The organism is Candidatus Eisenbacteria bacterium (assembly GCA_035577985.1).
Lineage (GTDB): Bacteria > Desulfobacterota > Binatia > DP-6 > DP-6 > DATJZY01.
In genome coordinates this window covers 1-54737 of the sequence record DATJZY010000025.1, presented here as the reverse complement: position 1 = coordinate 54737, position 54737 = coordinate 1, and the positions used below count along the sequence as shown (strand labels likewise).

Below are 54737 nucleotides of genomic sequence, written 5' to 3'. Positions count from 1 at the left end.
CAGAACGGACGCGTCGGCGCGAAGCCGAGGTCGGGCAGCGGGAAGTCGTCGCGGAACTTCATGGCGCGTCCGTCACGGTCGGCGCAGGATGAGCGTGCTCGCCTGCGGGCCGGTGTAGCCCCCGTAGACGCCGACCCGTGCGTTCGGCACCTGTGCGGCCGCCTCGCCGCGGAGCTGGCGAACGACCTCGACCACGTGGGCGATCCCGAGGACGTAGGCGTGGGAGAGCATCCCGCCGTGCGTGTTGTAGGGGAGCTTCCCGCCGTCGAAGTGGAGCGTCGTACCCTCGACGAACGGCCCGCCCTCGCCCTTCTTGCAGAAGCCGATGTCCTCGATCTGCATGAGCGACACGATCGTGAACGGGTCGTAGCAGGTGAGCACGTCGACGTCGGCTGGCGTGATCCCCGCCATCCGGAACGCGCCGGGCGCGGCGAAGACCTGCGGCGTCGAGGTGAAGTCGCCCTGCTGCGACCAATAGGCGCCGGTGCGCGAGTTGCCGACGCCGACGCCGGCAACCTCGACCACGGGCTTGCGGAGGTCACGCGCCCGCGCGGTCGGCGTCATGACGTACGCGCCGCCGCCGTCGGAGATGAGGCAACAGTCCTCCTTGCGGAACGGATCGCAGAGCATCGGGCTCGCGAGATACTGCTCGAGCGTGAGCGGCTTCTCGCGCATGACCGCCGCGGGCGTCCGGTTCGCGTGCCGCCGGCAGGCGACGGCGATGGCGCCGAGCTGCGCGGGCGTGGTGCCGAACTCGGCCATGTGCCGGCGCGCGATCGTCGCGAAGTAGACCGGCTGCGGAAACCAGCCGAAGGGGACCTCGAGGTTCTGCTTGAAGAGCTCGGTGGCGTGCACTTCGCCCGGCCCGCCCATCATCTCCGCGCGCTGCGTCGCCCAGGCGACGGAGAAGACGTTCACGACGGCGCGGGCCTTGCCCGAGCGGATCGCCAGCGCCGCCTCGTAGGGCGCCGACCCCGCCCACACCATCCCGCCGCCCAGGGTCGACACCCACATGTCGTGCGAGGTGCCGAAGTGTGCGCGGTAGTCGCCGGCGGTGAACTGATGCCCGTCGAACGGCGTGTACATGATGCCGTCGACGTCGCGCGGCGCGAGACCCGCGTCGGTGAGCGCGCGCTCGATCGCCTGCGCGGCGATCTCCTTCGGCGTCCGACCCGATGCCTTGGTGTGATCGGCCTCGCCGACGCCCGCGATCGCGATCTGGCCGCCGACGTTCTCGAACGTCGACGAAAAGCCCCAGTCGGCCGTGCTCACGCGCGCGTCGTCAGGCCCACGAGCCGAGCACGACCTGATCGAGTCCGCCGCCGCACTTGGGGCAGGGAACGCGTTCGGATGTGCCGTCGATCAGCTTGAGCAGACCTTTGCACGTCGGACAGCGATGATCGCGCTTGTTGGCCCGCGCCTCGGCGAGATTGACCACCGTCAGCGCGCGGCACTCGGGACAGTGCGCGAGCCCGCCCCAGTACGAGTCGCGCCCGGCCTTGCCCCAGCCGACCGCCAGCTCGTCGGTCGCGAAGGAGCACTTTCCACACCGAAAGCGGACACGGGATCCCATCAGCGCCTAGAAGCTTCGGCGGCCGCCCGAGCGTCCGCCGCCCCCACCGCCCCCGCCACCCGTACGCTCGTGGGCTTCGCTGACGTTGAGGGTGCGTCCCTTCACTTCCTGACCGTTGAGCCCGGCGATGGCTTTGGCCGCGTCCGCGGCACTCGCCATCTCGACGAAGCCGAAGCCGCGCGACCGCCCGGTCGTCCGATCGGTGACCACCGTCGCCGACTCGCACGCACCGAACGGACCGAACAGGGACTCCAAGTCCGCGCTCGTCGTCTCGAAGGACAGGTTCCCGACGAAAATTCGCTTACCCATCACCCACTCCTCGCCCTGGGGGCTCATGGACGTCAGTCAACAGGAGGACGCGGCGCAAGTCAGGACGATCCTCCCTACTCTTCGCATCCCTGGGGCGCAAGGGAGAGCCAGGGAGCGAGCTCCGCGCGGAGCTCCGCGGCATCGACGCCGACGATCGTGCAGGCGTTCACGAACGAGAACGGCCACGCGACGTCGTCGGCCAGGACCCACGCGCGGATCTCGACGGCGAGCACCTCGTCGTCGCGCCACGGATCGTCCGCACCCAGCACGAGCACCTCGGCGGCATCGACGAGGAGCCCCCACATGAGGAAGCGATCGGCGTCCTCGAGCGAGGCGCGATCGACGGCACGCAGCGAGGCGGGCAGGGCGGGATCGAGATCGTGCATGGGAACGCCCGAGCGCTAGCGCGGAACCGCGTCGCTGTACAGAGCGCGGAATCAGGATCCCGTCGCCGGCGGTCGCTCCTGCCACCCGGGATCGCGCGCGACCAGGTCGCGTGCGACGTCGAGAGCACTAGAAGCCGAGCATCTTGGCCAGGTACTGGATCATCACTTCGTCGGCGCCGCCGCCGATCGAGATGAGGCGCATGTCGACGTAGGCGCGCCCGGCGGCACTCTCCTTCATGTAGCCGAAGCCGCCGTGGAGCTGGATGCATTGGTCGGAGACGTAGCGCGACATGCGCCCGGTGAAGATCTTCGCCATCGTGATCTCTTTCGTCGCGTCCTCGCCGGCGACGCGCTTGCGCACGCACGCGTTCGCGAGCTCCTTCGCGGCCTCGATCTGCACCAGCATCTCGACGAACTTGAACTGCGTCACCTGGTGCTTGGTCAGCGGCTTCTTGAAGACCATGCGCTCCTCGCACCAGCGCTTGGACTCCTCCCACAGGCGCACGCACGACGCGTTGACCGAGACGACGGCGACCAGGCGCTCGTCCTGGAACTGCATCATCTGCTGCTGGAAGCCGCGCCCGACGTCGCCGATCGTGTTCGAGACCGGGACGCGCACGTTCTCGAAGAAGAAGAGCCCCGTGTCCGAGCCCCAGTTGCCGATCTTGTCGAGGAGCTGATGGCTCACGCCGGGCGTCGCGGTCGGCACGATGATCTGAGAGAAGCCGCCGTAGCCGGCGGCGGGATCGGTGACGGCGAGCAGGCAGAGCCAGTCGGCCGTCGCGGCGTTCGTGATGTAGATCTTGCTCCCGTTGATCACCCAGTCGTCGCCGTCGCGCACGGCGCGCGTCTTGATCGACGCCACGTCGGAGCCGCCGTCGGGCTCGGTGACCGCGATCGCGGAGACCATCTCGCCCTTGATCGACGGCACGAGGTACTTGCCCTTGAGGTCGTCCGAGCCGAACTGGTGCAGCGACGGCGTGGCCATGTCAGTGTGGACGCTGATCCCCATCGCGACACCGGCGTTGTCGCACTGGCCGATCTCGTCGAACAGGATCGCGGAGTAGCTCCAGTCGAGGCCGGCGCCGCCCCACGCGGGGTCGTACTTGAGGCCGAGCATGCCGAGCGCGCCCATCTTCTTGTAGAGCCCCTTGTCGAAGTGCCCCATCTCGTCGAACTCGCGCGCCCGCGGCACGAGCTCCTCCTGCACGAACCTGCGCACCGTGCGACGGAAGAGCTGGTGCTCGGGACTGCCGTAGAGATCGTCCGCCATGACCGCGCATCGTAGTCGGGTGGCGGAACCGGCGCTAGGGCGCGAACGGTCCGATCTTCGCTGCGGCCATGAGCGGGCACATCTGTCGTGCGACGTCCGCGCTCCAGCACATGAGCAGCAGGCAGTCGTCCGCGGCGGTGGCGCAGGTCGGCAGGCAGGCGGCGCCGGCCTCGAGCTGGAGCGCGAGCACGCCCATGTTCTCGGTCGCCTTGCGCGCGGTGCGGACGTAGAGGGGCGTGGCCGTCGCGAGACCGAACGCGAGGAGGCTCACGGCTACGGTGGCCGCGCGTTGCGACGCGTGCCACAGCGTCGCCGTCGCGAGCGCGGCGAGCGCCATCGTCGCCACGAGGAAGAGGGACGCCGTCGGCAGGTAGCGCACGAAGAGCGCCGTGAAGAGGCCGTTGTCGAGGCGGCCGAACGCCGTGATCGCCGCGTTCACCGCGCTGTAGGCCGCGAGGAGCCACCAGGGGACGACCGCGGCACGGAGCTCGCGGCGCCGCCACAGCCAGGCGCTCGACAGCGTGAGCACGGCGCAGAGCACGATCCCGGTGACCAGCCCCTCGCCGAGGTCGAAGGTCGTGATCCCGGCGCCGACGTAGGTGACGGCGTAGCGCGCGTAGTCGGCGAGGCGATCCCAGTGCATGACGGGTTGGGGCTCGCCGACGCGCGGCCGCCAGCCGACGAAGTAGACGGCGATGAGCGCGACCGCCCACGTCGTGGCGGCGATCGCGTGCGCGAGGCGACGCCGGAGAGGGACCGACCGCATCAGGACGAGCGCAACGGGAAGGAGGACGACCAGCACGACGCCGGCGCCGAACGACAGCGCGCCCGCCGTCGCGCACGCGGCGAGGACGATGGTGCGTGGCCAGGTTCCCGTCCACGCCGCGAGCTGCCACGCCAGCATCGTCGCCGCGAGCGCGGCGAGATATGCCGGCAGCATTGCTCCCCACGTCCAGTTGATGCCGCCCGTGAGCGAGAACGTGACGATCGAGCACCCGAGCGTGACGATCGCTCCCGCCATGGGTGCGCGCTCGCCGATCGTCCGCCAGGCGAGCCCCGCGAGCGCCAGCATGGTGAGGGCCGCCAGGACGACGTCGAGCCAGGCTTCGTAGCGGACGTCCCATCGCGTCCACCATCCGAGCAGGCCATGCAGCGCCAGCGCCACCGGAATGCGGTGCTCGTTCACCTGCGACCACAGCATGGCGGGACGCACTTCGCCGCGCTCGACGGCGACGATGAAGGGAATGACCCCCCACTGGTCCTTCCACGGCACGTTGCGCGCATGGCGCGCGACCAGGAGCGCGATCGCGAGCGGAGGAATGCCGGCGGCGCCGAAGAGGATCCAGCAGGTGATGCGCCGGGGTCGATCCATCCGCAGGGCCGTCTTCTAGCGCGGGTGGCCGGGTACCCGCGAGACGGCCGCTAGGCGGTCGAGGGCGGGAAGCGCGCCGCCCAGGGCTCGAGCGCGACCCGCGCGCCATTCGCGACGTACGAGATCACGTGGTACCAGCCCGCGAGCACCAGGAGCTCGAGCAGCTGCTCGGGCGACCAGCGCCGCGCGAGGTCGGTCCAGAGCGCGTCCGACACGTGGCCCGTGTCGTGCAGCTCGTCGACGAGTCGGATGACGGCGGCATCGTCGGGAGTGAACGCAGGATCGTTCGCCCGTCCCCGGGCGGTCGCGGTGAGCTCGGCGTCGCCGAGACCCGCCGCGGCGCCGAACGCCACCGCGTGGACGCCCCACTCGTACTCGCACCCGCACCGCGCGCAGACGCGATCGATCACGAGCTCGCGCACGCGTTTCGGGAGTCCGAGCCCCCGGCCGAGCAGGAAGCGGCCGAGCGGCAGCATCGCCTCGGCGAGCGGGCGATCACGCACGAGCGTGCGAAAGAGCGCGAGCGGATCGACGGGCGAACCGGGCGGCATCCAGCGTGCCAACTCGTCGGCGACGCCGGCGTCGTACGGGGGCGCCACGGGTGCGATGCGCGGGGTCATGCGCCGTCTGGTACTACTACGAAAATCGTAGTACAAGCCCCCCCATGCCCACGCCGAGGCCCGGCCGTCCCGTGCGCGGCTCGCGGACGGGACGCCCGATCATGGCGCTCCTGGATCTGCTGGGCCGTCGCTGGGCGCTCCGGATCCTGTGGGAGCTCGCTCGGGAACCCGGAACCTTCGCCGCGCTGCAAGCGCGCTGCGACGCGATGTCGCCGTCGGTGCTGAACCAGCGTCTCGCCGAGCTGCGCGACGCGGGCATCGTCGCGCCGGGCGACGCGGGCTATGCGCTCACCCCCGAGGGTGTGGCGCTCGCCCGCGTGCTCGGCGCGCTCGACGCCTGGGCGAAGGGGTGGGCGGCTAGCGCCGCGCGGCCGGGATCACCTCCTCGGCGAACCCCTGCATCTCGTCGACCATGTAAGGTGCGAAGGTCATGAAGATGAAGTGCGTGACGCCGACCTTCCGGTAGCGCGCGATCGTGTCGAGGCATTCCTGGCGGTCGCCGATCATGATCGCCTTGCGCGCCTCCTCGGGCGTCGTTCCCCGCATGCCGGCCATGAGGTTCTGCACGAACGCCTCGCGATCGGCCGACGCGCGATAGCAGAGCGGCATCATGACGGTGTGCTCGATCTCGCTCGTGTCGCGCCGGACGGCGTCGCCGTGACGGCGGATGATCTCGATCTTCCCCGCCAGGAACTCGGCGGTCCCGGACGTGTTGTACATGTCGGCGTGCTTGGCGACGATGCGGAGCAGCACCTTCTCCCCGATGCCGCCGATGAGGATGGGCAGCTTCGGTTGCACGGGCTTCGGCAGACCCATCGCGTCGGTCACGTGGTAGTGCTTCCCGTGCACGGTCGTCTTCGGCTGCGTCAGCATGCCGCGGATGATCTGCAGCGACTCGTCGAGCGCATCGAGCCGGCCGCGCACCGTCTTGAAGTCGATGCCGAAGTTCGCGTGCTCGAGCTCGAACCAGCCGGCGCCGATGCCGAGATTGAGGCGCCCGCCGCTGATGTGGTCGAGCGTCGCGGCCATCTTCGCGGTGAGGCATGGGTTGCGGTACGTGTTGCCGTTCACCAGGTGGCCGATGCGGGCGCGCTTGGTCGCCTGCGCGAGCGCCGAGAGGGTCGTCCAGCCTTCGAAGCACGGTCCCTCGGGATTCGTGAAGATCGGGTAGAAGTGGTCGAAGTTCCAGAGCGTGTCGTAGCCCCAGCCGTCGGCCTTCTGCCACAGCGAGAGCATGTCCTGCCACGTGATGTTCTGCTGGCCGGTCTGGATGCCGAAGCGGATCGGATGCGATGCCATTGTTGGTCTCCTCTACAAGAGTGCGGCGTGGACGAGATCGGCGAGGCGCATGTGGCGCTCGACGCTCTTTGCCACGTCCGCGGTGCCGTGGACAGCTACCAGCCCCGGAGATCGATCGGCCAGGTTTCGATGACGCGCTCGCCGTCCACGACGTGGGCGCGCTCGTGGTACGCGACGGTCGGGTCCACGTGCGCCGGCCACACACGGATGCGATCGCCGGGCCGGTGCGGGCGCGCCGGGGCGAACGTCACGTGCTCGTCGGAGAAGAACCACACCTCGGCGTCGTCGATCGCCGATGGCCCGTGGTCCATTCCGAGCGCCTTGAGGCCCACGTCGGCGACGGCATAGCCCTGCGTCGAGGTCGAGACGACGGTGCCGAGCACGGAGAGCGCGAGCCGGAAGGGCAGCGCGAGCTTGGCGTACGCGGTGTCCATGAGCGCGTACGAGCCCGCCTGGATCTCGGTCGGGATGGTGTGGAGGTCGTACGTGCCCGTCCCGCCCGCCGACACGACGTCGCCGCCCACCTCGGCGTGGGCCTGATGAAGGAGCTCCATCGCGCGTGCGGCGAGCGTGGTGCGCGTCGCCCGTTCGGGCATCAGCACCGCGTGACCCTCGTAGCCCATGACGCCGCGGACCGAGAGCCCGCGACGCCGGGCGAGGTCGCCGAGCCGCCCCGCGTCCGCCGGATCGCAGCCGCAGCGCGGAAGGCCGACGTTCACGTCGATCAGGACCTCGTGGACGCCGCCGGTCGCAGCGGCGTCGATCGTCGCTTCGGAGTCGACCGCGACCGTGATGCGCGTCCCGAGCCGGCCGAGCCGCCGGGCGTCGAGGACCTCGTTCGCGAGCAGGATGTCGTCGCCGAGCCCGGCAGCGGCGAGGCCTTCCGCCTCGCGCACGGTCGCGCAGGTGAACGCGCGGTGACCCATCGCCGCCTGCCGGCGCGCGAGCTGCGTCGACTTGTGCGCCTTCACGTGCGGTCGCAGGCGCGGGCCGGGCAGCGCTGCGGCCATGGTGCGCAGGTTGTAGTCGAGCGCCGCCGCGTCGACGAGCAGCGCCGGGGTCGTGAGGTCGTGGATCGAGGGCACCGGCGACACCTCTACTGCGCCGCGCGCCGTCCGGGCCAGAGCCCGATCCATCTTGACGATCCCTGCCGGCGGGGTCATCGTCGGCCCAGGCATCGACACACGACGCTGGGGGAGTCGCCCCGAGCCGGCGGCTGAGATGGCGGGTGGGGGAACCCGCCGACCCCTCGAACCTGATCCGGGTAATTCCGGCGGAGGGAAAGCGCGAATGACACAGCTAGAGTCGGCACGACAGGGCATCGTCACTCCCGAGATGCGGCGAGTGGCGCAGCGCGAGGGGGTCGCGCCGGAGTTCATCCGCGACGAGGTCGCGCGCGGGCGGCTCGTGATTCCCGCCAACGTACGGCACCTGGCCGGCAGTGGCGGCGAAGCACCGAGCAGCACGGGCGAGCGAAGCTACCCCGACGTCGCCGTCGGGCACCCCGGAGCCGGCGGCGCCGCGCGCCTGTGGGTCAACCAGACCGCGGCGCAGCGTTGGGCCACCATCGCCGACGCCGGTATGCTGCGCGGCGAGCGCGCGCCGAAGCGCCTCGATCCGACCGGCATCGGCCGCATGATCACCACCAAGGTGAACGCCAACATCGGCGCGTCGCCGGTGTCGAGCACGACGGACGAAGAAGTCGAGAAGCTCCGCTGGGCGCAGAAGTACGGCGCCGACACGCTGATGGATCTCTCGACCGGCGGCCAGCTCGGCGCGTGCCGCCAGGCGATCGTCGACAACGGCACGATCCCGATCGGCACCGTGCCCATCTACGGCATGATCGTCGGCCGCCGCATCGAGGACCTCACCTACGACGTCATCTTGAAGGAGATCGAGCACCAGGCGCGGCAGGGCGTCGACTACTTCACGATCCACGCCGGCGTGCGGCGCGGGCACCTGCCGCTGGTGGGCCCGCGGGTGTGCGGCATCGTGTCGCGCGGCGGATCGCTCCTCGCCAAGTGGATGATCCACCACGGCAAGGAGAACCCGATGTTCGAGCTGTTCGACGAGATCAGCGCGATCATGCGCGAGTACGACGTCACCTACTCGCTGGGCGACGGCCTCCGGCCCGGATGCCTCGCCGACGCGAGCGACGCCGCGCAGCTGGCCGAGCTGCGGACGCTCGGCGAGCTCGTCCAGCGCGCGCGCGAGAAGGGCGTGCAGGCGATGGTCGAGGGGCCCGGCCACGTGCCGCTCGACCAGATCGGCTGGAACATGCGCCTGGAGCAGGAGCTGTGCGACGACGCGCCCTTCTACGTGCTGGGTCCGCTCGTCACCGACGTCTTCCCCGGCTACGACCATCTCACCAGCGCCATCGGTGCGACCGAGGCCGCGCGCCACGGCGCCGCCATGCTCTGCTACGTGACGCCCAAAGAGCACGTCGGCCTCCCCAAGGCCGACGACGTGAAGCAGGGTTGCATCGCCTACAAGATCGCCGCCCACGCCGGCGACATCGCGCGCGGCGTGCCGAGCGCGCGCGAGTGGGACGACGATCTTTCCCGCGCCCGCGCCGCCCTCAACTGGCCGCGCCAGTTCGAGCTCGCCTTCGACGGCGAGACGGCGCGCGCGCTCCACGACGAGGACCTGGAGGTCGACACCGACTTCTGCGCCATGTGCGGCCACGACTGGTGCAGCATGCGCATCTCGAAGGAGATCCAGGCTTTTGCCAGCGGCAAGGACGCCGCCTTCCAACCCGAGCGGCGGGCGATGCAGAGCCCCGGCGTCGGCGACGAGGGTCGCGACCTGCTGCGCCGGCGCGCCGATGCGATCCCGGTCGTCGAGGGCAAGCACGCGTGTCACTCCGACCTCGTGCCCGACGTGGGACGAGCGCGCGCCGTGCAGCAGGCGCTCGGATGATCCCCCGGCCGTGGGCGGCGTGGGGCGGCATCGTCGCCGTCGCGTTGCTCGCGGCCGCACCGGCCCTGGCGTGGGAGCGACGGGTTCGCGACGCCTCGAGCGCGTGGGCGGCGGCGACCACGCCCACCGGTGACGTGTTCGTCGCGATTCCGTTTCCGGCGCGACGTCACGAGGCGAAGGTCGGCGTAGCCAAGCTGTCGGCGCAGGGTCGCGAGCGGTGGCGGCGCTCGCTCGCGGTGCGTGCGCCCGAGCACAGCGACGAAATCTACGGTCTGGTGGTGACCGCCGAGGGCGACGTCGTCGCGGGCGGTGCGATTGACGTCGCGTCCGGGCTGGAATTTGCTGCCGTGCGCCTGTCGGGCCGCACCGGGCGCCTCCAATGGCGCCGGATCATGCAGGGGACGCAGCGCATCGGGGCGTATCACGAGGCGCGGGGCATTGCGCTCGATCCGTCCGGCGACGTGGTCCTCGCCGGCACCCTCGAGAGCGCGACGGCGTTGCAGTACCACGGCACCGACGATCTTGCGGTCGTGAAGCTCGCTGGCGCGGACGGCGCCGAGCGCTGGCGCTTCGTGCTCGACGGCACGGCGCAGACCTACGACAGTGCCGATCGGGTGGCCGTCGACGCGGCCGGCGACGTGATCGTCGCCGGGATGGTCGCCAACCCGGCGCCGACGGTCACGGGGTATCGAGCCGACGTGACGTTCATGAAGCTCGCCGGTGCGGACGGCCGTCTCCTCTGGCGCACCACCGTCGGCGCGTTCGTCGACGAGCGGTCGCTGGCGCTGGATCCGGCGGGCAACGTGCTCGCGACGGGAACGTACATCGCGGGAACGAGTCCCGCCGACTTCGGCGTCTTGAAGCTCGACGGCGCGACCGGCACGCTCCGATGGACCGCGGCCATCGATGGCAGCACGAACACGTGGGAGTCGGCCTTCGACGTGGTCGCGTTGCCCTCGGGCGACGTCGCCGCGGTCGGCTTCACGGGCGACTACTACACCCGGGCGTCGCTCACCGTCGCCGCGTTCGACGGCGCGACCGGAGCCGAGCGCTGGCGCCGCCTCATCAAAGGCACCGACGGCTGGGGCATCGGCAGGTCGATCGCCGTCGGTCCCGGCGGCGACGTGATCGTGGGCGGACAGCTGCGCAACGTCGAGTCCTGCTACGACGTCGCGGTGCTCGAGCTCTCGGCGGCGACCGGCGCAACCGTGATGGCACAGGTACTCGACGGAACGGCGACCGCGACCGCCTGCGACGCTCCGCGCGACCAGGAGCCTTGCCGGGGTCGATGCCCCTTCACCGGCATTGGCATCGACCGAGACGAGCTCACGAGCCTCGCGATCGATCGCAACGGCCGCATCGTCTTCAGCGGAACGCTCGACGACGGCCGTCGCGGCCGCTCACACGCGTTCGCGGCGCAGCTCGACGCCGCGCCGTAGCCCGCCGCGGACCTACTGCACCTCGATCGTCGCCTTCGTGATCGACAGCGGCTCGCTGGTCTTGCCCGACGCCGATCCCGCCGCCTCGAGCTTCTTCACGACGTCCATGCCGTCGACCACCTCGCCGAACACCGAGTGGCGGCCGTCCAGGTGCGGCGTCGGCACGAAGGTGATGAAGAACTGGCTCCCGTCCGTCCCGGGGCCGGCGTTCGCCATCGAGAGGATGCCGGGCTTGTCGTGCTTCGCGGTCGGCGAGAACTCGCCCGCGTACTTGTAGCCGGGTCCGCCGGTGCCGACGCCGAGCGGATCGCCACCCTGGGCCATGAAGCCGGTGATCACGCGGTGGAACACGACGCCGTCGTAGAAGCCGAGGCGCGTGAGATAGATCGTGCTCGACACGTGCATGGGCGCGACGTCGGGTTTGAGCGCGATCTTGATCGTGCCTTTGTTCGTCTGCAGGACCCAGATGTACTTCTTGCCCTTCGTGAAGGTCAGCATCGGCGGCTGCGGCAGGCTGGTCTTCCAGTTGGGATTCGCCTTGTCGATCTTCTTCTCGGCGATGAACTTGTCGATCTCGGCGATGGCGGGATCGGTGGCTCCGCTCACGGCGGCCTCCTTCTTGGGCGCGGCCGGCTTGTCCTCGGCCGGCGCGGGTGTGGCGACGGCCGCCGACAGGACGCAGGCGGCGACGATGAATGCGAGGGGGCTCTTCATGGACCGCGCTTCCTGACCGAGAACGCGCCGGCGATCAAGTGGGCGCCTTGCCACGGCTCCCGACCGGGCATACGGCGGCGCGCAGAGGAGGAGCGCATGTCCGATCCCCGAAGCTACGGGGGCACCGCAGCGCCGTGCAGCGCTTCTTCGACGCCCGTGGCCGGCGCTAGCGACTACTCGACGTAACCGAGCGCGCGGAGCTTCTCGGTCCGCTCCTTCTGCGCCGCCGGCGTCGCAGCCTCGACCGGCGCCGCTGCCGGCTCGACCGGCTTCAGCGCACCGTACACGACGGTCTGGTTGCGGGCGGCCATGATGTCGCGCTCGCGGCCCACGAGCGGCGAGCGCTCCTCGGGATCGACCGCCGGATCGTAGCACTCGGCGGTGCCGCGGCCGGTCCGGAAGATGCAATGCACGAGCGCCGTCCGCGTCGCGAGCAGGTCGCTGCGGTGCGCGACCAGCGAGGAATACGCCTCGGAGAACACCGCGCGGCGGTCCCACTTCTCCTTGCCGGCTCCGAGCAGCGGCACGAGGCTCTGCCCGTCGGCGCCGACGAGGGGCGGGGCGCCGACGAGATCGAGGATCGTGGGGGCGACGTCGATCAGCGACACGGGAGTGTCGACGCGGAGCCCGGCCGGGACGGCGCCCGGAAGGCGCATCATGAGCGGCACGTGCGTCGACTCGTCGTAGAGCTGGAAGCCGTGCGTGCGCTGCCCGTGCTCCATGAACTCCTCACCGTGATCGGACATGACGACGACCAGCGTGCGGACGCCGAGCCCGAGGCCGTCGATCGCATCGAGCACGCGCTGCACCTGGTCGTCGAGGTAGCGCGTCTCCTGCTCGTAGCGCAGCAGGTCGCGCTGGTCCGGATCGAGGGGCTCGGCGGTCGGCTCGAACGCCTGATCGTAGGGCGGCAGCGGCGTATACGGGAAGTGCACCTGATAGGTATGCAGGAAGAGGAACGTCGCCTGATCGCGGTGCCGCCCGAGCCACTCGATCCCCGCGCCGAACGTCGCCGCCGCCTGGCCGAGCGGCTCGTGCAGGTTCGGGCTCGTGTTCTCGCGGTAGGTGGCGAAGCCGCGCCGGATGCCGACACCCGGATCGACGAAGCCGTCTTCGGTGAACGCAGCCGTCTCGTATCCCGCGCCGCGCAGATGCTCGGTCACCGTCGACACCGTCGGCGGAAGCGCCTGCCGCGGCGACCGGATGGTGTGCGTCCGAAGGTAGAGACCGGAGAAGACGCTCACGTGGGCGGGCAGCGTGTGGGGCGCCGTCGTGTAGGCCGCGTCGAAGACCACCCCCTCCGCGCCGAACCGATCGAGCCAGGGCGTGGTCGGACGCAGGCAGCCGTACGCGCCGACGCTGCGGGCGCGCAGCGTGTCGAGCGACAGCAGGACCACGTTCATCAGATGGGCGCGTTGCGGGACCAGCACGACCGGATCCGCCCACAGCGGCAGCGCGGTGCCGTCGTGCGCGGGGTCGGCGCCCGCCGTCGAGAGCCGCAGCCGTACCGTGCGGCCGGCGAACGCGGCGAGATCGGCGCGTGCGTCGACCCAGCCGCCCGCCCGCGCTGCGTCGACCACCGTGCGCTGCACGACCGTCTCGCGCCCGTCGTCCTCGACCGCGACGCGGAACTCGACCGGGAACGGGGTGCCGCCCGGTCCGCGCGGCTCGAGGCCGGCCCCGAAGCCGAGCACCGCGCCGCGCGCGACGACGAACGGCTCGCTCACGATGTCCCGCGTGTCGAGGGCGGGAACCGGCGCGATCTGGACCGCCATCCACGTGTCGTGAGCCAGGTCGCCGCCGTCGATACCGACGCGCAGGCCGTCGCGGGCCGGCGACACGAGCTGGAACGGCAACGGTACGCCGCCCTGGCCGTCGAGCCGGACCATCGGCTGGATGCCGACCCACTTCCGGTCGCGCCACGAATCGGGAATGTCGACCGTCCAGGTCTGCGTCCGGGCGCCGGCGGCCGGCGGCGTCACGCCCACGACCAGGGCCTCGCGCGACGTGAACGAGGTGAGCGTGACGCGCGCGTCGCCGGCGAGGTTCGCGTACGCGCCCCACGCGAGCCCGGTCGGGAGAGTCGCGGGCTCGTCGTCGACGAGGCGCTTCGCTGCGACGAGCTGCGGGGGCGGTCCGGACGGCACGCTCGGACCGCAGGCGCACAGGCCCGCGATGCCGGCCGCCAGCGGCAGGAAGAGGATCCGTCGGCGGCGCGGCACTCCCGTCATCCTGCGTGACGGTGCACGAGTTGCCAAGCGGAAGCGTCAGGCCCGCAGCGTGCGCAGGCGCCGGCTGGCGAGAACCGTCGCCAGGGCGATCGTCATGATGGCGGCGTTGAGGATGTATGGGGCGCGAGGCGTCATCTCGTAGAGCGTCGTCCCCAGCATCGGCCCGAAGACGTTCCCGATGACGGCGAGGCCGCTCATGACTCCGGCGACGGCACCCTGCTCGTGGGCGTCGACCACGAGCGACGCACCGGCCGACGTGCCGGGGCGCACGAGCCCGAGGCCGACCCCGAGCGTGGCGAGCGCGGCGAGGTGGGTCGCGAACGCATTGCCGAGCGCGAGCGCCACGAACGCGACCAGCATGAACGGAACGCCGACGCGCAGCATGGCGCGCGCCGTGGGCCGCAGGCGCTGGACGACGACGAGCTGCGTGAAGAGGCCCGCGACCGCCAGCACGACGAAGCCGATGCCGGCGTCGCGCACGGTCGCTGCGGCATCGAGCCCGAGCGTGTCCTGGAAGAAGAGCGACAGTGTGATGGTGGTGGTGGCGCGCACCGCCTGGAGGGCCGCCGCGATGCCGAGAAACGGCAGCACGCGCAGGTCGAGCACACGCAGCCGCGGTCGCAGCGTCTGCGCCCGTGCGGCGTGGCCCCGCTCCTCGGGCAGGAGACGCCACAGGAGTCCGGCGCTCGCGACCGCGAGCACGGCGGCGAAGTAGAGTGGCGCGCCGAGGCCGAGCACGGCGAGCATCGAGCCGAAGCCGGGTCCCATCGTCTCGCCGAGCCCCATCGCGGCGTTCAGGAACGCGACGCCCGCCGTGCGCTCGGTATGGCTCGTGCGATCGGCGACGTACGCCTGCGACGCCGGACCGGTGCCCGATCCGAGGAGCGCGAAGATCGACCGCGAGCCGATGAGGCACGGGTAGACCAGCGCCGCCGGGAGGAGCCCCGTCCGCCCGCACGTGATCGTCGTCGCGACGAGCGCCATCGACAGGCCGTAGCCGAGAAGTCCGGTGAGGATGATCCGCCGCCGTCCGACGACGTCGCTGCGCCGGCCCCACCACGGCGAGACGAACACCCAGAGCGTCGCGGAGACGGCGAAGATGGTCGAGATGCGAAACGGCGTGAGGCCGAGCTCGCGCGCCGCCGGGGGCAGCGTCGAGAACAGCATCGACTGCCCCATGCCGAGGCACACGAGGCCCACGAACAGGATGCGGAACGCGCGCTGGTGCTCGGACGCCATGGAATCGGCGTTCCTTGGCACATATAAGGAGGCGCATGGCAACGCTGGACAGCTTCGAGACACGCGACACCCTCGACGTCGGCGGCACGCGCTTCGCCATCTCGCGCGTCTCGAAGCTCGGCGATCGCGTGGCGAAGCTGCCGTTCTCGCTCCGCGTGCTGCTCGAGAACCTCCTGCGCCGCGAGGACGGCCGCAGCGTCACGCGCGAGCACATCGAGGCGCTGCTCGCCTGGGACCCGAAGAAGACGCCCGAGCGCGAGATCCCGTTCATGCCCGCGCGCGTGATCCTGCAGGACTTCACGGGCGTACCGTGCGTCGTCGATCTCGCCGCCATGCGCGACGCGATGGTGAAGATGGGCGGAGACCCGAAGCGCATCAACCCGCTCGCGGCGGTCGACCTCGTCATCGACCACTCCGTGCAGGTCGACGTCTTCGGCACGCCCACGGCCTTCGCGCAGAACGTGAAGATCGAGTACGAGCGCAACCGCGAGCGGTACGCGTTCCTGCGCTGGGGGCAGCAGGCGTTCGCGAACTTCCGCGTCGTCCCGCCGGGAACGGGGATCGTGCACCAGGTGAACCTCGAGTACCTGGCGCCGGTCGTCGCGACCGCCGGACGGAACGGGCAGCAGGCCGCGTATCCCGACACGGTCCTCGGCACCGACTCGCACACCACCATGATCAACGGCCTCGGCGTCGTCGGCTGGGGCGTGGGCGGCATCGAGGCCGAGGCGGCGATGCTGGGACAGCCCACCGTCATGCTGATCCCGCAGGTGGTCGGCTTCCGTTTGACGGGCACGCTCGCCGAGGGCGCGACGGCGACCGACGTCGTCCTCACCTGCACCGAGATGCTGCGCAAGAAGGGCGTGGTCGGAAAGTTCGTCGAGTTCTTCGGCCCGGGCGTCGAGCACCTCGCCGTCGCCGATCGCGCGACGATCGCGAACATGGCGCCCGAGTACGGCGCCACGATCGGCTTCTTCCCCGTCGACGACGAAACGCTCACCTATCTGCGCCTCTCGGGTCGCGACGACGGTCGCGTGCGGCTCGCCGAGGCGTACTACCGGGCGCAGGGACTCTTCCGCACCAAGGACACGCCCGCGCCCGTCTTCAGCGACACGCTCGAGCTGGACCTCGGCACGGTGGTGCCGAGCCTCGCCGGCCCGAAGCGGCCGCAGGACCGCGTGCCGCTCTCGACCATGAAGACGTCGTGGCAGGCGGCGCGCGCCGAGTACCTGAAGGACAAGGGCGATCCGGCGAAGACCATGCCCGTCGAGATGGGTGGGCAGAAGGGATCGATCGGCCACGGCGCGGTCGTCATCGCCGCCATCACGAGCTGCACGAACACGTCGAACCCGGCCGTGATGCTCGGCGCCGGGCTCCTCGCACGCAAGGCCGCGTCGCGCGGCCTGCGCGTGAAGCCGTGGGTGAAGACGAGCCTCGCGCCGGGGTCGAAGGTCGTGACCCGCTACCTCCAGGCGAGCGGCACGCTCGCCGACCTGGAGGCGCTCGGCTTCAACCTCGTCGGCTACGGCTGCACGACCTGCATCGGCAACTCGGGTCCGCTGCCGGAGCCGGTGGCGACCGCGATCGAGCAGGGCGACCTCGCCGTCGCCGCGGTGCTGTCGGGCAATCGCAACTTCGAGGGCCGCGTGAATCCGCTCACGCGCGCGAACTACCTGGCGTCGCCGCCGCTGGTCGTCGCCTACGCTCTCGCGGGCACCGTCGACTGGGATCCGGCGAAGGATCCGATCGGGACCGATCCCGGCGGCAAGGCGGTCTACTTCCGCGACATCTGGCCGTCCAACGCCGAGGTGCGCGACGCGGTGCGGACCGTCACGGCCGCGCTCTTCCGCGACGAGTACGGCCGCGTCTTCGAAGGCGACCAGCTCTGGCGCGGCATGCCGGTGCCGACCGGCGACCGCTACGCGTGGGACGCCGCCTCGACGTACATCAAGGCGCCGCCCTTCTTCGAGGGCATGCCGAGGACGGCGGGCTCGCCGGGCGACGTCCGCGGTGCACGCTGTCTCGCGCTCCTCGGCGACTCGATCACGACCGACCACATCTCGCCGGCGGGCTCGATCAAGGCCGACAGCCCGGCGGGGCGCTACCTGCAGTCGCTCGGCGTCGGACCGAAGGACTTCAACTCCTACGGCGCGCGGCGCGGCAACCACGAGGTCATGATGCGGGGGACGTTCGCGAACATCCGCATCAAGAACCAGCTCGTCCCCGGCGTCGAGGGCGGCGTCACCGTGCACATCCCGTCGGGCGAACGGCTCGCGATCTACGACGCGGCGATGAAGTACAAGGCCGACGGCACGCCGCTCGTCGTCATCGCCGGCAAGGAGTACGGCACCGGCTCGTCGCGCGATTGGGCGGCCAAGGGCACCTTGCTGCTCGGCGTGCGCGCGGTCATCGCCGAGAGCTACGAGCGCATCCACCGCTCGAACCTGGTCGGCATGGGCGTGCTCCCGCTCGAGTTCCGCGCCGGCGAGAGCGCGCGCGCGCTCGGGCTGACCGGGCGCGAGACGTTCGACGTCGCCGGCATCGCCGAGGGCCTGCGCCCCGGCAAGCCGCTCACGGTGACGGCGCGGGGCGAGGACGGCACGACGAAGGCGTTCACCGTCACGGCGCGCGTCGACACGCCGGACGACGTCGAGTACTACCGGCACGGCGGGCTGCTGCCGTACGTGCTGCGCGGCCTGCTCGGGGCGTAGCAGGTCGCCATCCTCGACGGCGGCGAGACGGCGGAGGATCGCGAGCGCGGCTGGGGCGAGACCCTCGACAAGCTTCCCGCGGTGCTCGCCGTCTAGCGTCACATCGCGGCGACCGCGTACGCGAGCCCGCGAAGCTCGCGTACCTGCTCGTCGATGCGGAACGGAGCGGCGAAGCGCCGCCGCAGCTCCGCGCGTCCGAAGAGCCGCACGACCTCGGGCATCGATCCCGCGAGGCGCGCGCCCAGGAGGCGATGCAGCGTGCGCGCGACCGCACGACCCGCCGGGCCGAGCCGGCTCGCGACGTAGCCCACGTGGCCGATCTCGTCGGCCAGGATCTCGTCGTACAGCAGGCGGATGCGCGCCGCCACGGCGGGCTCGTCGGCGAACAGGGCGACGCCGCGATTGCGGAGCGCGCGGAAGACGACGCAGCCGACCATCTCTGCCATGGCCGTCAGCGGAAGCTGCTGCGCCTCGGGCAGGGCGAGCAGGAGCCGGACGAAGCCCCGCACGACGAGCGCCGGCGGCTTCGGCGTGACCGCGACCCCGAACATCGCCACGACGTCGGCGAGGATGCGCGTGTGGTACACCTCCTGGAGCGCGATGTGGAGGCGCACCGGATCGCTCGTGTCGAGCTTCCCGTAGAGCTCGCCGAGGCCCACGCCGAAGCGCTCGGCCTGGTTCGCCTTCGCGGTGGCGAGGAGCCACAGCATGCGATCGTCGAGCCCCGGTTCGGGACGGCGGCGCGCGAGGTTCCGCGCGAAGACGCCGGCGTCGATCGGACGTGACGACCGCACGGGCTCGCGCTCCAGGCGCTCGAAGAGCGCCTCGCGACGCGAGAGCGTATGGCGGGCGAAGTTCGCCGCGCCGTCGCGCTCGCAGAGGAACCCGAGGTAGCCCTGCTCGGCGGCGGTCACGACGCGCTCCGCACGTCGGCGACGACGAGGATCACGAGGGCGAGCGCAAGCGCCCCGAAGACGAGGGCGCCGGCCCCCAGCCCCGCACATCCCGCCGGAACGACGACGCTTGGAATCCCGCTCCCGATGATCGTGCCGCCCATGGCTGGTCCTCCCTTCACGTCGCACGATACGGATCGGCGCGGACCAGCCACAATCCGCCGGCGGGATCATTTCGCGGCGTCCGGAGCGCCCGGTACGCGCGGGTGGTGCGCCTGGTACGAACGTACTATTGGAGGGCGGCGCGGCGGCGGGGATATTGCTCGGAAGGAGCGCGGCGTGCCGCAGGAGCCCGTAAAGCTGATCCTGGTCGACGATCACCCCGTGTTTCGGGACGGGCTCCGGCAGTGCCTCGAAGCGCGCAAGACGGTGCGCGTGACGGCGGCGGTCGGCAGCGGCGAGGAGCTCTGGAAGGCGATCCGCACCCACGGTCGCCCGCACGCGATCCTGATGGACGTCGAGATGCCGGGCGAGGGCGGCATCGAGCTCACGAAGGCGCTGCACGAGAAGCACCCCGAGGTGCGCGTCGTCATGCTGACGGCGTTCTCGGATTCCGAGCGCGTGTTTGCGGCGCTCAAGGCCGGCGCCGTGGGCTACCTCTTGAAGAACGCGTCGCCCGACGAGATCCGCGACGCGGCGCTGCGCGCCGCGGCCGGCGAGCCGATGCTGTCGGGCGAGATCGCCGGGCGCGTGCTGCGCGAGTTCGAGCGCGAGCGCAAGGAGGAGCACCTGCGCGAGCAGCTCGCAGCGCTCACGACACGCGAGGAGGAGATCCTGAAGCTCCTCGCCACGGGCGAGTCGAACCGCGAGATCGGCCGGCGTCTGTTCATCAGCGAGCAGACGGTGAAGAACCACGTGGCGAGCATCTTCCGGAAGCTGCAGGTGAACGATCGCACGAAGGCCGCGCTCCTCGCCGTGAAGCTCGGGCTCGGCGCCCCGCGACCGGTGTGAGCCCGCGGCTGCGAACGGCGCTCCGCGCGATCGTGATCGCCGCCGGCGCGGCGGTGACGCTCCTCGCCGCGAGCGAGGTGCGCGCCGCCGACTGGCCCATCTATGCGACGTACGTCGCGGTCGCGACCGTGCTGTACCTCTTCTACGTCGAGGTGCTGCCGAACATGCCGCTGCCGATCCCGGGCCTCGCGGCGACCATCGGCTTTCTCTACGTCGGCGGGCTTCCGATCGTGCTGTTCCAGATCGTGGCGTCGGTGCTCTCGTACTTCCTCTATCAGGCGCTTCCGGAGCGCTGGCAGCGATGGGCCCACCCGGGCGTCACGACGGCGCAGCCCGTGGCGCGGCGCGGGACGGGCGAGTTCGTGTTCGGACCCGACTGGGGCGCGTTCCTGATCGGGCTCGCCGCGCGCGCGTGGATCGCGGGCGCGATCGCGCCCGGCGAGCGCCCGACGGCGCACCCCGGCGTGATGGCGATCGCGGAGCTCGGCAGCTACGTCGTCTGGGCGTCGGTATCCGCGCTACCGATCTACGCCTTCCGCTCGCCCATCTGGGCGATGGCGGAGCGCGGCTTCCAGCCGCTCCTGCAGGACATGTTCGTGATCTTCGTGCTGGGGCTCACGCCCTTCGTGTTCATGATCGCGTACGGCTACCAGGCGCACGGCCTGCCGGGCGCGGCCCTGTGGGCGCTCTCGACGATCGGGCTCCACGCGCTGCTGAAGAGCCTCCACGAGCGTCGCGTCGGGATGGAGGCGCTCAACCGCGAGCTCGAGCACCGCGAGCGCCTCTCGGCCATCGGCAGGATGTCGTCGGTCGTCTCGCACCAGATCCTGCAGCAGCTGGGGATCATCCGTCTCTACACCGACCTCATCCGCAATGGCGACGCGACGGGCGATCCCGCGGCGGCCGTCGGTCGGGCGAAGGCGAACGCCGGCCGCGTCGAGGACGCGCTCGACGGCGTCAACCGCGTGATGACGGACCTGCTCGTCTTCAGCCGCGACCTGCGGCTCAACCTCTACGAGCACGCGCTGGGCGACCTGCTCGCCGAGTGCGTGGCCGAGTGCGAGCCGCAGGCGACGGAGCGCGGTGTCGCGCTGCGGCTCGAGTGCGAGCCGGACCTGCGCGTCACGATCGACAAGCTGAAGGTGAAGCAGGCGGTCGCGAACGTGATCCGCAACGCGGTCGAGGTCTCGCCGGCGGGCACGGCGGTGCTCGTCCAGGGCGCTCGGCGGGACGAGGCGATCGAGGTGACCGTCATCGATCGCGGCCCCGGCATCCCCGAGCCAGAGCGCGCCGCCATCTTCATGCCGTTCTTCACCACCAAGGAGACCGGGACCGGGCTCGGGCTCGCCATCGCGCGCGAGTTCGTGGTCGCGCACGGTGGCGAGATCCGAGTCGACGGTCGGGCGGGGGACGGGGCGTGCTTTGTCGTGCGACTGCCGCTACGTCCGGGGGCCTGAGCTACGCGGCGACGGTGCGGGCCGTCATGCGCGCGTCCGCTTCGACACGACGCGGGCCCAGGACGAGGTAGGAGAGGGGACCGACGCTCCCGAAGGCGAGCGTCAGGAGCGCGTAGGGAAGCCACGCGCGCCCGTGGGCGCGCGCGTCCTCCCACATCCAGGCGGCGACGAGGCCGAGCGCGATGCACGCATCGGCGAACAGGGTCGTCGTCGCCAGGTTCGCGAAGCAGAGCGCCAGGCTCCCCTCGAACCCGTGGGTGTAGATCGTGTAGGCCGTGAGCGCCGCGAAGTCGGCGAGCACGATCCCGAGAGCGATCCGTCGTCCGTTGGTCATGTGAACCTCCTTGGCAGGATGGCAGTCCAATTCCCGTGCCGCCGCGCCGGCCCCACGCCGCGTGCGGCTGGTCCCGGCGCGTGTGGCGGCGGCGCCACGGCCCGTAGCGGCGGCGCCGCGGGCCGCCGTTGCAGGCCGGAGAAGGACTGGGGGAGAATCCCTCGCCGTGGGCGGCCCGCAGGTTGCAGACGCTCGGAGCATGCTCGCACGACTCCTCGTCCCCGGTAGCCTTCGCTGGTGGGGAACGGCCCTCGGCGTCGTCATCAGCGTCGGCGATGCGGCGATGCTCTCGTTCTTCGGGACGAGCTTCACCCTGGGCGGCCGCGACGTCTTCTGGCTCGTCTCGGCCTGGTTCGGGGGCACGGGCGGGCTCCTCGGCTTCCTGCTCGGCGACGCGATCGAGCTGCGACGTCGCGAGCGCGCGGCCGCCGAGGCGCTCGCCGGCGCACGCACCCGGCTCGCGCAGAGCGAGAAACTGGCGGCGCTGGGCCAGCTCGCCGCCGCGATCGCACACGAGGTGCGGAACCCCCTCGCCGTCGTGCGCTCGGCCGCGCAAGGGATCACCGAGACGCTGCCCGCCGACGACGTGAACGGGCGGCGATCGGCGTCGTTCATCATCGCGGAGGTCGACCGCCTGGCGAGCGTCGTGAGCTCGCTGCTCGCGTTCGCGCGTCCGCTCCAGATCCAGCTCCGTCCCGTGCCGCTCGACGACGTGGTCGCGCGTGCGGCGGATCTCGCCCAGGGCGAGCTGGCGGCGAAGGGGGTCGGCCTCCAGCGCGACGAGCCGTCGGTGCTTCCCGTCATCACGGCCGACGGCGATCTCGTCTGCCAGGTGCTGCTGGGTCTCCTTTCGAACGCCGCCGAGGCCGCCCCCGCCGGTGGCGAGGTCACGCTGAGCGCGCGTGCCGAGAACGGCGCCGTCCGCATCGCCGTTGCCGACAACGGCCCCGGCGTGAAGGAGGAGATCCGCGGGCGCATCTTCGAGCCCTTCTTCACGACCCGCTCGCGCGGCACCGGCCTCGGCCTCGCCGTCGCGCGCCACATCGTCGAAGCCCACGGCGGCCGCATCGAAGTGGGCGACCGCCCCGGCGGCGGCGCCTGCTTCACGGTGCTGCTGCCCCTGGAGGCCGCGTGAAACGCGGCCGACGCCCACCGGAGCGCCGCGCCACGGGCGCGGCGCGCACGCCATGAGCACCCGCGTCCTCGTCGTCGACGACGAGCCTCGCATGGCCGAGGTGATGGCGGCGGCGCTCGCGCGCGCGGGACACGAGTGCACGGTCTGCACCTCCGGCGCGCAGGCGCTCGGGACGCTCGAGGAGCGCGGTGCCGACGTGGTCGTGACCGACTGGAAGATGCCCGACATGGACGGCCTCGCGCTGCTGCGCGCCGTGCACGCGAAGCGGCCCGGGTTGCCCGTGATCCTCGTCACGGCGCACGGCACGGTGCCCGCGGCGGTGGCGGCGATGCGCGAGGGCGCCTTCGACTACGTGACCAAGCCCTTCGACAACGACGAGCTGCGCGCGCTGGTCGCGCGTGCGCTCGATCTCGTGCGCCTCGAGCGCGAGAACCAGTACCTGCGCCAGGAGGTGGGCTCACGCTACGGGCCCGACGCCATCGTGGCCGAGAGCCCGCAGGGCCGCGCCATGCTCGAGCTCGTGAAGCGCGTCGCGCCGAGCCGCGCGGCCGTGCTCATCCAGGGCGAGAGCGGAACGGGGAAGGAGCTGGTGGCGCGCCTGCTGCACTTCTGGAGCGATCGCGTCGGACGGCCGTTCGTCGCGGTCAACATGAAGGCGTTCGCCGAGAGCGTCATCGAGAGCGAGCTCTTCGGACACGAGCGCGGCGCGTTCACCGGCGCCGTCGCCGCGCGCGCGGGCTGCTTCGAGCGCGCGCACGGCGGCACGCTCTTCCTGGACGAGATCGGCGAGATCGGCGCCGACGTGCAGGCGAAGCTCCTGCGCGTCGTGCAGGACGGCGAGGTGCTGCCGGTCGGCGGCACCAGATCGCGCCGGGCGGACGTGCGGCTCGTGACCGCCACCAATCGCGTCCTGCGCGACGAGGTGACGGCCGGCCGGTTCCGCGAGGATCTGTACTTCCGCCTGAACGTGATCCCGATCCAGCTCGTCCCGCTCCGCGAGCGGCCGGGCGACGTCCTCCCGCTCGCGCGCCACTTCCTCGCCCGCCACGCCAGCGAGGCCGGGCGGCGTCTCGAGTTCTCGGCCGAGGCGGAGGACGTCCTGCGGGCACACCCCTGGCCCGGCAACGTCCGGGAGCTCGAGAACGCCATCGAGCGCGCGGTCGTGCTGGCCCGAGACGCCATGGTCACGCCCGAGGACCTCCTACTGGAGCAGGGGACGCGGGGGGCGGGGGCCGTCCCCGCCGAAGGCACCCTCCAGGAATGCCTCGACGGCGCCTCGGCGGCCCGCATCCGGGCGGCCCTGTCGGCGGCCGGGGGCGAGCGCACGGCCGCGGCAAAGGCGCTGGGGGTCGATCGGACCACGCTATATCGCCTGATGCGGCGTCTGGGGCTCTGACCCCCAGGGCTCCGAAGCGTTGTCAGGAGCTGCGTGACCGGCATATCATGCCAGCATGCAGACCCTGAAGGCGCGGGTGCGCGCTGGCCGCCTGGTACTGGACGAGCCCACCCGGCTTCCCGAGGGTACCGAGATCGAGCTCACTACGACCGAGCGCGGCGACGACCTCGATGCGCAGGAACGGGCCGCGCTGCACACGGCGCTGGCCGACGCGTGGCAGAGCGCCACGCGGGGCGAAACCAAGCCGGCCAAGCAGCTGGCGACGAAGCTTCGCAAGCGCGCGTGAAAGTCAGGGTCCGAACGACCCGCCAGGCGGACGAGCAGGCCCTCCGCGTCGCCGATTGGTGGCGCGAGCATCGTACCGCCGCCCCCACCGTGTTCGTCGACGAGCTGGTCGGGGCGATCGCCCTCCTGGAGGACGCGCCCGACATCGGCCGCCGCTATCGCCGCGCCAAGGTGCCCGGCCTGCGCCGCCTCTTGCTCCCGCGCTCGGCCCACCACGTCTACTACGTGCACGACGCGACCGCGGGCGAGGTGGTCCTCCTCGCCATGTGGGCGGCGGTCCGACGAGCCGGCGTACCCCTGCACTGAGGAGCGCCCGGGACGGTGCCGCTCGACCAGTACCGTCGCAAGCGGGACTTCCGTCGTACGCCCGAGCCGCAGGGCGGTCACGCGCGCGGCCCGGGGCTGGCATACGTGATCCAGAAGCACGCCGCCCGCCGGCTCCACTACGACTTCCGCCTCGAGCTGGACGGAACGCTGAAGAGCTGGGCCGTCCCGAAGGGCCCGAGCCTCGATCCATCGGAGAAGCGTCTCGCCGTGCACGTGGAGGATCACCCGCTCGACTACGGCAGCTTCGAGGGGGTGATCCCGCCGGGACAGTACGGGGCGGGCAGCGTCGTGCTGTGGGATCGCGGGCGCTGGGTGCCGCGCGAAGACCCTCACGAGGGCTACGCCAAGGGGAAGCTCAAGTTCGAGCTGATCGGTGAGAAGCTTCGCGGCGGGTGGACGCTCGCGCGCATGGGCGGTCGCGCGGGCGAAGGCGGCAAGAACTGGCTCCTTCTGAAGGAGCGCGACGGCGCCGCGCGGCCGCTTTCCGAGGGCGACGTCCTGGAGGAGCGGCCGGAGAGCGTCGCCGGCGATCCGCCGGCCGCCGACGCGCCCCACGCGAAGCTGCCCGCCAAGCTCTCGCCCCAGCTCGCGACCCTCGCCTCGGAGCCACCCGCGGGCGACGAGTGGATCCACGAGCTCAAGTACGACGGCTATCGCGCCCTCTGCCGGATAGAGCACGGCCGCGCGCGCCTCTTCTCGCGCAGCGGCAAGGAGTGGACGAAGGAGATGGCGCCGATCGCCGCCGCCGCGGCGACGTTGCCGGCGGAGAGCGCCTGGCTCGACGGCGAGGTCGTGGTGCTGCAGCCCGACGGTCGCACGAGCTTCCAGGCGCTGCAGAACGCGCTCTCGACCGGTCGCGCCGACGCGCTCGCCTACTACGTCTTCGACCTGCCGTACGCCGACGGCCGCGATCTCCGCAAGGTGCCGCTCCACGCGCGCAAGCAGGAGCTGGCGGCGCTCCTCGCACAGGCGGGCGCGGCTCGCAGCCTCCTGCGCTACTCCGATCACGTCGACGGCAACGGCGCCGCGTTCCTGCGCCACGCGACGAAGCTCGGCGTCGAGGGCATCGTGTCGAAGCGGCGCGACGCCGCGTACGAGAGCCGCCGCACGACGACGTGGCTGAAGGTGCGGCTCTTGAAGCGCCAGGAGTTCGTGATCGGCGGCTTCACCGATCCCGCCGGCAGCCGGACGGGGCTCGGGGCGCTGCTCCTCGGCGTGTACGACGGCAGGAAGCTCGTCTACGTCGGGCGCGTCGGCACGGGCTTCGACGACCGCACGCTGCGCGCCCTGCGCGCGCGCCTGGAGAAGCTGGAGATCGCGGAGTCGCCGTTCGAGTCGAGCGAGGTGGCGCCGCCCAAGGGCAGCCACTTCACGCGTCCCGAGCTGGTCGGCGAGGTCGCGTTCACCGAGTGGACGGGCGACGGCCAGCTCCGCCATCCGACCTTCCAGGGGCTGCGCGAGGACAAGCGAGCCCACGACGTGGTACGCGAGCGAGCAGCCGTGCTACCGCCTCGCAACCAGGCGACGCAGGTCGCGGGCGTGCGCCTCACACACCCCGAGCGGGTCCTCTACCCCGAGGTCGGGGTGACGAAGCTCGAGCTGGCGCAGTTCTACGAGTCGATCGCGCGCTGGATCCTGCCGCACCTGGCCGGCCGTCCGCTCTCGCTCCTGCGCGCGCCGGACGGTCTTGCCGGCGAGCAGTTCTTTCACAAGCACATCGGCAAGGGCTGGCCCGACGCGCTCCGGCGCGTGAAGGTGCGCGAGGGCGGTCGCGAGGTGACGTACGCGGCCGTCGACGACGCGGCGGGCCTGGTCGCGCTCGCGCAGATGGACGTGCTCGAGATCCATCCGTGGGGATCGCGGCACGACCAGATCGAGCATCCCGACCGCATGATCCTGGACCTCGACCCCGATCCCGATCTGCCGTGGCGTCGCATCGTCGAGGCCGCGGCCCACGTGCGCGTCTTCCTGCACGACATGGGACTCACGAGCTTCGTCAAGACGACGGGCGGGAAGGGGCTGCACGTGGTGGTGCCGATCGCGCGGCGGCTCGAGTGGGACGAGGTGAAGGACTTCGCCGGCGGCGTGGCGCGCGTCCTCGCGCGGCGCGACCGGGATCTCTTCACGGCGTCCATGTCGAAGTCGGCGCGGACGGGCAAGGTGTTCGTCGACTACGTGCGCAACGCGCGCGGCCAGACCGCCGTGGCGGCGTACTCGACGCGCGCACGGCCGACCGCGCCGGTGTCGACGCCGCTGCGCTGGGACGAGCTGCTCGCCGAGACGTCGGCCGACCGGTGGACGGTGCGGAACCTCGGGCGCCGGCTCGCGGCGGCCAAGCGCGACCCGTGGGCGGGCTTTGCGACGCTGCGGCAGGGGATCACGGCGGAGATGCGGAGCGAGCTCGGCGGCTCCGAGTGAAGGGGGTCGCTGGCGCGCAATGTGCTGTCAACCCGGAAAACCGGGAATTCCGAAGGCGATCCGCGCCACAATGCCCGAGCATTTCCAGGACACCGCACCACTTCCACCCAACTGACGACAGAACGGGAGGGGCGTTCCATGGGCTCACGTGCGCTCATCTGGTCGGCATTGGCCGCCTTCGTGATCTACCTGGGCGGCGTGATCGTGCTGGGCGAGCCACCCGGTGCGGGCGCCACCGGCGCGGAGGTGGTGTCCTGGTTTCGCGAGCATCGCGACGCCGCGCGCTGGTTCGTGTGGGCGGGTCCCGTGAGCGCGCCGTTCGTCGCGGTGATGTTCGCGCTCCAGCGCCGCCTGATCCCGGCGCCGCATCGCGACGTGTTCCTTCTGGGCGCGGTCGGCATCGTCGCCACCATTCCCGTGCAGTCGTGGACATGGGGCGGCCTCGCGCTGCACGCCGACCGCCTCGAGCCTGCGACGGCGCGCGCGCTGCTCGACGTCGCCATGTTCTGGGGACCCGTTCTCACGGGATCGACGCTGACGCTGATGGCGCCGGTGACGCTCCTCGCCCTGCGCGGCGAGGCCGGGCTGCCGAGATGGCTCGGCGTCCTGGGTGCGATCGCCATCGTCGAGCAGCTCGTCGAGACGATCACGATCTTCGGCGAGACCGGCTTCACCGAGCCGGGCGGTGCGATGAACCTACAGCTCGGCGCAGGGCTCGTGTGGGCGTGGATCCTGGCGTTCGCGATCTGGGGAGGAGTGCGAGGGAGGGCGGCGGCGACCGTTCGAGCCTAGGATCGCCAGCCGCACACTCCCCGGCGACGACCGCTACTTCTTGATCTTCAGGTCGACGCCGGCACCGCCGAGCGTCACCTTCACGCCCTGGGTCGTGGACACCAGATCCACCTCGACCCCGTTCTGGTTTCGCATGGCGGCCACGCTGCCGCCGCCGCCGATGGCCGCGCCGGCGGCCACCGCGGTGTAGTTGCCGTCGAAGTCGGACAGCTTCTTCAGGTTGTACACCTTGCCGGTCGCCTCGATCTTGGTGACCCCGACGTCCCCGACCGAGAGACCGGAGACCGAGATCGGGTAGTGTTTTCCTTTGTAGGTGAGGGTACCGCTGCCCCAGCTGAATCCGATGCCCGCGGCAACCGAACCTTCGCTCAGCCGGAGGGTCGCATCCGGCGCCTTGCTCTTCGCGTGGGCCAGACCGACCGCCAATCCCAGGGCCACGATCGTCATCAGCTTCGTCATCCGTCGCATTCAGGCTTCTCCTTCTGGTTGGGGGGGGGACGTTCGTCCTCCCCTTCCGTCATCGGCGCTCCTGCGTCAATGGTCTGCGGCACATGGCCGAGCGCACGACCGGGGCGGCCCGCTTCCCGCGGGAGCCGATCGACAGCCTGATCGAGCCGATCGAGCGCTTCATGCACGTCGAGGCGGCGGGCGGCATCGTGCTCCTCGCCTGCACCGTCATCGCGCTCGCGATCGCGAACTCGCCGTTCGGCGAGGCGTACCACCACTTCTGGGAGACGGAGGTCGGGATCACGGTGGGCGGGCTGCGGCTCAGCCACTCGCTCGAGCACTGGATCAACGACGGTCTCATGGCTCTCTTCTTCTTCGTCGTCGGGCTCGAGGTGAAGCGGGAGCTCGTGCTGGGCGAGCTGCGCGATCCACGGCGCGCCGTGCTGCCGCTCGCCGCCGCCGTCGGCGGCATGGCCGTCCCCGCCGCCGTCTTCCTGGCGCTCCAGTCCGGAGGTCCGGCGCAACGCGGGTGGGGCATCCCCATGGCGACCGACATCGCATTCGTCGTCGGCTGCATGGCCGTTCTCGGGACGCGCGTCTCGCACGGTCTGCGCGTCATGATCCTCACGCTCGCGATCGCCGACGACATCGGCGCCATCCTGGTGATTGCGTTCGGCTACAGCACGGGGATCCACGTGGTTCCGCTCGTACTGGGGGCCGCCGGCGCCGCGGCAATCGTCGCGCTGGCGCGCCTCGGTGTCCGCTCGTTCGGCGTGTACACGCTGGTCGGTGCGCTCGTCTGGCTCGCGTTCCTGCAGTCGGGGATCCACGCCACGCTGGCGGGGGTGGTGATCGGGCTTCTCACCCCGGCGCGTGCGTACTTGAACGAGAGCGCGTTCGCGCATTTTCTCCAGCGCACGGCGGAGATCGTTCGCGGTGGTCCTCCCGACGTCGCGAGCGTGCGCGACCTCGAGCGCGCCACGCGCGAAACCGTCTCGCCGCTCGCGTACCTGGAGACGCGACTCCATCCGTGGGTGGGATTCGTCGTCATGCCGATCTTCGCGCTCGCCAACGCCGGCGTCCCGATCGGCCCGGGCTTGATGTCCGATCCCGTCGCGCTCGCCGTCGCGGCTGGGCTCGTGATCGGGAAGCCCCTCGGCATCGTCGCGACGAGCTGGGTCGCGGTCCGGCTCGGGATCGCACGGCTTCCCGACGGCGTGTCGTGGACTGCGATCGCCGCCGGCGGCTGCCTCGCCGGGATCGGATTCACGATGGCGCTCTTCGTCGCCGGGCTCGCCCTCGAGGGGAGTTCCCTCGAAACGGCCAAGGTCGGGATCCTCGCTGGATCGTTCGTCGCGGCGGTGCTGGGGCTCGGGCTCTTCGTCGCGAGCGCGCCGGCGCGCGCCGAGAGCTGAATCAGCTCGGCGCGCCGGCCGCCGTCGCGTGGGGTGACCATCGCAACTCGGTGCGGGGGGCGTCGTCGGGCGGATACGCGAGCGTCCCCTTGCGGAAGCTCACGAACGCCAGCTCGGGGAGGCTGAAGACGATCCCCTGCAAGCCCGCCCACGACGTCGTCGGTGATAGATGCCGCTCGGGGGAGCGACAACCATCCCGGCTACTTTATGCGTCTCGCCGATTTTGGTAGGCGGCCGGATCGCGCTCGTCATGACGCTGGAATCGAGACTGGCGATCCTCTGCTTCCTCGTCGGCTCCGCGGCCTACGTGCACTTCCGCGGCCGCGCGCGGCTCCCGCTGCGGCGCCAGCTCACGGACCACTCGACGTTCGCGGCGCCGTACAACGTACTCGTCTATCTGTTCTCGGCGGTTCCGCGCCGCCCGCGGCTCGACGTCGCCGACTTTCCGCACCTGGCCCCGCTGCGCGAGCACTGGCGGGAGATCCGCGACGAAGCACTCCGGCTCCGCGACGGCGCGCACATCCGCGCGGCCGAGAAGCGTAACGACATCGCCTTCAACGCCTTCTTCCAGCGCGGATGGAAGCGCTTCTACGTCAAGTGGTACGACGACGTGCTGCCGTCGGCACGGGCGCTCTGCCCGCGGACGGTCGAGCTGGTCGAGTCCATCCCGGAGGTCAATGCAGCGCTCTTCGCGTTCCTGCCGGCCGGCGGCAAGCTCGCTCCACACCGCGATCCGTTCGCAGGCTCGCTGCGCTACCACCTGGGCCTCGTGACGCCCAACTCCGACGCCTGCCGCATCTGGATCGACGGAGAGCCGTATTCGTGGCGCGACGGCGAGGACGTGGTGTTCGACGAGACGTTCGTCCATCGCGCCCTCAACGCGACCGACCAGGACCGGATCATCCTCTTCTGCGACGTCGAGCGCCCGCTGCGCACGCCCGTCGCGCGGGCGGCGAACCGGTTCGTCGCGCGGAAGATCCTGAAGGTGACGGCGGCGCAGAACGTGCCGACCGAGAAGGTCGGGCTCGTGAACCGCGTCTCGGCGCTCATCTACTGGTATCGCGGCTTCCTGCGACGGGCGAAGAAGGTGAACCGCACGGCGTACTACGCGGTCGAGTACGCGGTGCTGGGGGCGCTGCTCTACCTGATCTTCTTCGCCGTCCGCGCCGGGCGCTGACGCGCGCGCTACGGCTCGGCGAGCGGCTCGACCGACGCCACCAGGAAGTCGGGCTGGCCCGCGAGCCACATCCCGATGATCCGAAGGCGCGCGCAGAGGACGAAGAGCAGAAGCAGCCGGCGGCGCGTCGTCATGGCGGCGGCTTCGCCGGCGCGTCGCGTCCGTCGGCGACCGCAACGCCGTTCTTGCCGCCGAACTTGGCGCGGTACATGGCCCGATCGGCGGCGCGGAAGAGGCTCTCCGCGTCGGACCCGTGCGTCGGGAACGTGGCGACGCCGACGCTGGCGGTGAGCGTCGTGATGTCGTTCTCCATCCCGTCGGGCTTCGCGCACGCCGCCACGGCGGCGCGGATCTGCTCGGCGACGGCCCGCGCGGCCTCGGTCGCGGTCGCCGGCATGACCACCACGAACTCGTCGCCGCCGAAGCGGGCCGCCACGTCGCCTGGGCGGATGCGCTCGGAGATGAGGCGGCCGACCGTGGCGATGGCCCGGCTGCCGACGAGGTGGCCGTCGCGATCCACCACGCCCTTCAACCCGTCGAGGTCGAGCACGAGTAGCGAGACGGGGCCGCCGTGGGCGAGCGCCGCCGGGAGCACGGCCCCGAAGTGTCGCGTGTTGCCGAGCCCCGTGAGGTCGTCGGTGATCGAGGCGACCTCGACCCGATGGTAGAGCTGCGCGTTGGCGATCGCGATCGCCGCCTGGCCGGCGAGCGCTCCGACGAGGCGGAGCTGATCCGGCGTGAAGCGCGGCCCGTCGAGGTTGTTGATGACCTGCAGGACGCCGAGCAGCTCGTCGCGGTGCAGGAGCGGCACGCAGATCATGCTGCGCGGGACGAGCCCGGTCCGGTTCGCCAGCGTGGGATCGTGCCGCGCGTCGGTCGCCGCGTCGTCGAGGCAGACGGCCTCGCGGTGCCGTGCCACCCAGCCGGCGATGCCCTGGTCGAGTCGCAGGCGTACGCCGTCGACGACGCCGGCGCGCAGGACGCGCGAGGAAGTGAAGACGAGCTGCCGCCCCCCGGGGTCGTGGAGGAGGAGCACGGTCGTTCGGCTGGGGACGGCCGACGCGACCCGTGCGAAGACCAGCTCGAGCGCCTCGGCGTCGTGCGCGATGCTGGTCGGATCGAGCGCCGGCGCGAGCTCGGCGGCGACGTCCTCCACCCGCTTTCGATCGGTCGCGTCGAAGGCCCCGCCGTCGTAGCGATCGCGGAGGTCGAGGAGACCGACGCGGCGACCGCCGTGCTGCAGCGCCACCACGAGGCGGCGGGCGTCGGAGCCGATCTCCCGCATGCTCGCGGGCTGCCCGCGGGTCAGCGTCTCCTCGCACAGCGTCTCGCTGGCGACGAAGACGAGCTCGGCACGCGCGGCATCGTAGAGCAGGAGCGAGAGCCCCTCGGCGGACGTGACGCTCTTGATGCGGGCGAGCACCGTCCGCACGAGCTGTGCCAGGTCGAGCGTGGAGCTGAGCGCCCGAAGGCTCTCGTAGAGGACCTCCAGCTCGTGGACCCGGCGCGCGAGGGCGCCGCCGTCCGGATCAGCCGCCATCGGGTGGGAGATCTATACCAGACGCGCCCGCTTTCACGAGACGGGGCGCCGGCCGCCCGCTTCAGGCGCCCTTCACGATGCCGAGCGGGAAGGTCGGCACGAGGTGCTTCTCGAGGAACGCGGGACCCTCGGCCGGAGCGACGAACCAGTCCGTCGGGCACATGGTGAGGATCTCGACCAGCGAGAAGCCCTTGCCGTCCAGCTGCGTGCGGAAAGCGTCGTGCAGGTACTGCTGCGCGAGCTTGATGCCCGACGGCGTGTGGGCCGCCGCGCGCGCGACGTACGCCGCGCCGTCGAGCTGCGCCACCAGCTCGCAGATCTTGATCGGGCGCCCGTGGCGCTCCGGGTCGCGCCCGCCGACCGTGGTCTTGGTGTGCTGTCCGAGCACGGTGGCGGCCGTCATGTGTCCGCCGGTCTCGCCGAAGACGGCGTTGTTGAAGACGATGGCCGTGATCTTCTCGCCGCGCGCCGCGGCGTGCAGCACCTCCTGGAGGCCCTCGGAGATCATGTCGCCGTCGCCCTGCATGGTGAAGACGAGCGCGTCGGGTCGCACGCGCTTCACGCCCGTCGCAACCGACGGCGCACGACCGTGCAGCGCCTGCATGACGTCGAGGTCCATGATCATGGGGAACGCCGTGTAGCAGCCGATCCCCGCGACGCAGATCGTGCGGTCGCGGAGACCGAGCTGCCCCACGATCTCGAGGATCGTGCGCAGGGCGACCGGCTCGCCACAGCCCGGGCAGAGCGAGTGCTCGGTGCGCAGGAGCAGATCGGGCACGGCGAAGACCTTCTCCATCGCGTCGCTCATGACCGGGCCTCCCCGGGGTACACGGCCTCGATCTGCCGCAGGATGTGCTCGACGCTGAGCAGCGGGCCCACGCCGAATCCCGAGTGGTCGTGGCTGATGCCGCCGATCGCGTGCACCGGTGCCCGCCCGCGCACGGCCAGCTCGACGTCCTCGATCATCTGTCCCGCGTTGAGCTCGAAGACCGCGACGGCGCGGGCACGCTCCGCGGCGCGCGCGACCACCTCGCTCGGGAAGGGCCAGAGGCTGATCGGACGCACCCAGCCCACGCGAAGGCCGCGCTCGCGCGCCAGCCGGACCGCGTACTTCGCGAACCGTCCGGGAAACCCGAACGCCACGACCACGAGCTCCGCGTCGTCGAGATCGTCCGCCTCCACGCGCACCTCCTCGGCCTTGATGGCGGCGTGCTTGGCGGGCACCGCCGCCAGGGCCGCGCCGTGGTCGGTCGCGAGCTTCTCGGGTGCGCCGAGCGGCGAGAGGGTAATGCCGCGCCGTCCTTTCGCGCCCGTGATCGCCCACGCCTTCGGCGGCAGCTCGGGGAACGACGCCGGACCGAGATCCACGATCTCGGAGGTGTGCGACAGGAGGAAGTCGCCCATGATCATGACGGGGTTCCGCCACTTGTCCGCGACGTGGAACGCCGTCTGGACGAGGTCGACGGCTTCCTGCGCCGACGCCGGCGCGAGCACGATGAACCGGTAGTCGCCGTGGCCGCCGCCCCGCGTCGCCTGGAAGTAGTCACCCTGGCCGCGGCACATGTTGACCGCGACGACGGGAATCTGTGCGTTCGCCAGCTCGGCGAAGCTCTCCTGCATGAGGCTGATCCCCTGGCCGGTCGACGCGGTCATCGCGCGCACGCCGCAGCCGGCGGCACCCCACACCATGCCGATCGCCTCGATCTCGCTCTCGGCGTTCATGCACGTGCCGCCCACCTGCGGCAGGCGAACCGACATGTACTCGAGGATCTCGGTCGACGGCGTGATCGGGTAGCCCGCGTAGAACCGGCATCCCGCGCGCACGGCCGCCTCGGCGAGCGCCGCCGAGCCCTCCATGAGCGCGCGATCCGTCGCCGGCGCGCTCACGACGCGCTCGCTTCCTGCGGCGCGCGGAAGACTTCGAAGCAGAAGTCGGGGCACACCTTCGCGCACAGCTCGCAGCCGGTGCACCCCTCGAGGAGCATCGGATGGCGATATCCCTTGCGGTTCACCGCCTCGGACATGACGAGCACCTTCGGCGGACACACGGGGATGCAGAGGAGACAGCCCTTGCAGAGCTCGCGATCGATCGTGACCGTCGCCTGCATTCAAACGCCTCCCGCGACGGCGCCGGGGCCGCGCGCCCAGTCGGCGCCGCGCGCGAGCAACGCCGCGTTCGCGTCGGCCATGCGCGCGCGATGCGCCGGAAGCGCCGCGCGCATGGCGGCGACGACGCGGTCCATGGCGACGATCGTGGTGTGGGCGACGAATCCGCCGAGCATGATCATGCCGGCGCCCATGGGGCTGCCGGCCTCCTCGGCGAGCCGGGTCGCGGGGATGGGCACCAGCCTCGCGCCGTCGTGCGGCGGCGGCGGCACGAGCGTCTCGTTCGTGAACAGGAGTCCGTCGGGCCGGAGCTTTCCGAGCAGCGGCTCGAGGGACCGCGGGTGCATGGCGACGACGCTCCAGCACGCGGGCACGATCGGCGGCGCCTCGATCGGCGCGTCGCCGATTACGAGCGTCGAATCGCTCGGGCTGCCGCGCATCGCGCCGTGATAGACGCCGAACAGCATGGCGTGCCGGCCCTCGTCGGCAGCCGCCTGCGCCAGCACCTTGGCCATGAGCTGGATGCCCTGGCCGCCGATGCCGGTGAAGACGATCTCCCGCTCCATCAACGCGTTCCCGCGCCGCGGGCCACGGCGCCGCGGTCGCGCACGCCACGCTCGCGCAGCTCGGCGGCGAGGCCGGCGAGCAGATGGCGCACGATGGCGCCGAACACGTCGTCCAGGTCCCGTGTCAGCATGTAGGGCATGTGCGCCGCGATCTCGGCGACGTCCTCCGACCGGAGCCCCTCGGCCGCGCCGCCGGTGCGCACGGCCTGGGCGTAGAACGACGGCGAGAAGGACGGGCCGCGAACCTCCGACGAGACGAAGCCGAGCGTGCTCCACATGATCTCGCGCGAAGCGCGCACGGCGTCGGGCCCGTCGAAGCCGGCGTCGCGCAGGATCTGGAGCAGGGTGTTGGTCGCGCGCAGGAGCGCCGGCGCGTAGTGCCCGTGATGCAGCAGGATCGAGACCGCGGCGGGCGAAGCGACGAGGTGATTGCGGAGCGAATGCATCCACGCGGCGGCCCGGACGGTCCACGGGCCGCGCTCGGGGATCTCGAGCTCGAGCCGATCGAGCACCTGGGCCACGATCGCGGTCACGAGGTCGTCCTTGCTGCGCACGTGGCGGTAGAGCGACATCGGCGCCGTCCCGAGCGCGTCGGCGAGCGCGCGCATGTTGAGCCCCTCGACGCCGCGCTCGGCGAGGAGGCGGAGGCCGACCTCGACGATGCGTTCGCGGGTGAGGGGCGCGTCGGCGGCGGAGCGTGCCCGCCCCCGTCCCGCCCGCCGGCCAGCTCGTCGCGTGGTGCTCTTGACCATCGGGGTGCGTACTTAGTAGCGTACACTGTACGCTCGGTGCAAGACCCCCCGAGGCCCGAAGGAGGCCCCCGACGATGTGGTTCGAGATGCGCAGAGAGGACCTGGGATTCGTCGCCCGCGCGCCGATCGTGCACGTGGCCGAGGCCTCGCTCGCGGCGCCCCGCGCGTCCGTCTTCGGTGCCTTCACGGAGCCGCGCGGGTGGCCCGCGTGGTTTCCTGGCGTGCGCGCGGCGTCGTACACGAGCCCGCCGCCTTATGGCGTCGGGACGATCCGGGAGGCCCTCGTCTCCGGTACGCGCTGGGTGGAGGAGATGATCGCCTGGGACGAGGGCACGCGATGGGCGTGGACGGTGCTCCGCGCCTCGGTTCCACTGGCGAAGGCCCAGGTCGAGTCGTTCGAGCTCGCCGACGCTGCGGACGGGGGCACGCGCGTTCGCTGGACGGTGGCGATGGAGCCCCGTCTCATCGCGCGTCTCGGCGCGCCGCTCGCCGGACGCACGATCGCGCGCCTGCTCGAGCGCGCGGCGCGCAATCTGGAAACCCACCTGCACGTCGCGCCGCCTGCGGCGCCGTCGGTCGCCGCGCGATGACACGCGTCGCGCCGAGGGTGCTGGTGCAGGTCCGCGACACGCTGGCACGACGCATCGCCGAAGCCGTCCCCGACGTGGAGGTGGTGTCGATCCCGTCCGAGGGCGATCTGCCGCCGGCGGTCGCCGGCGAGGTCCTGCTGACGATGGCGTGGGGCGCCCCGAACCTCGCCCAGGTGCTCGCGCGCGGCGTGCGCTGGGTGCACGCGCTCGGCACCGGCGTCGATGCGTTCCCGATGGAGCTCCTGGCCGATCAGACGCTCACCTGCTCGCGCGGCGGGAGCGCGATCCCGATCGCGGAATGGGTGCTGGCGGTGATGCTCGCCTTCGAGAAGCGGCTTCCCGACGCGTGGATCCACGCCGTGCCCGAGGGCGGCTGGAGCCGGCAGCGGCTCGGCACGCTCAACGGGAAGACGCTCGGCCTCGTGGGTCTCGGCGGCATCGGCACCGCCGTCGCCGAGCGCGCGCTGCCGTTCGGCATGCGGGTCCGCGCCTGCCGCCGGAGCGCGGCGCCCGCGCCGCTCCCGGGCGTCGAAATCGTCGGCACGATCGCCGAGCTGGTCTCGGGCGCGGATCACGTCGTCGTCGCGGCCCCGGCGACGGCCGCGACACGCCGCGCGCTCGATCGGGACGTGTTCGCCGCGATGAAGCGCGGCGTTCACCTCGTGAACGTGGCGCGCGGCGCGATCGTCGACCAGGATGCGCTGCGAGCGGCCCTCGAGGACGGCACCGTCGCGATGGCGTCGCTCGACGCCGTCCTGCCCGAACCGCTGCCCGAGGGCCACTGGATGTACACGCACCCGCGCGTGCGCCTCTCCCCCCACGTGTCGTGGAACATGCCGGAGGCGGCCGAGCTGCTGATCGAACCCTTCGTCGACAATCTGCGTCGGTACCGCACCGGCGCCCCGCTGACGGGCGTCGTCGACCGCGCGGCGGGCTACTAGAGGAGAGCCAGATGAGCGAATCCGGACGCACCTTGGGGAACGTGGCCACGCGGCTTCTCCTGGAGAACGACCGCGTGCGCATCTGGGAGCTCGACCTCGCACCGGGCGCGCGCTCGGACACGCATCGACACGACGTCGACTACGTCCTCGTGCAGATCGAGGGCGATCGCATCGCCGCCCAGCCCGAGGCCGACACCGGCGGCGCGTACCGCGACTACATCGAGGGGACGGTCGAGCCCGGGAAGACGCGATACATCACGCGCGGCGGCATCGAGACGGCCATCAACGTCGGACGGCGCCGCTACCGTGAGATCCTGATCGAGCTCAAGTAGTGCTGCTGCTGGGCGACATCCTGCGACGTCACGCCGCCGTCCGTGGCGACAAGACGGCCTACATCATCGGCGCCGACCGCGTGACGTACGGCGCCTTCCACGCGCGCTCGAACCAGCTCGCGCGCGCGCTCGCGCGGCTGGGCGTCCGGCGTGGCGATCGCGTCGCCGTCATGGCGACCAACCGGGTCGAATATCCCGTCGTCTACTTCGCGGTCCTGAAGCTCGGCGCGATCGTCGTTCCCGTGAACGCGCGCTTCACCGCCGACGAGGTCGCGACCGTGGTGCACCATGCCGAGGCGGAGACGTTCTTCGTGGCGCCGGAGTTCGCGGCCCTGGTGGGAGGGCTGCGCACGGCGGGCCGTCTCCCGCTCGTTCGTCGCGTCGTGTCCATCGCCGGCGGGGCGGAGCTCGCGGACGCGGCGCCGCTCGCCGCGCTCGCCGCCGCCGAGCCGGCCGACGACGTCGCCGTCGCGATCGACGAGCACGACCCACACGTGATGCTCTACACGAGCGGCACGACCGGATCGCCGAAGGGCACGCTGCTCTCGCATCGCAGCTACTTCCTCCAGGTGACCACCTCGCATCTCCAGCTCGGGATGCGCGAAGACGACGTGGGCCTCTGCATGTTCCCCATGTTCCACATGGGCGGCTGGAGCCTGCCGCTCGGCTTCTGGCACACGGGCGCGACCATCGTCCTCATGCCGAGGGCCGAACCGCGCCTCCTGCTCGAGACGATCGAGCGCGAGCGCGTGACCTATCTCTATGCGGTCCCGACGGTGTGGGGATCGCTCCTCGCCGTCCCCGACTTCGATCGCTTCGACCTCCGCTCGCTGCGGCTGCTCGGCGGCGGCACGGCCGCGATGACCGCGGCCCAGGTCCACCGGATCCGCGAGCGTTTCGGGTGCTCCGACATGGCGATCCTCTACGGGTCGACCGAAGCCGGGCCGGTGAGCGTGCTCCGACCGTGCGACACGCAGCGAAAGCCCGAGACCGTCGGTCGCCCGTACCTCGACGTCGACGTGCGGCTGGTCGGCGAGCGGGGCGAGACGGTCGGGCAGGGCGAGGTCGGCGAGATCGCGGTGCGCAGCGAGTTCACGATGCGCGGCTACTGGCGGAACGCGGAGGAGACGGCGCGCACGATCCGCGACGGCTGGGTGCACACCGGCGATCTCGGCGTGTTCGACGCGGAGGGGTTCCTGTCGGTCGTCGGCCGGCGCAAGGAGGTGATCCGCAGCGGCGGCGAAAGCATCTTCCCGGCCGAGATCGAGCGCGTGCTGCTCGCCCACGCCGCCGTCCGCGAGGCGAGCGTCGTGGGCATTCCCGATCCGCACTGGGGCGAAGCCGTCGTGGCCGCGATCGTGCTGCGCGACGCGGCGACGCTCACGGCGGACGACGTCGTGGCGCACGTGCGGCAGCATCTCGCCGGCTTCAAGAAGCCGCGCCACGTCTTCTTCCTGCCCGAGCTGCCCCGCACGGCCGCCTCGCAGCAGGTGCACAAGGCGCTGCTGCGCGAGATCGTCCTTCAGCTCATTCCGCCCGCAGCGCCGTGATCGGATCGAGCCGCGAGGCGCGGTGGGCGGGGTAGAACCCGAACACGATCCCGACGGCGGCCGAGAACGAGAACGCGATCGCGATGGCGGGACCCGAGAGGAGCGTCGGCCATTCCGCCAGGCGCGCGACGAGACTCGTTCCGCCGAGCCCGGCGAGCACGCCCGCCGCGCCGCCGAACGTGCTGACGACGATCGCCTCGACCAGGAACTGCACCAGGATGTGCCACGTCTTGGCGCCGACCGCCATGCGGATCCCGATCTCGCGCGTGCGCTCGGTCACCGACACCAGCATGATGTTCATGATCCCGATCCCGCCCACCAGCAGCGAGATCGACGCGACGCTGAGCAGCAGGTTCGTCATCACCTGACTCGCCATCCGGGACGCCTCGGCGACCTCGCTGAGGTTGCGGACGGTGAAGTCGTCGTCCTGCTTCGGCTGGATGCGATGGCGGTCGTGGAGCAGCGCGGTGATCTGCTTCACGGCCGCCGGGGCCTCGGCAGCGGTCAGGGTCGAGACGAAGACCATGTCGACGGTCCCCAGGATCTGCGTTCCGAGGACGCGCCGCTCGGCGGTGGCGAACGGCATCAGCACCACGTCGTCCTGGTCCTGCCCCCAGCTCGTCTGCCCTTTGCGCGCGAGCACCCCGATCACCTCGAACGGCACGCCCTTCACGCGGATCGTGGCGCCCACCGGGTCCTCGCCCGCCCCGAAGAGGTTGTCGACGACCGTCTGCCCCAGGAGGGCGACCGGGTTGGCGCCGGCTTCGTCGCGCTCGTCGAAGAAGCGACCGACGGCCACCGGCCAGTCGCGCACGTACTGGTAGGCGGGCGTCGCGCCCTGCGCCGACGTCGACCAGTTCTCGTTGCCGTAGACGACCTGCACGATCTGGCGCTTGATGTACGAGACCTCCGCGACGGCGGGACACTCCCGCGCGATCGCGGTCGCGTCGGCGACGGTGAGCGTGGAGGCCCCGCCGTACCCCGAGCGCACGCCGCCGGCGGTCGTGGCGCCGGGCACGACCATGAGCAGGTTGTTGCCGAGACTCTGGATCTGCTGCTGAACGGCCGCGTCGGCCCCACGGCCGATGCTGACCATCGTGATCACGGCGCCGACGCCGATGATGATGCCGAGCATGGTGAGCGCCGAGCGGAGCTTGTTGCGCCGCAGCGCGCGCAGCGCCGTCGCGAGCGTCATCCAGAGGACGTTCATGCCTCGCCCCCCTCGTCGGCGAGCCGGCGCATGCGCTGCTCGCGGCGCGTGTCCGCGACGAGGCGGCCGTCACGAAAGGTGAGCCGCCGCTCGGCGTACTCGGCCACGTCCGGCTCGTGCGTCACGAGCACGATCGTGATGCCCTGGTCGCGGTGGAGCATGGTGAACAGCTCCATGATCTCGCGGCTCGCCTCGCTGTCGAGGTTGCCCGTCGGCTCGTCGGCCAGCAGAAGCGTCGGATTGTTCACGAGCGCGCGCGCGATCGCGGCGCGCTGCTGCTGCCCGCCCGAGAGCTGGCTCGGATGGTGGTGCTCGCGTCCCGCGAGACCCACTGCCGCGAGCACGGCACGGGCCCGCTCGTGTTGCTCGGCGAACGGTACGCCGGCGTACACGAGCGGCAGCTCCACGTTCTCGAGGGCGGTCGTGCGCGGCAGGAGGTTGAAGCTCTGGAAGACGAACCCGATCTGGCGGTTGCGGATGGTGGCGCGCTCGTCCGAGGAGAGCGAGGACACGCGCGCGCCACCCAGGCGGTAGGTGCCACGGGTCGGCTGATCGAGGCAGCCGACGATGTTCATGAACGTGGACTTGCCGGAGCCCGACGCGCCCATGATGGCGACGAACTCGCCCGCCGCGACGTCGGTCGACACGCCGCGGAGCGCCTGCACCTCGACGTCGCCCAGCCGGTAGCACTTCCAGACGTCGCGGAGCTCGAGCAGGGGGGCCATGACCGGCGACCGGCTAGAACCGGCGCCGCGCACCGGCGAAGCCCGGCGGCTGCGCGGGCGGCGCGGCGGCGGACTCCTCGCGCCGCACGCCGATCGCCACCACGTCGCCCTCGTGGAGGTCGCCGCCCAGGACCTCGGCGAACTGGGCGTCGCGGATTCCCGCCTTGATCTCGACCGGGCGCAGGGTCTCGCCCGGGCCGACGACCTGGACGGTCGTCTTGCCCTGCTTGCTGCGCTCGGGTGCGCCGCCCTGCTCGGTGCGGAAGCGGAACGCCCGCGTCGGGACGCGCAGGACGTCGTCGCGATGGGCCGTCGTGATCGAGACGTTGGCGGTCATGCCCGGCTTCAGCTCCATGCCCGCGTTGTCGACCGCGAGCACGACGTCGTAGGTGACGACGTTCTGCACGGTGATCGGTGCGTTCCGGACCTGCGAGACCACGCCGTGGAACGGAATGCCCGGGTACGCGTCGACGGTGAACGTCGCCGGCTGGCCGACCTGCGTGCGCCCGACGTCCGACTCGCTCACGTTCGTGTCGACCTGCATCTTGGTCAGGTCCTCGGCGATGAGGAACAGCGTCGGCGTCTGGAAGCTCGCGGCCACGGTCTGTCCGACGTCGACGTTGCGCGAGACGACGACGCCGTCGACCGGCGAGAGGATCTCGGTGTAGCCGAGGTTCACCTGGGCTTCTTCGAGGCTCGCCTGCGCCTGCTTCACGGCGGCCTCGTCGAGCGCGAGCTGGGCGAGCGCCTGGTCGTAGTTGCTCTGCGAGGTGTCGAGGTCGTTCTGGGCGATCAGCTCGCGCGCCAGGAGCGTGCGATTGCGATCGAGGAGCAGCTTCTTCAACGCCAGGTCGGCACGGTCCTTCTGCACCTTGGCGACGGCGTTCGCGACGTTCGCCTCGGACTGGCGCACCTTCACGGCGAAGGAGGCCGGATCGATCTTGGCGACGCGCTGCCCCTTCGTCACGGGCGAGTTGAAGTCGACGTCGATCGCGATGATCGGGCCGGAGACGTACGTCCCCACCTGGACGGTCTTCACCGGATTGACCGTGCCCGTCGCCGAGACCGTCTGGTCGATCGGGCCGCGATCGACGGTCGCGGTGACGTAGCCGTCGGACTCGCCCGCTTGTCCGGCGCTCCACAGCCGGTGCGCCAGGAACGCGGCGACGAGCAGGATTGCGCCGAGGACGAGGCGGCGGCGCCGGCGAGAGGGCACGAAGCGCGGGCCGACGCCCGGCGTCGGATCGCCCGGTGGGGGAACGTCGACGACGCGCGGCTTCGGCGTGCTCATGAGGTCTTCTGCCGCGCGGTCGCGCGGTCGAATGCGGCCACCGCCACGCGGTAGTTGGCGAGCGCCTGGACCCGGCTCGCCTCCGCGCCCACGAGCGACGTCTGCGCGTCGGTCAGCTCGATGATCGCCCCGACGCCGGTCGCGTAGCGACCCTCTGCCAGCTCCAGGTTCTCCCGCGCCTGCTGGAGGCCCTTGTCGGCCACCTTGATGCTCTCGGCCGCCTGGCGGACGTTGAGCATCGACTGGCGGACCTCGAGCGTGACGTTCTGCTGCAGCGACTCTGCGTTGAACTGCAGGGTCTGGAGGTTGGCCTTCGCCTCGCCGACCTGCGCCGTCGTGAGCCCGCCGTTGAAGACCGAGAGGGCGACTGCGGCGCCGATGTCCCAGTTGTTCGTGAGGGGGTAGTTCCCGCCGGACCAACCGTACGTCGCGCCGCCCGTGACCTTCGGCAGGTAGTCCTTCTGCAGCGCCGCGATCTGCTGCTTCGCCGCCTCCTCCTGCGCGCGGATGCTGCGCAGCTCGGGACGGTTCTCGTACGCCTCGTCGAGGGCCGTCTCCTCGTCGATCGGCGCGGCCGGTTGATCGAGAGTGTCGACGATGTCGAAGTCGAGCGGGCCCGAGAGACCGAGGACGTTGCGAAGCGTCTCGCGCCCGAGCGCGACGTTGTTGCGCGCCGTCACCTGCGCCAGCTCGGCGTTGGCGAGCTGCACCTGCGCAGAGGTGACGTCGAACTTGGGCGCGAGCCCGACGTCGAACCGGCCCTGCGCCAGCTCCAGGTGCTGCTGGTTCTGCTTCACCGTCTTGTCGGCCACGTCGCGCAGCCGGTAGGCGGCGAGGAGCCCGAAGTACGCCTGCTCGACGTCGAACACGACGGTGTCGCGCTGCGTCTGGGCATCGGCGTCGGCCGCCGTCGCGAGCGACTGCGAGCGGTGGATGAGGGCCAGGTTCTGTCCGAAGTCGAACAGCACCTGCGAGAGCCCGACTCCGGTGCTGTAGAAGTTGAACGTGCTCGACTGTCCTCCGACGGCGCTGCGGGTCAGGCTTCCGGCGTTCTGATGCTTGCGGTCGGCGGTGTAGGTCGCCGCGACCTGCGGGAGGTAGGCAGCGGCGCTCTGCCAGACCCGCTCGCGGGCCGCGCCGACGGTGGACGAGGCCGCCTTCAGCGTCGGCTGCTGGTCGAGCGCGATCTGGATGCACTCGTCGAGGGTCTTTTGCTCCTCGGCACCGGCGCGACCGATACCGGCGAGAAGAAGACCCACGGCGATGAGTGCCGTCGCGCGACGCAGCGGCACCTACGCCACCCTCGCGCTCGGCCGCGCCGCGCCGCGCTTGCCGGTCCCGTGCAGGAAGACGTCGACGACGGTCGCGACGAGCGTTTCGAGGTCGTCGTCGCGTCCGCGGTAGCGGCTGGCGGCGCGCATCATGCCGAAGAGCATCTCGGTCGCCAGCCGCGAATCCATCCGGCGGACGTGCCCGCCGGCGATCGCCTGGTCGATCGCACTCTGCACCGGCCGGACGAGGCGCGCGCGCTGCAGGACCCAGTCGCGCGCGTCGTCGTCGGGGCGGTGCTCGTTGCGATGGATGAGGGCGAAGAAATGCCGCTGGTCCCAGAAGTAGCCGAGCGTGCGTCGCACGACGTGCTCGATCTTCGCGACCGGCGACTCCCGGGTTCGTACCGCCGCTTCGAGCTCCGCGCGCAGCCGCTCGATGCCGCCGAACATGACCGCGAGATACAGCTCGCGCTTGGTGCGGAAGTACCGGTAGATGGTACCCTTGCCGACACCGCAGGCGCGCGCGACGCCGTCCATCTGCACCTCGTGGTAGTCGCGCCGCGTGAAGACGCCCTGAGCAGCGGCCAGGATCGCCTCGCGAAGACCGGGGGTGGGGGGACGCCCGCGCGAAGGGCGCTGGTGGCGGACGGCTGGGGCGACGGGGCGCATTTACGATACGGACCGGTCAGTAATTCAAATGCCGCGGGGACGTCGTGGGGTCAACGATCTTCGACCACCCGCGGTTGACCGCCCGTCAATCCGGCAACTTGCAGCCCGCGCGCTGGCCGAGCTGCTCGAGCGAGAGCCGCCCGGCCACGCGCGTCCCGTCGGCGAACTCCCAGGTGGGATAGCCGGTGATCCCGGCCCGGCCGCAGGCGGCGGTCTGGTCGCCACCCTCGTCGGCGCACTCGACATAGCGAAGGAAGCGCTCCGAGGTGCCGAACAGCCGGCGCTGCTTGGCGCACTGCGGGCACCACGACGCGCCGTAGAACGTCGCCCCGCGGTCGCGCAGGCAGCGTGCGAAGGCGTCGAGCGAGGCCGCGCGCGCACCGGCCACGAAACCCAGGACGGCGAGAGCGGCAACCATGATGCGCAGCATGGTCGCCGACTCTACCTGTGGACGGTGGGAGGCCGGAAGAGCTGTTTCGGGTCTGCCCGTTCGGGGGCGGCGACCGGGGAGGGATCGCCGCCCCCGTCGGTTGTTACCGGGCAGGAGGAGAGCATGGAGGTCGTCGTGGGGGGAGGCCACGACGTTCGGCTCTGTGGTCCGAGAGAAGCAAGGAGCAGGCCTCTCGGGCCACGGCGGGAATCCGAGGAGAAGGGTCTCCGGAGTGGGTCAGACGTGACCCATCTCGTTGACCCGCGTGTCACACGCGCCCAGCCGCGGCCGGTGTTCCCAGGCCGCCGACTACGAGCTAAGGAGTGCGCCGTGGGCCTTGCCTCCCCGATCGACTTCGAGGCCGCGCTCGCCGTGAACGGGGTCGGCGGGCTCCGTCGCGCGGTGCCGCGCACGCTGCAGGTGAACGTCGGCAAGCTCTGCAACCAGGCCTGCCATCACTGCCACGTCGACGCTGGACCCAAGCGCACGGAGATCATGGCGGGTGCCACAGCCGACCGCGTGCTCGACGTCCTCGCGGCGAACCCGGGGCTCGAAACGCTCGATCTCACCGGCGGCGCGCCCGAGCTGAATCCCGGCTTCCGCCGTCTCGTCGAACGGGCACGTGCGCTCGGCCGGACGGTGATCGTGCGCTGCAACCTGACCGTCGTGTTCGTCGAGGGCATGGCGTGGCTGCCCGAGTTCTATCGGGCGAATCAGGTGGAGCTCGTCTGCTCGCTGCCCTGCTACACGGCGGACAACGTCGACAAGCAGCGCGGCCGCGGCGTGTTCGACGGCAGCGTGCGGGCCCTGCAGCTCCTGAACGACCTGGGGTACGGGTGCGCCGGATCACCGCTGCGGCTGGATCTCGTCTACAATCCCGTCGGCGCGTTCCTGCCCGGCATGCAGGCCGAGCTGGAAGCGCGCTACCACGAGGAGCTCCGGCGCCACTTCGGGATCGAGTTCCACGCGCTCCGCACCATAACCAACATGCCCATCGCCCGTTTCGCGGCGGACCTCGCCCGTACGGGCGAGCACGATCGATACATGGGGCTGCTCGTGAACCACTTCAACACCGCCACCATCCCCGGCCTCATGTGCCGTCACCTCGTGAGCGTCGGATGGGACGGCAAGCTCTACGACTGCGACTTCAACCAGATGCTCGACCTCGCGATCGGCGCCCGGGGCCCCCGGACCATCTGGGAGCTGGACGACGTCCGTACGTTGGAAGACGAGCGCATCGTCACGGGGTCCCACTGCTTCGGCTGCACGGCCGGGGCGGGCTCGGGCTGCGGCGGCGCGATCGTGTAACGCCGGGAGGCCCGCGGCGTCTAATCGGGCAACCAACACTCCAACAGGAGGAGGAGACGAATCATGACCAAGAAGACCACGGGGATTCTCATCGCCAGCGCGGCCGCCGCGTTGTTCCTCTCGGGCGCCGTCACGGCCCGGGCCGAAGAGAAGGCGGGCGGCGATCAGGTGACCTGCTCGGGCATCAATGCGTGCAAGGGACAGGGCACGTGCGCCGGCGGCGGGCACTCCTGTGCCGGCCAGAACGGTTGCAAGGGCCAGGGCAACGTGAAGGCCTCCGCGGCCGACTGCAAGACCAAGGGTGGCAAGGTCGTCGAGGGCGAGAAGCACTAGTCACGGCGCGGGCTCCGGGCCATGCGGTCCGGAGCCCGCGTTCGACGTCATGGCGATCTCGGTTCCCTACCTCGGTCACGGCGTCGGCCTGCGACCGCAGCACTACCCGGCCATCCTCGACGACGGCCGGCGCGCGGATTGGTTCGAGGTCATCTCCGAGAACTTCATGCTGCGCGGCGGGCGCCCGCTCCACGTGCTCGAGCGCGTGCGCGCCGAGCGTCCGATCGTGCTGCATGGCGTGTCGCTCTCGCTCGGCGCGACCGATCCGTTGAACGACGCCTATCTCGTCGAGTTGCGTGCGCTCGCCGCGCGCTATCAGCCGGCATGGATCTCCGATCACCTCTGCTGGGGAAACTACGGCAAGCACTATGCCCACGATCTCCTGCCGCTGCCGTACACCGACGAGGCGCTGGCGCACGTCGTGGGGCGCGTACAGGTGGTCCAGGAGAGGCTCGGGCGGCAGATGCTGGTCGAGAACGTGTCGAGCTACGTCGCGTTCGCGCACTCGACCATGCCCGAGTGGGAGTTCCTCGCGGCGGTCGCCGAGCGCGCCGATTGCGGCATCCTGCTCGACGTCAACAACATCTACGTGTCGGCCGTGAACCACGGCTTCGACGCCTACGAGTATCTGGCGGGCATTCCGGTCGGGCGGGTCGGCCAGATCCATCTCGCCGGCCACACGGACAACGGCACCCACCTGCTCGACACGCACGATCATCCGGTGCGCGCCGAGGTGTGGGACCTCTATCGCTCCGCCGTGCGCCGATTCGGTCGCATCTCCACGCTCGTCGAGTGGGACGACCACATTCCGCCGTTCGAAGACGTTCTCACCGAAGCCGAGCGCGCCCGCGCCGCCGAGGCCGAGGTGCTGGTCGATGCCTGTGCCCGATCTGCGTGACATCCAGGCCGGGTTCTGGCGCTCGCTCCACACGGGCGAGCCCGACGCAGGACTCGTCTCGACCGTGCTGCCGACGGCGTCGCTCGAGCCCGGAGCGCGCATCGGGATCTACCAGGACATGTACGTCTGGCGCCTCGTCTCCGTGCTGCGCGAGGACTACCCCAAGACGCACGAGGCGCTCGGCGAGGACTTCGACGCGCTCGCGCGCCGCTACGTCGTGGCGCATCCCTCGGAGCATCCGTCGGTGCGACACCTGGGCCGCCACCTTCCCGCCTTCCTCGCCGGCGACGAGCTCGCAAGATCGCGCGCGTGGCTCGGCGATCTCGCGCGGCTCGAGCTGGCGAGGGTGAACGCCTTCGACGCGCCCGACGCCGTCGCGATGCGGGCCACCGATCTCTGCGCGATCGCACCGCAGGAGTGGGGCGATCTCCGCTTCGACCCGATCGCGGCGCTCGAGATCCTTCGCTGCGACTGGCCCGCCCACGAAGTCTGGGCGGCGCCGGAGCGCACGGACGTCGCTGCGCGGCCGACCCGGCTTCGCGTGTGGCGGCAGGACTTCGCCGTCTTTCACGCCGCGATCGACGTGCTCGAAGTGGACGCGCTCGCCGTCCTCACGGCGGGGGGAACGTTCGCGGAGATCTGCGAAGCCGTGGCCGCACACGCGAGTCCGGAGGCCGCGGCGGAGCAGGCGGGGGCGCTACTCGCGCGCTGGATCGACGACGGGCTCATCGCCGGCCGTCGCGCCTGACGCGTTCGCGGTTTCAGTCGGCCGACATCGCGGCGCGGCCGCGCAGGCGAACCGAGCCACGCCGGACGACGGGCGCCCGCCGCAGCTCGAGCGGCGCCTTCGCGCGGACGCTCGGCACGGCCTTCGCCGCATGGTCGAACAGGACCCGGCGGATCACGCTCGGCTCGAAATCGAACGCCTCGCAGATGCGCTCGAACGAGAAGGGCCACTCGCGGTCGCGGCTCTGGAACCAGCGATTCGCCTCCGCGAACAGCCACGCGTTCCGTCCGACCCGGCAGCCGGCGTACTTCATGTACACGGCGATCGCGTCGCCGAGGACCGCGGCCATGAGCCGCCGCTCGGGCGTTGCGCAGGCGGCGCGAGCGTTGCGGATGAACTGCTGGGGCAGGAGCGTCTCGTGCTCGATCCAGCTCCCGACCGTCTCGGGATCGACGGGCGCGCCGATCGCCGTCCGATGTGATTGGAAGGAGGTGCTCGCCGCTGCCGTGCGCGCCATCGTCAGCTCCCCAGCTCGCCGTCGAGGAACGCGCCGGACGGCGAGCAGGTGTCGGGGTTCGTCGACGCCTTGCAGGCCTGGAGGATCGGACCGCTGTTGCGCTTGCAGATGCGGATCGCGGCGTGGAGGTCGCGCTTGCACTGGGCGCGATCGTGGCCGCGCAGGCCCGTGCACACGATCCGCGCGCGCGCGTCGGAGACGCACGCCTGGACGGCCTCGCGACACAGGACGCGGCAACGCTTGGCGGCCATGGCCGGCGTCACGGTGAGACTCGCGGCGAGCGCGAGTGCCAGGAGCGCTACGTTCGTCATCGATGTCATGTCCACCTCGCTGTTGGGGCGCTTCGGGCGCCCGGTCCGTCCGCCGCTCCGGATTCGCCGGCTCGGCTCTGGCGAGGGGACGAGTGCACGGCGCGTGCCGGCCGAAATGCGCGTCGGATCGGCGCCCTGCGAAGGACGCCCACGTATCGTTTGGATACCCGGGTCGAAACGACTCACGACGGCGCGGGCCGGCGCGTCCGGCGCTCAGCCGATCAGGCGCTTGCGATATGCGCTCGGCGCCGCGCCGAACCAGCGCCGGCAGGCCCGGCCGAAGTTGGCCGGATCGCCGTAGCCGAGCGCGTGGCTGATCTCGGCGATGTCGAGATGCGGCTCGCGCAGGAGCGCTTCGGCGCGCTCGCGGCGCTGCGCGTCGACCAGCTCGCGATACGTCGTGCCCGCGCGCTGGAGCCGGCGGACGAGCGTCCGGCCGGACACGTGCAGGCGCCGCGCGGCGGCTTCGAGCGACGGACCGGCGTCGCGGCTCGATGCGACGAGCTGCTCGACCCGCGTCACGAGATAGTCGTCGGCGTCGAGACCGCGCGCGAGCGTGTCGAGCTTGCGGACCGACGCTTCGTACATCACCGGGTCCGCCAGGGGGGACTTGAGCCCGAGCCAGCCCGCCGGCAGCGACAGCGCGGTGTCCGCGGCGTCGAAGCGCACCGGCCCATGAAAGCACGCCGCGTATTCGTCTGCGTACGGCGGAGACGGGTACGCGAAGTCGAACGACGCCTGGCGCATGTCGAGCCGGTACACGCGCTCGACGAGGTTCTGGATGGCGAGCAGCAGCATCTCGAGCATCGGGACACGCTCTTCGTCCGCCAGCTCCACGCGCTCGTCGACGCGGAGCGTGAAGCGCCGCGCATCGCGCCGGACGTCGAAGCGGAACCACGGCGCGCGAACGTGCGCGTACCGCGCGATGACGGCGAGGCTGTCGGCCAGCGTGGGCGCGCTGATGGAGGCGAATGCGACCGGCCCGTGCGTCGACGCGTCGAAGAGCGCGCCCACCTGGAGGGCCCATCCCGGGGGGCGGAGCGCGTTCAGGTTGCGGATCAGTCGCATCTGCTGCCCGAGGGTGATGTCGGCACTCGTCTCGTCCGGCGAGACACCCGTGCCCTCGCTCAGTGTGGACCGGTCTTGCGGCGTCGGGCCGAGCTCGCGCAGGGCGAGCTGGAAGTACGCGATCGGCATCGGCAGCGCGTCGGCCCACTTCCGCATGGCGTGAAATGACCAGTCCCTGGCGAGCCGTACACTTCTGCCGGACGGGGCGCAATGCGAATGATGCCGCCATGACGACGCAAAACCTGTACGCACGACCGACCGAGGGCACGGAGTGGAACGCGCCGCAGCGATTCGATGCCAGCTTCCGCTGGGAGTACCAGGACGGCCGCGAGAAGCTCCTCAACTTGTACGAGAAGGGCAAGCGGCTGCAGTGGAACGCCAACGAGCGGATCGACTGGTCGCAGGAGCTGGACCCGGAAAACCCTTCCGGGCTTCCCGACGAGACGGTGCCGATCTTCGGCTCGCCCGTGTGGGATCGGCTGACGGCCAAGGAGAAGGCGAACCTGCGCCGGCACTTCCAGGCCTGGCAGCTCTCGCAGTTCCTGCACGGCGAGCAGGGAGCGCTCGTGTGCACGGCCAAGATCGTGCAGCAGGTTCCGAGCATGGACGCGAAGTTCTACGCCGCGACGCAGGTGATCGACGAGGCGCGGCACGTGGAGGCCTATTCGCGCCTCCTGCACGAGAAGTTCGAGCTGGCCTATCCGATCAATCCCCACCTCCAGAAGCTGATCGAGCAGACGCTCGCCGACTCGCGGTGGGACTTCACGTACCTCGGCATGCAGGTGCTGATCGAGGGCGTGGCCTTGGCCGCGTTCGGCCTCATCCGTGACCAGTCGACGAACCCGCTCGCGGCGTCGGTCAACGCCTACGTCATGCAGGACGAGGCGCGGCACGTCGCGTTCGGTCGCCTCGCGCTGCGCGACTACTATCCGCACTTGACGCAGAAGGAACGCGACGAGCGCGAGGAGTTCGCGGTCGAGGGCTGCTACCTGCTCCGCGATCGCTTCCTCGGCGAGGAGGTGTGGGAGACGCTGGGCCTGCCCGTGGACGAGTGCACCAAGTACACCGATCGCTCCGAGCTCCTGCGCATCTACCGCTCGAGCCTCTTCACCCGCATCGTGCCGACGGTGAAGGAGATCGGTCTCTGGGGCCCGCGGATCCAGAAGGCCTACGCCGACATGGGCGTGATCGGCTTCGCCGACGTGGATCTCGAGGCGGTCGCGACGCACGACGAGCAGGTGGGCGAGGATTTCGATCGCCGTCGCGAGATCGCGCGCGTCGCGGCGACGGCGGCCTGACGGTTGATCCCGGCCCCGGAGCCGGGCACAAGGGGTCCCGTGGGGGTGCACGGGTGGGTTCGACGGTTCGTCGCCGCGCTCGCCGTCGTCACGTGCACCGCCTGCGGGCTCGCCCCCGCGGCGCCCGTGAAGATCCAGGTCGCCGCCGAAACGCTCCCGTGGGCGAACGTCTCGGGCTACCGCACCTACCGGTGGTGGCTGCCGCCGATCGACCAGAGCAGCGGCTACAGCGAGCGCGAGAAGCTGATCGACTGGTACGTGCGCAGCGCCGTCGACCGCGAGCTCGCCGCGCGCGGCTACGTGCCGGACACGGTGGGCAAGCCCGACTTCGTCGTCCGCTACAACATCAAGCTCCAGGAGGATTCGACCTCCTCGTTCAAGGACTACCTCTCCTACCGCGCCGAAGGCGGCGGCAAGGACATGGGCGACGCCTTCATGGGCTACGAGCGGGGCACGCTCACGATCGAGATCGTCGACGTCGCCTCACGCCGCGTCGCCTGGCGCGCGGCCGCGACCGCGGTCATCGAGAGCGACGCGCGCGGCAAGCGCATCGAGCCCGCGGTGCAGCAGATGTTCGAACGCTACCCGGTCCCGCCGCGCTGAGCCGCCGGCTCAGCGGCACCACACGGACGCTTCGCCGTAGCAGCGGTAGGAGATGCTGCCGTCCCCGGCTTGCAGCCACTGCGACGTGCAGACGCCGCGCTGCCCCGCGCCCATGGGTGGCCGCGGCGTGCCCCCGGCGGTGACGCACGCCTGCGCGCTGTACTGCTGGGCGATCGCGATCGCGTCGCTGCAGCACTCGCGCTTGCTCGCGTAGCCCCACCCCGTATCGCCCCAGCCGTCGTACTGCGTGGCGCGCGCCGACGCGGCACCAGCGAGCAGGATCGCGACCGCGAGCAAGGTGCGTCGTGCCGTCGTTCCCATGCCGGCGCGGACTCTACCAGCGATCTTCGCTCGCCCGCCAGACCCGGCTCTTGCCCTTCGACCCGACGGCAGACTAAAGCCGCACCGATGCGGCGTCCCCTCGTGCTCGTGCTCCTCGTCGTGGCTGCGTGCGCGCCGGCTCGTCAGCCGACGCCGAAGAGCGCGCCGCCGGAGATGTCGGGGTTCCTCGACGACTATGCGATCCTCCAGCCGGGCGGACCCGGCGAAGCCGATCTGCGCTATCGTAACCCGAACGCCGATTGGAAGAAGTACGACAAGGCGCTGTTCGAGCCGGTGACCATCTGGCGCAGCGGGCGGAAGTCCCTCGACGAGATTCCCGAGGCCGACCTCCAGCGTCTCGCGATCGGCCAGAGCGCGGCAGTGAAGGCTTGCCTGCGCAAGGAGATCCAGCTGGTCGACCAGCCCGGTCCGGGCACGATGCGCATCCGGCTCGCGCTGACGCTGGCCAAGGGGGACGACCCGGTGCTCGACGTCTACACGATGGTCGGCGGCAAGCCGGCGAAAGGGACCGCGCAGCGGCCGCTCGCCCCGACCACCCGCGCGTTCGTCGCCGCCGCCGCGATCGAGGGCGAGGTCAGCGATTCCGTGACGCGCGAGGTGCTCGCCGAAGGCGTCAACCGCTCGTTCGCGCATCAGTCGCGGCATGACCATCCCGAGACGTGGGAGGACGTCGACGAGAACTTCCAGCACTGGGCCACGTGGCTGTGCGGCCGGCTGCGGGCCGTGCGCGAGGGGCAGCCGAGCGCCCCCGCGCCGTGAGCGAGCACGGCGGCACGCCGTCAGGGCCGACGTGAGCAGGAAGACGAAGCGATCGCGTCCGGCCGCGGCACCGCCGGCCCCGCCGCCCGGCCGCGGGCGCATGCTGGCCGCGGTGGCCGTGGTCGCGCTGATCGTGGCCGTCGCGCTCGTCGCGCGCCGCGCGAACGAGCCGTCGGGCGACGCGCACCGAGCGCCGGCGCCCGAGCCTCCCACGCCCGCGGCCTACGTCGGCCGCCAGGTCTGCGCGGAATGCCACGCCGACCAGGCGCAGCGCTGGCAGGGGTCGCATCACGATCTCGCCATGCAGGTGGCCGACGATCGGACGGCGCTCGGCAACTTCGACGGCACGTCGTTCACGTACGCCGGCGTGACGTCGTACTTCTACCGTCGTGGCGGGAAGCCGTTCGTCTACACCGACGGCCCGGACGGGGCGATGCGCGAGTACGCCGTTGCGTACACGTTCGGCGTCGACCCGCTCCAGCAATACCTCGTCCCGATGCCCGGCGGCCGCTACCAGGCGCTGTCGATCGCATGGGATTCGCGACCCGCGGCGTCGGGCGGACAGCGCTGGTTCCATCTCTACCCGAACGACACGATCGGGCACGACGACGTGCTCCACTGGACGCGGCCCAGCCAGAACTGGAACGACCGCTGCGCACGCTGCCATTCCACCGATCTCCGCAAGGGCTACCGGCTCGACGGCGATCGCTACGAGACCACTTGGTCCGAGCTCGACGTGTCCTGCGAAGCCTGTCACGGGCCCGCCTCGACGCACGTGGCAAAGGCGCGCGCGAAAGCGTCGCCCGCCGAGATCCGCGCGGCGCTCGGGGTCCGGCTGGGCGACCCGGAGCCCGCGACGTGGGTCTTCGAGGGACCGAGCGGCATCGCGCACCGTACGCCGGCGCGGACTTCGCACGAGGAAGTCGAGACCTGCGCCCCGTGCCACACGCGACGCGGCGAAATCGGTGACGCCGCCGTCCCCGGGCGGCCGCTCCTCGACGGGTACCGACCTGCGCTGCTCGAGACGGGTCTCTACTTCGCCGACGGTCAGATCGAGGACGAGGTGTACGAGTACGGCTCGTTCCTGCAGAGCGCGATGTTCCGCGCCGGCGTCACCTGCAGCGATTGCCACGATCCCCACAGCTTGAAGTTGCGCGCCCCCGGAAATGGGGTCTGTCTCCAGTGTCATGCGCCGGAGAAATACGACGTTGCCGCCCACCATCGACACGCGCCGGACTCCGGCGCGCAATGCGCCTCCTGTCACATGCCGACCCGCACCTATATGGTCGTCGATCCGCGCCGCGATCCTAGCATCCGGATCCCTCGCCCCGACCTCAGCGTCTCTCTGGGCACGCCCAACGCCTGCAACGGCTGCCACGCCGACAAGTCGCCGCAATAGGCCGCGGACCAGATAAAATCGTGGTATGG

At 71.2% G+C, this 54737-nt stretch carries 61 protein-coding genes and 1 riboswitch (1 of these 62 running past the window's edge); of the genes, 26 read left to right on the top strand and 35 right to left on the bottom strand.

Features of this window, described 5'->3' with window-relative positions; translation table 11 throughout:
* From VMS22_03530 to VMS22_03495, 8 genes are all read right to left on the bottom strand, one after another.
* A protein-coding gene (locus VMS22_03530) for an OB-fold domain-containing protein (GenBank protein HXJ33086.1) crosses the window boundary here: on the bottom strand, positions 1–62 show its 5' portion. 373 nt of this gene lie to the left of the window's left edge; only the first 62 of its 435 coding nucleotides appear in the window; it begins with the start codon at positions 60–62; the stop codon falls past the left edge of the window.
* A 10-nt stretch (positions 63–72) separates the two neighbouring features.
* Positions 73–1272, bottom strand: a complete 1200-nt coding sequence (locus VMS22_03525; protein HXJ33085.1) for a thiolase family protein — start codon at positions 1270–1272, stop codon at positions 73–75.
* A gap of 10 nt (positions 1273–1282) precedes the next feature.
* The gene (locus tag VMS22_03520; protein ID HXJ33084.1) at positions 1283–1573 is read right to left on the bottom strand and encodes a hypothetical protein; all 291 of its coding nucleotides are present in this window, start codon (positions 1571–1573) and stop codon (positions 1283–1285) included.
* A 6-nt stretch (positions 1574–1579) separates the two neighbouring features.
* On the bottom strand, positions 1580–1882 hold the full coding sequence (locus VMS22_03515; GenBank protein HXJ33083.1) for an RNA-binding protein: 303 nt from the start codon (positions 1880–1882) through the stop codon (positions 1580–1582).
* Positions 1883–1956: 74 nt separating this feature from the next.
* A complete protein-coding gene (locus tag VMS22_03510; GenBank protein HXJ33082.1) occupies positions 1957–2268 on the bottom strand; it encodes a hypothetical protein in 312 nt (103 codons plus the stop codon).
* A 127-nt stretch (positions 2269–2395) separates the two neighbouring features.
* Positions 2396–3541 carry an acyl-CoA dehydrogenase family protein gene (locus VMS22_03505; GenBank protein HXJ33081.1) on the bottom strand — a complete coding sequence of 382 codons (1146 nt, stop codon included), beginning with the start codon at positions 3539–3541 and terminating at the stop codon, positions 2396–2398.
* A 34-nt stretch (positions 3542–3575) separates the two neighbouring features.
* Positions 3576–4913, bottom strand: coding sequence for a hypothetical protein (locus VMS22_03500; GenBank protein HXJ33080.1), 1338 nt, complete (start codon positions 4911–4913; stop codon positions 3576–3578).
* Positions 4914–4963: 50 nt separating this feature from the next.
* Positions 4964–5533: a carboxymuconolactone decarboxylase family protein gene (locus tag VMS22_03495; GenBank protein HXJ33079.1), complete on the bottom strand. Its 570-nt coding sequence runs from the start codon at positions 5531–5533 to the stop codon at positions 4964–4966.
* A gap of 44 nt (positions 5534–5577) precedes the next feature.
* Here VMS22_03495 and VMS22_03490 point away from each other — a divergent pair, with 44 nt between their 5' ends.
* Positions 5578–5967, top strand: coding sequence for a helix-turn-helix domain-containing protein (locus tag VMS22_03490; protein HXJ33078.1), 390 nt, complete (start codon positions 5578–5580; stop codon positions 5965–5967).
* On the opposite strand, the gene VMS22_03485 is transcribed toward VMS22_03490, so the two are convergent.
* Both VMS22_03485 and VMS22_03480 read right to left on the bottom strand, forming a co-directional pair.
* A complete protein-coding gene (locus VMS22_03485; protein ID HXJ33077.1) occupies positions 5891–6832 on the bottom strand; it encodes a TIGR03560 family F420-dependent LLM class oxidoreductase in 942 nt (313 codons plus the stop codon). The two genes, VMS22_03490 and VMS22_03485, sit on opposite strands and share 77 nt — an antisense overlap.
* A gap of 95 nt (positions 6833–6927) precedes the next feature.
* A complete protein-coding gene (locus tag VMS22_03480; protein ID HXJ33076.1) occupies positions 6928–7968 on the bottom strand; it encodes an alanine racemase in 1041 nt (346 codons plus the stop codon).
* Positions 7969–8014: 46 nt separating this feature from the next.
* A riboswitch (TPP riboswitch) is annotated at positions 8015–8132 on the top strand.
* On the opposite strand from VMS22_03480, the gene thiC reads away from it, so the two are divergent.
* A complete protein-coding gene (thiC, locus tag VMS22_03475; protein ID HXJ33075.1) occupies positions 8123–9751 on the top strand; it encodes a phosphomethylpyrimidine synthase ThiC in 1629 nt (542 codons plus the stop codon). It overlaps the preceding riboswitch by 10 nt.
* Positions 9748–11190 (top strand): PQQ-binding-like beta-propeller repeat protein, encoded by a 1443-nt coding sequence (locus tag VMS22_03470; GenBank protein ID HXJ33074.1) that lies wholly within the window; start codon positions 9748–9750, stop codon positions 11188–11190. Before thiC ends, VMS22_03470 begins: the two co-directional genes overlap by 4 nt.
* A gap of 12 nt (positions 11191–11202) precedes the next feature.
* Here the strand turns inward: VMS22_03470 and VMS22_03465 are convergent, their stop codons facing one another.
* The 3 genes from VMS22_03465 to VMS22_03455 all read right to left on the bottom strand — a co-directional run bounded on the left by VMS22_03465 (position 11203) and on the right by VMS22_03455 (position 15374).
* Positions 11203–11904 (bottom strand): peptidylprolyl isomerase, encoded by a 702-nt coding sequence (locus tag VMS22_03465; GenBank protein ID HXJ33073.1) that lies wholly within the window; start codon positions 11902–11904, stop codon positions 11203–11205.
* A 173-nt stretch (positions 11905–12077) separates the two neighbouring features.
* On the bottom strand, positions 12078–14126 hold the full coding sequence (locus tag VMS22_03460; GenBank protein ID HXJ33072.1) for a sulfatase: 2049 nt from the start codon (positions 14124–14126) through the stop codon (positions 12078–12080).
* Between the two features lie 45 nt (positions 14127–14171).
* On the bottom strand, positions 14172–15374 hold the full coding sequence (locus VMS22_03455) for an MFS transporter (protein HXJ33071.1): 1203 nt from the start codon (positions 15372–15374) through the stop codon (positions 14172–14174).
* Positions 15375–15409: 35 nt separating this feature from the next.
* Here VMS22_03455 and acnA point away from each other — a divergent pair, with 35 nt between their 5' ends.
* Complete coding sequence (gene acnA, locus VMS22_03450; protein ID HXJ33070.1) at positions 15410–18085, top strand: aconitate hydratase AcnA; 2676 nt, start codon at positions 15410–15412, stop codon at positions 18083–18085.
* Between the two features lie 98 nt (positions 18086–18183).
* On the opposite strand, the gene VMS22_03445 is transcribed toward acnA, so the two are convergent.
* On the bottom strand, positions 18184–18999 hold the full coding sequence (locus VMS22_03445; protein HXJ33069.1) for a hypothetical protein: 816 nt from the start codon (positions 18997–18999) through the stop codon (positions 18184–18186).
* The gene (locus VMS22_03440) at positions 18996–19142 is read right to left on the bottom strand and encodes a hypothetical protein (protein HXJ33068.1); all 147 of its coding nucleotides are present in this window, start codon (positions 19140–19142) and stop codon (positions 18996–18998) included. Before VMS22_03440 ends, VMS22_03445 begins: the two co-directional genes overlap by 4 nt.
* 175 nt (positions 19143–19317) lie before the next feature.
* On the opposite strand from VMS22_03440, the gene VMS22_03435 reads away from it, so the two are divergent.
* Together VMS22_03435 and VMS22_03430 are read left to right on the top strand one after the other, a co-directional pair.
* Entirely contained in the window at positions 19318–19989 is a 672-nt protein-coding gene (locus VMS22_03435; GenBank protein ID HXJ33067.1) for a response regulator transcription factor, read from the top strand.
* The gene (locus VMS22_03430) at positions 19986–21446 is read left to right on the top strand and encodes a HAMP domain-containing sensor histidine kinase (GenBank protein ID HXJ33066.1); all 1461 of its coding nucleotides are present in this window, start codon (positions 19986–19988) and stop codon (positions 21444–21446) included. The genes VMS22_03435 and VMS22_03430 overlap by 4 nt, the downstream gene beginning before the upstream one ends.
* Before the next feature lies 1 nt (position 21447).
* Here the strand turns inward: VMS22_03430 and VMS22_03425 are convergent, their stop codons facing one another.
* Positions 21448–21780: a DUF2834 domain-containing protein gene (locus VMS22_03425; protein HXJ33065.1), complete on the bottom strand. Its 333-nt coding sequence runs from the start codon at positions 21778–21780 to the stop codon at positions 21448–21450.
* Between the two features lie 199 nt (positions 21781–21979).
* Here VMS22_03425 and VMS22_03420 point away from each other — a divergent pair, with 199 nt between their 5' ends.
* From VMS22_03420 to VMS22_03395, 6 genes are all read left to right on the top strand, one after another.
* Complete coding sequence (locus VMS22_03420) at positions 21980–22915, top strand: ATP-binding protein (protein HXJ33064.1); 936 nt, start codon at positions 21980–21982, stop codon at positions 22913–22915.
* A gap of 52 nt (positions 22916–22967) precedes the next feature.
* On the top strand, positions 22968–24311 hold the full coding sequence (locus VMS22_03415) for a sigma-54 dependent transcriptional regulator (GenBank protein ID HXJ33063.1): 1344 nt from the start codon (positions 22968–22970) through the stop codon (positions 24309–24311).
* 55 nt (positions 24312–24366) lie between these two features.
* Positions 24367–24597, top strand: coding sequence for a hypothetical protein (locus VMS22_03410; protein ID HXJ33062.1), 231 nt, complete (start codon positions 24367–24369; stop codon positions 24595–24597).
* Positions 24594–24902, top strand: coding sequence for a type II toxin-antitoxin system RelE/ParE family toxin (locus VMS22_03405; protein ID HXJ33061.1), 309 nt, complete (start codon positions 24594–24596; stop codon positions 24900–24902). The genes VMS22_03410 and VMS22_03405 overlap by 4 nt, the downstream gene beginning before the upstream one ends.
* A 15-nt stretch (positions 24903–24917) precedes the next feature.
* Positions 24918–27341, top strand: coding sequence for a DNA ligase D (gene ligD, locus VMS22_03400; protein ID HXJ33060.1), 2424 nt, complete (start codon positions 24918–24920; stop codon positions 27339–27341).
* Between the two features lie 138 nt (positions 27342–27479).
* The gene (locus VMS22_03395) at positions 27480–28133 is read left to right on the top strand and encodes a hypothetical protein (GenBank protein HXJ33059.1); all 654 of its coding nucleotides are present in this window, start codon (positions 27480–27482) and stop codon (positions 28131–28133) included.
* A gap of 33 nt (positions 28134–28166) precedes the next feature.
* Here VMS22_03395 and VMS22_03390 read toward each other — a convergent pair whose 3' ends face one another.
* Positions 28167–28601: a DUF1134 domain-containing protein gene (locus VMS22_03390; GenBank protein HXJ33058.1), complete on the bottom strand. Its 435-nt coding sequence runs from the start codon at positions 28599–28601 to the stop codon at positions 28167–28169.
* 83 nt (positions 28602–28684) lie between these two features.
* Between VMS22_03390 and nhaA the strand changes: the two genes are divergently transcribed.
* Positions 28685–29995, top strand: coding sequence for a Na+/H+ antiporter NhaA (gene nhaA, locus VMS22_03385; protein ID HXJ33057.1), 1311 nt, complete (start codon positions 28685–28687; stop codon positions 29993–29995).
* A gap of 1 nt (position 29996) precedes the next feature.
* Here nhaA and VMS22_03380 read toward each other — a convergent pair whose 3' ends face one another.
* Positions 29997–30137 (bottom strand): hypothetical protein, encoded by a 141-nt coding sequence (locus tag VMS22_03380; protein ID HXJ33056.1) that lies wholly within the window; start codon positions 30135–30137, stop codon positions 29997–29999.
* A 108-nt stretch (positions 30138–30245) separates the two neighbouring features.
* Between VMS22_03380 and VMS22_03375 the strand changes: the two genes are divergently transcribed.
* On the top strand, positions 30246–31172 hold the full coding sequence (locus VMS22_03375; protein ID HXJ33055.1) for an aspartyl/asparaginyl beta-hydroxylase domain-containing protein: 927 nt from the start codon (positions 30246–30248) through the stop codon (positions 31170–31172).
* 8 nt (positions 31173–31180) lie between these two features.
* Here the strand turns inward: VMS22_03375 and VMS22_03370 are convergent, their stop codons facing one another.
* From VMS22_03370 to VMS22_03340, 7 genes are all read right to left on the bottom strand, one after another.
* On the bottom strand, positions 31181–31306 hold the full coding sequence (locus tag VMS22_03370) for a hypothetical protein (protein HXJ33054.1): 126 nt from the start codon (positions 31304–31306) through the stop codon (positions 31181–31183).
* Complete coding sequence (locus VMS22_03365; protein HXJ33053.1) at positions 31303–32712, bottom strand: diguanylate cyclase; 1410 nt, start codon at positions 32710–32712, stop codon at positions 31303–31305. Before VMS22_03365 ends, VMS22_03370 begins: the two co-directional genes overlap by 4 nt.
* 61 nt (positions 32713–32773) lie before the next feature.
* Complete coding sequence (locus VMS22_03360) at positions 32774–33520, bottom strand: thiamine pyrophosphate-dependent enzyme (protein HXJ33052.1); 747 nt, start codon at positions 33518–33520, stop codon at positions 32774–32776.
* The gene (locus VMS22_03355; protein HXJ33051.1) at positions 33517–34599 is read right to left on the bottom strand and encodes a 3-methyl-2-oxobutanoate dehydrogenase subunit beta; all 1083 of its coding nucleotides are present in this window, start codon (positions 34597–34599) and stop codon (positions 33517–33519) included. Before VMS22_03355 ends, VMS22_03360 begins: the two co-directional genes overlap by 4 nt.
* Positions 34596–34820: a ferredoxin family protein gene (locus VMS22_03350; GenBank protein ID HXJ33050.1), complete on the bottom strand. Its 225-nt coding sequence runs from the start codon at positions 34818–34820 to the stop codon at positions 34596–34598. The genes VMS22_03355 and VMS22_03350 overlap by 4 nt, the downstream gene beginning before the upstream one ends.
* Positions 34821–35384 carry a 2-oxoacid:acceptor oxidoreductase family protein gene (locus VMS22_03345; protein ID HXJ33049.1) on the bottom strand — a complete coding sequence of 188 codons (564 nt, stop codon included), beginning with the start codon at positions 35382–35384 and terminating at the stop codon, positions 34821–34823.
* Entirely contained in the window at positions 35384–36136 is a 753-nt protein-coding gene (locus tag VMS22_03340; GenBank protein ID HXJ33048.1) for a TetR family transcriptional regulator, read from the bottom strand. The genes VMS22_03345 and VMS22_03340 overlap by 1 nt, the downstream gene beginning before the upstream one ends.
* Before the next feature lie 86 nt (positions 36137–36222).
* Here VMS22_03340 and VMS22_03335 point away from each other — a divergent pair, with 86 nt between their 5' ends.
* The 4 genes from VMS22_03335 to VMS22_03320 are packed head-to-tail and all read left to right on the top strand — an operon-like array spanning position 36223 to position 39549.
* Positions 36223–36726, top strand: a complete 504-nt coding sequence (locus VMS22_03335) for an SRPBCC family protein (GenBank protein HXJ33047.1) — start codon at positions 36223–36225, stop codon at positions 36724–36726.
* Positions 36723–37667 (top strand): NAD(P)-dependent oxidoreductase, encoded by a 945-nt coding sequence (locus VMS22_03330; protein ID HXJ33046.1) that lies wholly within the window; start codon positions 36723–36725, stop codon positions 37665–37667. Before VMS22_03335 ends, VMS22_03330 begins: the two co-directional genes overlap by 4 nt.
* Before the next feature lie 11 nt (positions 37668–37678).
* Positions 37679–37999 carry a hypothetical protein gene (locus VMS22_03325; protein ID HXJ33045.1) on the top strand — a complete coding sequence of 107 codons (321 nt, stop codon included), beginning with the start codon at positions 37679–37681 and terminating at the stop codon, positions 37997–37999.
* The gene (locus tag VMS22_03320) at positions 37999–39549 is read left to right on the top strand and encodes a long-chain-fatty-acid--CoA ligase (GenBank protein ID HXJ33044.1); all 1551 of its coding nucleotides are present in this window, start codon (positions 37999–38001) and stop codon (positions 39547–39549) included. Before VMS22_03325 ends, VMS22_03320 begins: the two co-directional genes overlap by 1 nt.
* Here VMS22_03320 and VMS22_03315 read toward each other — a convergent pair.
* From VMS22_03315 to VMS22_03290, 6 genes are all read right to left on the bottom strand, one after another.
* Positions 39527–40759: an ABC transporter permease gene (locus tag VMS22_03315; protein ID HXJ33043.1), complete on the bottom strand. Its 1233-nt coding sequence runs from the start codon at positions 40757–40759 to the stop codon at positions 39527–39529. The genes VMS22_03320 and VMS22_03315 overlap by 23 nt on opposite strands.
* Positions 40756–41484, bottom strand: a complete 729-nt coding sequence (locus VMS22_03310; GenBank protein HXJ33042.1) for an ABC transporter ATP-binding protein — start codon at positions 41482–41484, stop codon at positions 40756–40758. The genes VMS22_03315 and VMS22_03310 overlap by 4 nt, the downstream gene beginning before the upstream one ends.
* A 13-nt stretch (positions 41485–41497) precedes the next feature.
* Positions 41498–42775, bottom strand: a complete 1278-nt coding sequence (locus VMS22_03305) for an efflux RND transporter periplasmic adaptor subunit (protein ID HXJ33041.1) — start codon at positions 42773–42775, stop codon at positions 41498–41500.
* On the bottom strand, positions 42772–44067 hold the full coding sequence (locus tag VMS22_03300; GenBank protein HXJ33040.1) for a TolC family protein: 1296 nt from the start codon (positions 44065–44067) through the stop codon (positions 42772–42774). The genes VMS22_03305 and VMS22_03300 overlap by 4 nt, the downstream gene beginning before the upstream one ends.
* On the bottom strand, positions 44068–44715 hold the full coding sequence (locus VMS22_03295) for a TetR/AcrR family transcriptional regulator (protein ID HXJ33039.1): 648 nt from the start codon (positions 44713–44715) through the stop codon (positions 44068–44070). It lies immediately after the preceding gene.
* 85 nt (positions 44716–44800) lie between these two features.
* Positions 44801–45145 carry a hypothetical protein gene (locus VMS22_03290; GenBank protein ID HXJ33038.1) on the bottom strand — a complete coding sequence of 115 codons (345 nt, stop codon included), beginning with the start codon at positions 45143–45145 and terminating at the stop codon, positions 44801–44803.
* Between the two features lie 330 nt (positions 45146–45475).
* On the opposite strand from VMS22_03290, the gene arsS reads away from it, so the two are divergent.
* The 4 genes from arsS to VMS22_03270 all read left to right on the top strand — a co-directional run bounded on the left by arsS (position 45476) and on the right by VMS22_03270 (position 48432).
* A complete protein-coding gene (gene arsS, locus VMS22_03285; protein HXJ33037.1) occupies positions 45476–46453 on the top strand; it encodes an arsenosugar biosynthesis radical SAM (seleno)protein ArsS in 978 nt (325 codons plus the stop codon).
* 63 nt (positions 46454–46516) lie between these two features.
* Positions 46517–46786: a hypothetical protein gene (locus VMS22_03280; GenBank protein HXJ33036.1), complete on the top strand. Its 270-nt coding sequence runs from the start codon at positions 46517–46519 to the stop codon at positions 46784–46786.
* 49 nt (positions 46787–46835) lie between these two features.
* Entirely contained in the window at positions 46836–47684 is an 849-nt protein-coding gene (locus VMS22_03275) for a DUF692 domain-containing protein (protein ID HXJ33035.1), read from the top strand.
* Complete coding sequence (locus tag VMS22_03270) at positions 47662–48432, top strand: DNA-binding domain-containing protein (GenBank protein HXJ33034.1); 771 nt, start codon at positions 47662–47664, stop codon at positions 48430–48432. The genes VMS22_03275 and VMS22_03270 overlap by 23 nt, the downstream gene beginning before the upstream one ends.
* Positions 48433–48445: 13 nt before the next feature.
* Here VMS22_03270 and VMS22_03265 read toward each other — a convergent pair whose 3' ends face one another.
* From VMS22_03265 to VMS22_03255, 3 genes are all read right to left on the bottom strand, one after another.
* A complete protein-coding gene (locus VMS22_03265; protein ID HXJ33033.1) occupies positions 48446–48928 on the bottom strand; it encodes a hypothetical protein in 483 nt (160 codons plus the stop codon).
* Between the two features lie 2 nt (positions 48929–48930).
* The gene (locus VMS22_03260) at positions 48931–49239 is read right to left on the bottom strand and encodes a hypothetical protein (GenBank protein ID HXJ33032.1); all 309 of its coding nucleotides are present in this window, start codon (positions 49237–49239) and stop codon (positions 48931–48933) included.
* A gap of 213 nt (positions 49240–49452) precedes the next feature.
* The gene (locus tag VMS22_03255) at positions 49453–50463 is read right to left on the bottom strand and encodes an AraC family transcriptional regulator ligand-binding domain-containing protein (protein ID HXJ33031.1); all 1011 of its coding nucleotides are present in this window, start codon (positions 50461–50463) and stop codon (positions 49453–49455) included.
* Between the two features lie 71 nt (positions 50464–50534).
* On the opposite strand from VMS22_03255, the gene VMS22_03250 reads away from it, so the two are divergent.
* Complete coding sequence (locus VMS22_03250) at positions 50535–51605, top strand: ferritin-like domain-containing protein (GenBank protein HXJ33030.1); 1071 nt, start codon at positions 50535–50537, stop codon at positions 51603–51605.
* Positions 51606–51644: 39 nt separating this feature from the next.
* Positions 51645–52208, top strand: coding sequence for a DUF4136 domain-containing protein (locus VMS22_03245; GenBank protein HXJ33029.1), 564 nt, complete (start codon positions 51645–51647; stop codon positions 52206–52208).
* 9 nt (positions 52209–52217) lie between these two features.
* Here the strand turns inward: VMS22_03245 and VMS22_03240 are convergent, their stop codons facing one another.
* Positions 52218–52529, bottom strand: a complete 312-nt coding sequence (locus tag VMS22_03240; protein HXJ33028.1) for a hypothetical protein — start codon at positions 52527–52529, stop codon at positions 52218–52220.
* Positions 52530–52616: 87 nt separating this feature from the next.
* Here VMS22_03240 and VMS22_03235 point away from each other — a divergent pair, with 87 nt between their 5' ends.
* The gene (locus VMS22_03235; protein HXJ33027.1) at positions 52617–53309 is read left to right on the top strand and encodes a DUF3313 domain-containing protein; all 693 of its coding nucleotides are present in this window, start codon (positions 52617–52619) and stop codon (positions 53307–53309) included.
* A 31-nt stretch (positions 53310–53340) separates the two neighbouring features.
* The gene (locus tag VMS22_03230) at positions 53341–54708 is read left to right on the top strand and encodes a cytochrome c3 family protein (GenBank protein HXJ33026.1); all 1368 of its coding nucleotides are present in this window, start codon (positions 53341–53343) and stop codon (positions 54706–54708) included.
* Positions 54709–54737: the final 29 nt, after the last annotated feature.

Excerpts from the sequence above, each read along its gene's own strand:
- VMS22_03295 (HXJ33039.1), bottom strand. The coding sequence starts at position 44,715 with ATGCGCCCCGTCGCCCCAGCCGTCCGCCACCAGCGCCCTTCGCGCGGG.
- VMS22_03370 (HXJ33054.1), bottom strand. The coding sequence starts at position 31,306 with ATGACGACGCGCCGCCGGCTGCTTCTGCTCTTCGTCCTCTGCGCGCGC.
- VMS22_03440 (HXJ33068.1), bottom strand. The coding sequence starts at position 19,142 with ATGGGCGGCACGATCATCGGGAGCGGGATTCCAAGCGTCGTCGTTCCG.
- VMS22_03390 (HXJ33058.1), bottom strand. The coding sequence starts at position 28,601 with ATGCGACGGATGACGAAGCTGATGACGATCGTGGCCCTGGGATTGGCG.
- VMS22_03255 (HXJ33031.1), bottom strand. The coding sequence starts at position 50,463 with ATGCGGAAGTGGGCCGACGCGCTGCCGATGCCGATCGCGTACTTCCAG.
- VMS22_03310 (HXJ33042.1), bottom strand. The coding sequence starts at position 41,484 with ATGGCCCCCCTGCTCGAGCTCCGCGACGTCTGGAAGTGCTACCGGCTG.
- VMS22_03490 (HXJ33078.1), top strand. The coding sequence starts at position 5,578 with ATGCCCACGCCGAGGCCCGGCCGTCCCGTGCGCGGCTCGCGGACGGGA.
- VMS22_03520 (HXJ33084.1), bottom strand. The coding sequence starts at position 1,573 with ATGGGATCCCGTGTCCGCTTTCGGTGTGGAAAGTGCTCCTTCGCGACC.
- VMS22_03330 (HXJ33046.1), top strand. The coding sequence starts at position 36,723 with ATGACACGCGTCGCGCCGAGGGTGCTGGTGCAGGTCCGCGACACGCTG.
- VMS22_03510 (HXJ33082.1), bottom strand. The coding sequence starts at position 2,268 with ATGCACGATCTCGATCCCGCCCTGCCCGCCTCGCTGCGTGCCGTCGAT.
- VMS22_03305 (HXJ33041.1), bottom strand. The coding sequence starts at position 42,775 with ATGAGCACGCCGAAGCCGCGCGTCGTCGACGTTCCCCCACCGGGCGAT.
- VMS22_03480 (HXJ33076.1), bottom strand. The coding sequence starts at position 7,968 with ATGGATCGGGCTCTGGCCCGGACGGCGCGCGGCGCAGTAGAGGTGTCG.
- VMS22_03375 (HXJ33055.1), top strand. The coding sequence starts at position 30,246 with ATGACGCTGGAATCGAGACTGGCGATCCTCTGCTTCCTCGTCGGCTCC.
- nhaA (HXJ33057.1), top strand. The coding sequence starts at position 28,685 with ATGGCCGAGCGCACGACCGGGGCGGCCCGCTTCCCGCGGGAGCCGATC.
- VMS22_03240 (HXJ33028.1), bottom strand. The coding sequence starts at position 52,529 with ATGGGAACGACGGCACGACGCACCTTGCTCGCGGTCGCGATCCTGCTC.
- thiC (HXJ33075.1), top strand. The coding sequence starts at position 8,123 with ATGACACAGCTAGAGTCGGCACGACAGGGCATCGTCACTCCCGAGATG.
- VMS22_03425 (HXJ33065.1), bottom strand. The coding sequence starts at position 21,780 with ATGACCAACGGACGACGGATCGCTCTCGGGATCGTGCTCGCCGACTTC.
- VMS22_03485 (HXJ33077.1), bottom strand. The coding sequence starts at position 6,832 with ATGGCATCGCATCCGATCCGCTTCGGCATCCAGACCGGCCAGCAGAAC.
- VMS22_03515 (HXJ33083.1), bottom strand. The coding sequence starts at position 1,882 with ATGGGTAAGCGAATTTTCGTCGGGAACCTGTCCTTCGAGACGACGAGC.
- VMS22_03235 (HXJ33027.1), top strand. The coding sequence starts at position 52,617 with ATGCGGCGTCCCCTCGTGCTCGTGCTCCTCGTCGTGGCTGCGTGCGCG.
- VMS22_03360 (HXJ33052.1), bottom strand. The coding sequence starts at position 33,520 with ATGAGCGACGCGATGGAGAAGGTCTTCGCCGTGCCCGATCTGCTCCTG.
- VMS22_03365 (HXJ33053.1), bottom strand. The coding sequence starts at position 32,712 with ATGGCGGCTGATCCGGACGGCGGCGCCCTCGCGCGCCGGGTCCACGAG.
- VMS22_03350 (HXJ33050.1), bottom strand. The coding sequence starts at position 34,820 with ATGCAGGCGACGGTCACGATCGATCGCGAGCTCTGCAAGGGCTGTCTC.
- VMS22_03415 (HXJ33063.1), top strand. The coding sequence starts at position 22,968 with ATGAGCACCCGCGTCCTCGTCGTCGACGACGAGCCTCGCATGGCCGAG.
- VMS22_03345 (HXJ33049.1), bottom strand. The coding sequence starts at position 35,384 with ATGGAGCGGGAGATCGTCTTCACCGGCATCGGCGGCCAGGGCATCCAG.
- VMS22_03270 (HXJ33034.1), top strand. The coding sequence starts at position 47,662 with ATGCCTGTGCCCGATCTGCGTGACATCCAGGCCGGGTTCTGGCGCTCG.
- VMS22_03420 (HXJ33064.1), top strand. The coding sequence starts at position 21,980 with ATGCTCGCACGACTCCTCGTCCCCGGTAGCCTTCGCTGGTGGGGAACG.
- VMS22_03335 (HXJ33047.1), top strand. The coding sequence starts at position 36,223 with ATGCGCAGAGAGGACCTGGGATTCGTCGCCCGCGCGCCGATCGTGCAC.
- VMS22_03250 (HXJ33030.1), top strand. The coding sequence starts at position 50,535 with ATGACGACGCAAAACCTGTACGCACGACCGACCGAGGGCACGGAGTGG.
- VMS22_03410 (HXJ33062.1), top strand. The coding sequence starts at position 24,367 with ATGCAGACCCTGAAGGCGCGGGTGCGCGCTGGCCGCCTGGTACTGGAC.
- VMS22_03340 (HXJ33048.1), bottom strand. The coding sequence starts at position 36,136 with ATGGTCAAGAGCACCACGCGACGAGCTGGCCGGCGGGCGGGACGGGGG.
- VMS22_03280 (HXJ33036.1), top strand. The coding sequence starts at position 46,517 with ATGACCAAGAAGACCACGGGGATTCTCATCGCCAGCGCGGCCGCCGCG.
- VMS22_03290 (HXJ33038.1), bottom strand. The coding sequence starts at position 45,145 with ATGCTGCGCATCATGGTTGCCGCTCTCGCCGTCCTGGGTTTCGTGGCC.
- VMS22_03275 (HXJ33035.1), top strand. The coding sequence starts at position 46,836 with ATGGCGATCTCGGTTCCCTACCTCGGTCACGGCGTCGGCCTGCGACCG.
- VMS22_03465 (HXJ33073.1), bottom strand. The coding sequence starts at position 11,904 with ATGAAGAGCCCCCTCGCATTCATCGTCGCCGCCTGCGTCCTGTCGGCG.
- VMS22_03505 (HXJ33081.1), bottom strand. The coding sequence starts at position 3,541 with ATGGCGGACGATCTCTACGGCAGTCCCGAGCACCAGCTCTTCCGTCGC.
- VMS22_03495 (HXJ33079.1), bottom strand. The coding sequence starts at position 5,533 with ATGACCCCGCGCATCGCACCCGTGGCGCCCCCGTACGACGCCGGCGTC.
- VMS22_03395 (HXJ33059.1), top strand. The coding sequence starts at position 27,480 with ATGGGCTCACGTGCGCTCATCTGGTCGGCATTGGCCGCCTTCGTGATC.
- VMS22_03265 (HXJ33033.1), bottom strand. The coding sequence starts at position 48,928 with ATGGCGCGCACGGCAGCGGCGAGCACCTCCTTCCAATCACATCGGACG.
- acnA (HXJ33070.1), top strand. The coding sequence starts at position 15,410 with ATGGCAACGCTGGACAGCTTCGAGACACGCGACACCCTCGACGTCGGC.
- VMS22_03325 (HXJ33045.1), top strand. The coding sequence starts at position 37,679 with ATGAGCGAATCCGGACGCACCTTGGGGAACGTGGCCACGCGGCTTCTC.
- VMS22_03500 (HXJ33080.1), bottom strand. The coding sequence starts at position 4,913 with ATGGATCGACCCCGGCGCATCACCTGCTGGATCCTCTTCGGCGCCGCC.
- VMS22_03470 (HXJ33074.1), top strand. The coding sequence starts at position 9,748 with ATGATCCCCCGGCCGTGGGCGGCGTGGGGCGGCATCGTCGCCGTCGCG.
- VMS22_03260 (HXJ33032.1), bottom strand. The coding sequence starts at position 49,239 with ATGACGAACGTAGCGCTCCTGGCACTCGCGCTCGCCGCGAGTCTCACC.
- VMS22_03315 (HXJ33043.1), bottom strand. The coding sequence starts at position 40,759 with ATGAACGTCCTCTGGATGACGCTCGCGACGGCGCTGCGCGCGCTGCGG.
- VMS22_03455 (HXJ33071.1), bottom strand. The coding sequence starts at position 15,374 with ATGGCGTCCGAGCACCAGCGCGCGTTCCGCATCCTGTTCGTGGGCCTC.